43 protein-coding genes (1 of these 43 running past the window's edge) are annotated in these 46,187 nt (G+C 74.0%); 25 read left to right on the forward strand and 18 right to left on the reverse strand.

What is annotated here, in order from left to right; translation table 11 throughout:
* The 9 genes in view from ACFYON_RS25425 to ACFYON_RS25465 are tightly spaced (at most 8 nt apart) and all read left to right on the forward strand, a layout consistent with a single transcriptional unit that may run on beyond the window.
* Positions 1 to 678, forward strand: partial view of a TOMM precursor leader peptide-binding protein gene (locus tag ACFYON_RS25425; protein ID WP_354866872.1) — the end only. Its footprint begins 1,482 nt before the window's first position; 678 of the gene's 2,160 nt are visible here — the last part of the coding sequence; its start codon lies off the left edge, out of view; its stop codon occupies positions 676 to 678.
* Positions 675 to 2,549, forward strand: a complete 1,875-nt coding sequence (locus ACFYON_RS25430; protein WP_357706801.1) for a TOMM precursor leader peptide-binding protein — start codon at positions 675 to 677, stop codon at positions 2,547 to 2,549. Before ACFYON_RS25425 ends, ACFYON_RS25430 begins: the two co-directional genes overlap by 4 nt.
* An 8-nt stretch (positions 2,550 to 2,557) precedes the next feature.
* The gene (locus tag ACFYON_RS25435) at positions 2,558 to 4,153 is read left to right on the forward strand and encodes a nitroreductase family protein (protein WP_357706799.1); all 1,596 of its coding nucleotides are present in this window, start codon (positions 2,558 to 2,560) and stop codon (positions 4,151 to 4,153) included.
* Positions 4,150 to 6,882: a lantibiotic dehydratase gene (locus ACFYON_RS25440; RefSeq protein WP_357706797.1), complete on the forward strand. Its 2,733-nt coding sequence runs from the start codon at positions 4,150 to 4,152 to the stop codon at positions 6,880 to 6,882. Before ACFYON_RS25435 ends, ACFYON_RS25440 begins: the two co-directional genes overlap by 4 nt.
* Positions 6,879 to 7,931 carry a lantibiotic dehydratase C-terminal domain-containing protein gene (locus tag ACFYON_RS25445; protein WP_355096544.1) on the forward strand — a complete coding sequence of 351 codons (1,053 nt, stop codon included), beginning with the start codon at positions 6,879 to 6,881 and terminating at the stop codon, positions 7,929 to 7,931. Before ACFYON_RS25440 ends, ACFYON_RS25445 begins: the two co-directional genes overlap by 4 nt.
* Positions 7,928 to 9,112: a peptidase M50 gene (locus ACFYON_RS25450; protein ID WP_387189138.1), complete on the forward strand. Its 1,185-nt coding sequence runs from the start codon at positions 7,928 to 7,930 to the stop codon at positions 9,110 to 9,112. Before ACFYON_RS25445 ends, ACFYON_RS25450 begins: the two co-directional genes overlap by 4 nt.
* A 2-nt stretch (positions 9,113 to 9,114) precedes the next feature.
* The gene (locus tag ACFYON_RS25455) at positions 9,115 to 10,026 is read left to right on the forward strand and encodes an ABC transporter ATP-binding protein (protein ID WP_354866861.1); all 912 of its coding nucleotides are present in this window, start codon (positions 9,115 to 9,117) and stop codon (positions 10,024 to 10,026) included.
* Entirely contained in the window at positions 10,023 to 10,778 is a 756-nt protein-coding gene (locus ACFYON_RS25460; RefSeq protein WP_354866859.1) for an ABC transporter permease, read from the forward strand. The genes ACFYON_RS25455 and ACFYON_RS25460 overlap by 4 nt, the downstream gene beginning before the upstream one ends.
* The gene (locus tag ACFYON_RS25465) at positions 10,775 to 12,706 is read left to right on the forward strand and encodes a TOMM precursor leader peptide-binding protein (protein ID WP_387189143.1); all 1,932 of its coding nucleotides are present in this window, start codon (positions 10,775 to 10,777) and stop codon (positions 12,704 to 12,706) included. Before ACFYON_RS25460 ends, ACFYON_RS25465 begins: the two co-directional genes overlap by 4 nt.
* Positions 12,707 to 12,788: 82 nt before the next feature.
* Here ACFYON_RS25465 and ACFYON_RS25470 read toward each other — a convergent pair whose 3' ends face one another.
* Complete coding sequence (locus tag ACFYON_RS25470; protein WP_073827725.1) at positions 12,789 to 12,965, reverse strand: thiazolylpeptide-type bacteriocin; 177 nt, start codon at positions 12,963 to 12,965, stop codon at positions 12,789 to 12,791.
* A gap of 149 nt (positions 12,966 to 13,114) precedes the next feature.
* Between ACFYON_RS25470 and ACFYON_RS25475 the strand changes: the two genes are divergently transcribed.
* The 9 genes from ACFYON_RS25475 (at position 13,115) to argH (ending at position 22,942) form a co-directional block, all read left to right on the forward strand.
* A complete protein-coding gene (locus ACFYON_RS25475; protein ID WP_354866855.1) occupies positions 13,115 to 14,398 on the forward strand; it encodes an amidohydrolase in 1,284 nt (427 codons plus the stop codon).
* 90 nt (positions 14,399 to 14,488) lie between these two features.
* A complete protein-coding gene (gene argC, locus ACFYON_RS25480) occupies positions 14,489 to 15,490 on the forward strand; it encodes an N-acetyl-gamma-glutamyl-phosphate reductase (protein ID WP_354866853.1) in 1,002 nt (333 codons plus the stop codon).
* Positions 15,487 to 16,659 (forward strand): bifunctional glutamate N-acetyltransferase/amino-acid acetyltransferase ArgJ, encoded by a 1,173-nt coding sequence (gene argJ, locus ACFYON_RS25485; protein WP_354866851.1) that lies wholly within the window; start codon positions 15,487 to 15,489, stop codon positions 16,657 to 16,659. The genes argC and argJ overlap by 4 nt, the downstream gene beginning before the upstream one ends.
* 57 nt (positions 16,660 to 16,716) lie before the next feature.
* A complete protein-coding gene (argB, locus tag ACFYON_RS25490) occupies positions 16,717 to 17,604 on the forward strand; it encodes an acetylglutamate kinase (protein WP_354866849.1) in 888 nt (295 codons plus the stop codon).
* Entirely contained in the window at positions 17,601 to 18,830 is a 1,230-nt protein-coding gene (locus tag ACFYON_RS25495; RefSeq protein WP_354866847.1) for an acetylornithine transaminase, read from the forward strand. The genes argB and ACFYON_RS25495 overlap by 4 nt, the downstream gene beginning before the upstream one ends.
* The gene (gene argF / locus ACFYON_RS25500) at positions 18,827 to 19,753 is read left to right on the forward strand and encodes an ornithine carbamoyltransferase (RefSeq protein ID WP_354866845.1); all 927 of its coding nucleotides are present in this window, start codon (positions 18,827 to 18,829) and stop codon (positions 19,751 to 19,753) included. The genes ACFYON_RS25495 and argF overlap by 4 nt, the downstream gene beginning before the upstream one ends.
* Positions 19,750 to 20,262 carry an arginine repressor gene (locus ACFYON_RS25505; RefSeq protein ID WP_354866843.1) on the forward strand — a complete coding sequence of 171 codons (513 nt, stop codon included), beginning with the start codon at positions 19,750 to 19,752 and terminating at the stop codon, positions 20,260 to 20,262. Before argF ends, ACFYON_RS25505 begins: the two co-directional genes overlap by 4 nt.
* The gene (locus ACFYON_RS25510) at positions 20,259 to 21,464 is read left to right on the forward strand and encodes an argininosuccinate synthase (RefSeq protein ID WP_354866841.1); all 1,206 of its coding nucleotides are present in this window, start codon (positions 20,259 to 20,261) and stop codon (positions 21,462 to 21,464) included. The genes ACFYON_RS25505 and ACFYON_RS25510 overlap by 4 nt, the downstream gene beginning before the upstream one ends.
* A gap of 14 nt (positions 21,465 to 21,478) precedes the next feature.
* A complete protein-coding gene (gene argH / locus ACFYON_RS25515; RefSeq protein ID WP_354867584.1) occupies positions 21,479 to 22,942 on the forward strand; it encodes an argininosuccinate lyase in 1,464 nt (487 codons plus the stop codon).
* Between the two features lie 176 nt (positions 22,943 to 23,118).
* Here argH and ACFYON_RS25520 read toward each other — a convergent pair whose 3' ends face one another.
* From ACFYON_RS25520 to ACFYON_RS25530, 3 genes are all read right to left on the reverse strand, one after another.
* Complete coding sequence (locus ACFYON_RS25520) at positions 23,119 to 23,472, reverse strand: MmcQ/YjbR family DNA-binding protein (protein ID WP_354866839.1); 354 nt, start codon at positions 23,470 to 23,472, stop codon at positions 23,119 to 23,121.
* 67 nt (positions 23,473 to 23,539) lie between these two features.
* On the reverse strand, positions 23,540 to 23,965 hold the full coding sequence (locus tag ACFYON_RS25525; RefSeq protein WP_354866837.1) for a DNA-binding protein: 426 nt from the start codon (positions 23,963 to 23,965) through the stop codon (positions 23,540 to 23,542).
* A gap of 150 nt (positions 23,966 to 24,115) precedes the next feature.
* Positions 24,116 to 24,754, reverse strand: coding sequence for a DNA-3-methyladenine glycosylase (locus ACFYON_RS25530; protein WP_357706783.1), 639 nt, complete (start codon positions 24,752 to 24,754; stop codon positions 24,116 to 24,118).
* Between the two features lie 139 nt (positions 24,755 to 24,893).
* On the opposite strand from ACFYON_RS25530, the gene ACFYON_RS25535 reads away from it, so the two are divergent.
* Positions 24,894 to 25,994: an LLM class flavin-dependent oxidoreductase gene (locus tag ACFYON_RS25535; RefSeq protein WP_354866832.1), complete on the forward strand. Its 1,101-nt coding sequence runs from the start codon at positions 24,894 to 24,896 to the stop codon at positions 25,992 to 25,994.
* A complete protein-coding gene (locus tag ACFYON_RS25540; RefSeq protein ID WP_354866830.1) occupies positions 25,991 to 26,617 on the forward strand; it encodes an FMN reductase in 627 nt (208 codons plus the stop codon). The genes ACFYON_RS25535 and ACFYON_RS25540 overlap by 4 nt, the downstream gene beginning before the upstream one ends.
* A gap of 32 nt (positions 26,618 to 26,649) precedes the next feature.
* On the opposite strand, the gene ACFYON_RS25545 is transcribed toward ACFYON_RS25540, so the two are convergent.
* Positions 26,650 to 27,534, reverse strand: coding sequence for a universal stress protein (locus ACFYON_RS25545; RefSeq protein ID WP_387189139.1), 885 nt, complete (start codon positions 27,532 to 27,534; stop codon positions 26,650 to 26,652).
* A 70-nt stretch (positions 27,535 to 27,604) separates the two neighbouring features.
* Entirely contained in the window at positions 27,605 to 28,504 is a 900-nt protein-coding gene (locus ACFYON_RS25550; protein ID WP_357706778.1) for a universal stress protein, read from the reverse strand.
* Between the two features lie 157 nt (positions 28,505 to 28,661).
* On the opposite strand from ACFYON_RS25550, the gene ACFYON_RS25555 reads away from it, so the two are divergent.
* Positions 28,662 to 29,132 carry a cyclic nucleotide-binding domain-containing protein gene (locus ACFYON_RS25555; protein ID WP_354866824.1) on the forward strand — a complete coding sequence of 157 codons (471 nt, stop codon included), beginning with the start codon at positions 28,662 to 28,664 and terminating at the stop codon, positions 29,130 to 29,132.
* 12 nt (positions 29,133 to 29,144) lie between these two features.
* Here the strand turns inward: ACFYON_RS25555 and ACFYON_RS25560 are convergent, their stop codons facing one another.
* From ACFYON_RS25560 to ppdK, 6 genes are all read right to left on the reverse strand, one after another.
* The gene (locus tag ACFYON_RS25560) at positions 29,145 to 29,414 is read right to left on the reverse strand and encodes a hypothetical protein (RefSeq protein ID WP_354866822.1); all 270 of its coding nucleotides are present in this window, start codon (positions 29,412 to 29,414) and stop codon (positions 29,145 to 29,147) included.
* A 32-nt stretch (positions 29,415 to 29,446) separates the two neighbouring features.
* A complete protein-coding gene (gene pflA / locus ACFYON_RS25565) occupies positions 29,447 to 30,241 on the reverse strand; it encodes a pyruvate formate-lyase-activating protein (protein WP_354866820.1) in 795 nt (264 codons plus the stop codon).
* Positions 30,238 to 32,481 carry a formate C-acetyltransferase gene (pflB, locus tag ACFYON_RS25570; protein WP_355094758.1) on the reverse strand — a complete coding sequence of 748 codons (2,244 nt, stop codon included), beginning with the start codon at positions 32,479 to 32,481 and terminating at the stop codon, positions 30,238 to 30,240. The genes pflA and pflB overlap by 4 nt, the downstream gene beginning before the upstream one ends.
* 64 nt (positions 32,482 to 32,545) lie before the next feature.
* Entirely contained in the window at positions 32,546 to 33,556 is a 1,011-nt protein-coding gene (gene adhP, locus ACFYON_RS25575; protein WP_354866816.1) for an alcohol dehydrogenase AdhP, read from the reverse strand.
* Between the two features lie 162 nt (positions 33,557 to 33,718).
* The gene (locus ACFYON_RS25580) at positions 33,719 to 34,162 is read right to left on the reverse strand and encodes a hypothetical protein (protein WP_357706773.1); all 444 of its coding nucleotides are present in this window, start codon (positions 34,160 to 34,162) and stop codon (positions 33,719 to 33,721) included.
* A 12-nt stretch (positions 34,163 to 34,174) separates the two neighbouring features.
* Positions 34,175 to 36,835: a pyruvate, phosphate dikinase gene (gene ppdK, locus ACFYON_RS25585; protein ID WP_355094762.1), complete on the reverse strand. Its 2,661-nt coding sequence runs from the start codon at positions 36,833 to 36,835 to the stop codon at positions 34,175 to 34,177.
* 133 nt (positions 36,836 to 36,968) lie between these two features.
* Here ppdK and ACFYON_RS25590 point away from each other — a divergent pair, with 133 nt between their 5' ends.
* On the forward strand, positions 36,969 to 37,472 hold the full coding sequence (locus ACFYON_RS25590; protein WP_387189140.1) for a GNAT family N-acetyltransferase: 504 nt from the start codon (positions 36,969 to 36,971) through the stop codon (positions 37,470 to 37,472).
* A gap of 9 nt (positions 37,473 to 37,481) precedes the next feature.
* The gene (locus tag ACFYON_RS25595) at positions 37,482 to 38,108 is read left to right on the forward strand and encodes a hypothetical protein (RefSeq protein ID WP_354866809.1); all 627 of its coding nucleotides are present in this window, start codon (positions 37,482 to 37,484) and stop codon (positions 38,106 to 38,108) included.
* A gap of 5 nt (positions 38,109 to 38,113) precedes the next feature.
* Here ACFYON_RS25595 and ACFYON_RS25600 read toward each other — a convergent pair whose 3' ends face one another.
* Entirely contained in the window at positions 38,114 to 39,631 is a 1,518-nt protein-coding gene (locus tag ACFYON_RS25600; protein WP_355047453.1) for an FAD-dependent monooxygenase, read from the reverse strand.
* 71 nt (positions 39,632 to 39,702) lie between these two features.
* Positions 39,703 to 40,317 (reverse strand): helix-turn-helix domain-containing protein, encoded by a 615-nt coding sequence (locus ACFYON_RS25605; RefSeq protein WP_355047454.1) that lies wholly within the window; start codon positions 40,315 to 40,317, stop codon positions 39,703 to 39,705.
* Between the two features lie 189 nt (positions 40,318 to 40,506).
* Here ACFYON_RS25605 and ACFYON_RS25610 point away from each other — a divergent pair, with 189 nt between their 5' ends.
* The gene (locus ACFYON_RS25610) at positions 40,507 to 41,862 is read left to right on the forward strand and encodes a hemolysin family protein (protein ID WP_355047455.1); all 1,356 of its coding nucleotides are present in this window, start codon (positions 40,507 to 40,509) and stop codon (positions 41,860 to 41,862) included.
* 43 nt (positions 41,863 to 41,905) lie between these two features.
* Here the strand turns inward: ACFYON_RS25610 and ACFYON_RS25615 are convergent, their stop codons facing one another.
* The 4 genes from ACFYON_RS25615 to ACFYON_RS25630 all read right to left on the reverse strand — a co-directional run bounded on the left by ACFYON_RS25615 (position 41,906) and on the right by ACFYON_RS25630 (position 44,276).
* Positions 41,906 to 42,223 carry a PRC-barrel domain containing protein gene (locus ACFYON_RS25615; protein ID WP_354866804.1) on the reverse strand — a complete coding sequence of 106 codons (318 nt, stop codon included), beginning with the start codon at positions 42,221 to 42,223 and terminating at the stop codon, positions 41,906 to 41,908.
* A complete protein-coding gene (locus ACFYON_RS25620) occupies positions 42,210 to 42,590 on the reverse strand; it encodes a hypothetical protein (protein WP_355047456.1) in 381 nt (126 codons plus the stop codon). Before ACFYON_RS25620 ends, ACFYON_RS25615 begins: the two co-directional genes overlap by 14 nt.
* Positions 42,587 to 43,813 (reverse strand): divalent metal cation transporter, encoded by a 1,227-nt coding sequence (locus ACFYON_RS25625; RefSeq protein WP_354866800.1) that lies wholly within the window; start codon positions 43,811 to 43,813, stop codon positions 42,587 to 42,589. Before ACFYON_RS25625 ends, ACFYON_RS25620 begins: the two co-directional genes overlap by 4 nt.
* 79 nt (positions 43,814 to 43,892) lie before the next feature.
* Complete coding sequence (locus tag ACFYON_RS25630; RefSeq protein WP_175438812.1) at positions 43,893 to 44,276, reverse strand: PaaI family thioesterase; 384 nt, start codon at positions 44,274 to 44,276, stop codon at positions 43,893 to 43,895.
* A gap of 107 nt (positions 44,277 to 44,383) precedes the next feature.
* On the opposite strand from ACFYON_RS25630, the gene tyrS reads away from it, so the two are divergent.
* On the forward strand, positions 44,384 to 45,667 hold the full coding sequence (gene tyrS / locus ACFYON_RS25635; RefSeq protein WP_355015145.1) for a tyrosine--tRNA ligase: 1,284 nt from the start codon (positions 44,384 to 44,386) through the stop codon (positions 45,665 to 45,667).
* Positions 45,668 to 46,187: the final 520 nt, after the last annotated feature.

The following is a 46,187-nucleotide window of genomic DNA, read 5'->3' on the forward strand; positions in this document are numbered from 1 at the left end:
GCGGCCGCGGTGCCGGCCGCGGTGCTGGAGCCGTTCGGCGCGGCCAACCGCGCCCGCGGCGCGGAGCCCACGCGGGCCGGCGGGGGCGCCGGCGACGACCTCGCCGAGGCGGTGCGGAGCGGCCTGGCCTCGGCGCTGGCGTACCACGCGTTGCGTGCGGCAGTCGAGGGCCGGTCCGCCGCCCGGCAGGTACGCCTGGACACTCGCGGCGCCGATCCGGAACTGGTCTTCCTGACCAAGTCGGCGGCGAACCTGGGGATCGCCGTGGAACTGCTCGACCTCTCCGCCGCGTCGGAGGCCGGGCTGAGCGTGCTGCTGGCCCGCTACCTCGACCAGACCGACGGCCGGTGGCGTTACGCCGTGGCGGGTGACCCGGTCCACGCGGTCGCGGCCGGGGCGGCCCTGCGGGACGTGCTGGGCCAGGCGGCGCTGCGCGCACAGGATCCGGCGATCACGCCGGACACCGGCGACGCGCTGCTGGACGAGTTCGACGCGGGCACCCTGGCGGTGGCGGACACGACACCGGCCGACGGCGCCGCGCTGAGCTGGTCACAGGTGCGCCACGGGCTGCGCGAGCGGGGACACGACGTGCTGGTGGCGTCGGTCGGCGGCGCGGACCTGGCCGCCGGCGGGCTGGTCGCGGTCAAGGTGCTGCTGACCGTCCAGGAGGGCCGGTGAGCCACAGCGCCGCGACCGACGAGCTGGTCTGCGCCGGGCTGGCGCTGCTGCTGGCCGAGCGCGGGTGCGCCGCCGAGGTGGCCGCCCTGGGCGTACGGGACGAGCTGACCGCGCCGGCCCGCCCGGCCGGTGGGCCCCGCGTGCTGGTCTACGGGCACGTGGTCCTGCTCGGCCCGGCGGCGTCCTCGGGCGCCTGCGCGACCTGCCTGGCCCGGCGCTGGCAGGCGGTGCGGCACCGCGACCTGCGGGACGCGGTCGAGTTGGGCGGCGACACCCGGGCGGCCGGCCCGTGGCCGTACGCGATCGGGTTCGTCGCGGACCTCCTGGCCGCCCTGGTCGCCGCCCACTACGGCGGCGCCCCGGCGCCCGGCGGCCCGGCCGTGGTGCTCCACGTCGACCTGCAGGCGCTGCGGGTGCGCCGGGTTCCGCTGGTCGCGGACCCGGAGTGCCCGGCCTGCGGCGGGACCGTCCCGGACGCGCGCGAACTCGCCCCGATTGAGCTGACGCCCACCGCCAAGAGCGACCCGGCCGGTTTCCGGGGCCGGAACCTCGACGACTACCCGCTGGACGTGGAGGCCTTCGCCAACCCGGTGTGCGGTGCGCTCGGCTCGACCCTGTGGCAGGACCTGACCTCGCTGTCCACCGCGCCGGCGATCGGCTCGTTCACCCTGCGCAGCGGCCGCTACCTGCGCGAGACGCTCTACGGCGGACACACCGACGGCTTCCGGCGCAGCGCCCGCGTCGCGGTGCTGGAAGGGCTGGAGCGCGCCGCCGGGCTGCGCCCGCGACGTAAGCACACAGCGCTCACCGCGACCCTGCGGGAACTGGGCGACGACGCCCTCGACCCACGCGAGTGCGGCGTCTACGCCGACGACTTCTACCGGGCCAACCCGTACGTGCACCGCTTCGACCCGGACCGGCCGATCACCTGGGTCTGGGGATGGTCGCTGCGCGACCAGCGGGCCGTGCTGGTGCCCGAGGTCCTGGTCTACTACCACGCCGCCGGCGTCGAGGAACGCTTCGTCCAGGAGACCTCCAACGGGTGCGCGTCGGGCGGCTCCCTGGTGGAGGCGGTCTACCACGGCCTGATGGAGGCGATCGAACGCGACGCGTTCCTCCTGGCCTGGTACGGCGGGCGGGCCCTGCCGGAGATCGACGCGGCCACCATCGACCGGCGACAGACCCGGCTGATGATCGACCGGCTGGCCATGTACGGCTACCGGGCCCGGTTCTTCGACGCCCGGATGACCTTCGACATCCCGGTGGTGACCGCGGTCGCCGTGCGGGAGGACGGCGGCCTCGGCACCCTCGCCTTCGGCGGCGGCGCGAGCCTCGACCCGCAGGCCGCCGTCACCGCGGCCCTGTGCGAGATCGCCACCGACTCGGTGATGGTGCGGCTGCGTGCGGGCGCCGACGAACCGCGGCTGCGGACCATGGTGACCGACTTCTCCCAGGTGCGCGGCCTGCACGATCACCCGCTGCTGTACGGGCTGCCGGAGATGCGACGGCACGCCGGGTTCCTGCTGGACAGCGGTCGCGCGCCGGTGGCGACGGCCGAGCTGTACGGGCCGGACCGTCCCGCCCCGCCGATCTCCGCCGACCTGCGGGACGACCTGGAGTACTGCCTCAAGGCGGTCACCGGGCACGGGTTCGACGTGATCGCCGTCGACCAGACCACACCCGAGCAGCACGACCTGGGACTGGCCACGGCGAGCGTGCTGGTGCCGGGCCTGCTGCCCATCGACTTCGGCTGGATGCGCCAGCGCGCGCCCCACGCGCCCCGGCTGCGTACCGCCTTCCGTGCCGCCGGACTCCTCGACCGCGATCTGCGCGACGACGAGATCCACTCCGTTCCCCACCCGTTCCCGTGAGGTGCGCCATGACGACTGAACCCGCCGGCTACGCCCACGCGTACGCGACGGCGATCCTGCGCCGCGGCCGGGAGCCGATGCCGCCCGCCGGCTTCACCCCCGACTGGGGGGACGCGCCCCGCCGGGGCAAGTACTACCCGGACGCGGCGGCCTTCCCGCTGCCGGCTCCGGCATCGGCGGACGCCCCGCTCGACACGGCGTTACGGCCGGACGGCGACGCCGACGAGCCGTTCACCACGCGCCTGCTCGCGGGCCTGCTGCGCGACTCGTACGGGCTGCTCGGCCGGCGGCTGGGCGTGCAGGCCAACACCGACCTGGCCGCGCTTCCCTCGTACGCGCACGCCAACTGGCACCGGGGCACCGCCTCGGGCGGTGGTCTCTACCCGTGCAGCGTCTACTGGGTCGCCGGGCCGGGTGCGGGTGTCCTCCCCGGCGTCTACTACTACGCCCACGCCCGGCAGGCCGTGCAGCGACTGATGGCGGGGGACGTCACCGACCGGCTCAACGCGGCGGTCGGCCGGTCGGAGCCGGCCACCCAGTTCCTGGTGATCGGCGTCAAGTTCTGGCAGAACGCGTTCAAGTACAACAACTTCTCGTACCACGCCGTGTCGATGGACGTGGGCACCCTGTTGCAGACCTGGCGGTTGTGGGCCGCGGGTCAGGGCCGGCGGATCCGGCCGGTCCTCTGGTTCGACCAGGCCGCCGTGGCTGGCCTGCTCGGTCTGGATCCCGACGCCGAGGCGCTGTTCGCCGTCGTGCCGCTCACCTGGGCCGGTCACGACCGTGCCGACCGGGCCGACGGGGTGCTGCCATCGGGCCCGGTCCGGGTTCGGCACACCGACCGGGAACGCTCCCGTACCCGGCTCGACTTCGACCTCCTGCAACGGGTCAACCGCAGCACCGCCGCGGCGGTACGGCGACCGCCGGTGGGCGCGCTCGCCGACGCCGGCGCGCATCCGGCGCCCACCCACCCCGGACGCCTCGCGCTGCCGCCCGCGGCGCCCATGGACATGCCGGTCGGCGCGGCGCTGGCCCGTCGGCGCAGCAGCTTCGGCCGGTTCCTGGCCAGCCGGCGGATCTCCGCCGGGCAACTCGCCGCGCTTCTGAGTGCGACCGCCGCCACCACGGTGCCCAGCGAGATCGACGGCCCGGCGGACCGGCCGCTGGCGAAGCTCTACGCGTTCGTCAACCACGTCGACGGCGTCCCCGCGGGCGGCTACGAGTACGACCCGGGCAGCCACGCCCTGCTCCCGGCCTCCGACGGGCCACCCGGCCGGTTCCTGCAGCGCAACTACTTCCTGGCCAACTACAACCTGGAGCAGGCCGCTGTCGTCCTGGTGCCCACCGTCCGCACCCACGCGGTGCTCGACGCCACCGGCGATCGTGGCTACAACCTGGTGAACGCCACCGTCGGGGCGATCTCACAGACCTTCTACACGGTGGCCGCCGCGCTGCGCCTCGGCGCCGGGGTGGCGCTGGGCTTCGACAGCGTCTCCTACGTGGAGGAGTTGGCGCTCGAGGACACCGGTGAGTTCCCGCTGCTGATCATGTTGGCCGGTCACGACCGGCCGGGGCTCGGCGACTACCGCTACGAGCTGTCATGACGTCGACGGTGCCCGCGCCGAGCGCGCGGACGTCGGCCGCGACCCGTGACTGGCGCACCGGCGACTGGTTCATCGCCCGGATCGCCGGGCTGCCGCTGTCGACAGTCGACGGACTGCGGTGCCCTCGCGCGACCGACTGGGCCGAGGAGGTCCTCGCGCTGCGGGACCGGCTCGCCGCCGACGGCGCCCGGGTCGGTGACCTGTTGCACGACCTGATCAAGGGCAACGACGACGAGGAGGCCCGCCGTCGCCTGCTGGCCCTGCGCCGGCAGGTACACAACAACGTGCTGCCCGCCGACCCCGGGCCGGCCCTCGCCGTGGTCGAGCGCATCGCCCCCGAGTCCGCACCGGGCCTGCGGCGGTGGCTCACCGGCCGGGAGCGCCTGGCCCGGCTGGAACACGAGGGCGCGGCCGTGTTCGCCGCCGACGTCGCCCGGGCCCGCCGGCGACTGTGGGAGCTGGCCGACGAGCCCCGGCTGCGCGGCGGGCTCCAGCTCGCCTCGCCCACCCTGGACCAGCAACTCGCCACCGGAACCCCGCCGGATCCGGGCCGCCCGGCGAACAAGCGCGCCCGCCGCGTCGAGCGCTCGCTGCTGTCCTACCTCTACCGCACCGCCTGCAAGACCAGCCCGTTCAGCACCTTCACCGCCGTCGCGCTCGGCCGGTTCGACGACGACGCGGCGGGTCTCGGGGTGGCCGTGGGGGAGCGGTGGCAGCGGCACGTACGGCTCAACGTGGTGCTTGTCGGCCGGATCGCCGACCTGATCAGCGCCGATCCGGTGCGGCGCGGCGACCTGCCGGTGGCGCTGAGCCCGGGCTGGCGGCGTGACGCCGAGCGGATCCGCTACGTGCGGCACTGGGTGACCGCCGGCGACGACAGCGCCGCCGTCAGCTTCGACTCGGTCCGGGACGGATTGTTCTTCCTGCGCCGCAGCGGGGTCCTCGACGAGCTGACCGCGCTGTTGCAGCGGCGGGGCACGATCCGCGGCGGCGAGCTGGTGGACCGGTTGTGCGAGCTGACCGGCGCGGACCGGGCCGACGGGCAGGCGTACCTGTCCACCCTGCTGCGCCTGGGCATGCTGCGCCTGGTCGGCCTGGACGTCGACGTGCACCGCGCCGACCCGGTCCGGGCGCTGGCCGGCGCGCTGTCCGGCCTGGACCGCCAGTGGGCCGTCCGGACCGCCGCCCACCTCACCGCGATCGCCGAACTGGTGGACGCCTACCGGGACGGGGACCTGGCCCGGCGCCGGCAGGTGACGCACGAGCTGCGGACGGCGGTGCGGGCGACAATGGCGGACCTGGGCGAACCGGATCCGCCGCTGCCACAGACCCTGCTCTACGAGGACAGCCGGATCGACGGCGGGCCGTTGCCGGTGAGCGCGCCCGCCTGGCGGCGGCTGGTCGGCGACGGGCTGGCCGCGGTGGAACGCGTGCTGCCCGCGTTCGACCAGAACCTGCCGCACCGGATCATGTTCCACGGCTTCTTCCTGGCCCGGTTCGGCGTCGGCGGCCGGTGCGACGACCTGCTGCGTCTGGTGGAGGACTTCCACGACGACCTCTACGACCAGTACGCCTCCTACGTCTCCGGCCGCCGGTCGTTCGCCGAGGACGGCAGCTACACGCCGGAGGAGAACTGGCTGGGCCGGCCCGAGATGACCGCGCTGGACGCGGCCCGGCAGGCGTTCGCCGAGCGGCTGCGCCGGCTGGTCGCGGCGGATCCGGGGCGGACCGAGCTGCCGCTGCCGGACGCGCTCCTCGACGAGGTGGGCGAACTGCTCGGCGGCGCCGCCGGCGGGTTCCGCCCGCAGGGGCACTTCGTGCAGGTGGCGTCGCGCGAGCCGGAGCCGCTGCTGGTGCTCAACCAGTCCTTCGGCGGGCTGTCCTTCCCGTTCAGCCGGTTCACCCACTGCTTCGCCGGGGACACGCCGAGTCTCGCCGAGCGGCTGCGCGCGCAGGCCAGGTCCGTCGCCCCGCCGGGCGCGGTCTTCGCCGAGCTGACCGGCGGGGCGGCCACCACCAACCTGAACCTGCACGACCGGCTCACCGACCACGTCATCGTCTGCCCGGGCGAGACCAGCGACGTCGAGCCGGATCGGCAGCTCACCCTCGACGACCTGCACCTGGTGCACGACCCCGGCACGGACCGGGTGGCGCTGCGCTCCACCCGCCTCGACCGCGAGGTGATCCCGGTCTACCTCGGCTACCTGGTGCCGATGGCGTTGCCGCAGATCCCGCGTACCCTGCTGCTGCTCTCGCCCGCGTCGATGGTGCGGCTGGATCCGTGGCGGGGCGTGCCCGCCCGGCCCGCCCTCGACGGCGTGACGACCCGGCCCCGGCTGCGCGCCGGCAACGTGGTGCTCAGCCGCCGTAGCTGGTCGGCGCGGGCCGGCGACCTGCCGCAGACCGACGACCCGGGCGCCGAGGCCGAGGCCTTCCTGCGCTGGCGGCGGTGGCGGGCGGAGCACGACGTGCCGGCCCGGGTCTTCGCCACCGTCCACCCGGCCGGCGCGGCCCGCGCCGGCACCAACCCCAAACCGCAGTACGTGGACTTCGACAGCCCGCTGTCGTTGCAGGCGCTGCGGGCCTCGCTCGACGCCCCCGACGACCTGGTGGTGCTGCGCGAGATGCTGCCGGCCGCCGACGAGTTGACGGCCCGCGGCGAGCACGGCGGCCACGTCTGTGAGCTGGCCGTGGAGACCTTCCGCACCGACCCTGGGAGGATCCGATGACCGTGTCGGCCGCCGCGCCCACCGACCCCCGCGGGGACTGGCTGGCGCTGCACGTGTTCTACGCCGCCAACCCGCAGCCGTTGCTCGTGGAGTGTGTGGCGCCGCTGATCCGCGAGCTCACCGACCAGAACCTGCTCGCCGGCCACTTCTTCATCAACTACTGGCTGGAGGGGCCGCACGTGCGGCTGCGCCTGCGGCCCCGTACCCCGGCGGACGAACCGGCGGTGCGGGCGCTGGCCGAGGCGGCGATCGGCCGGTTCCTCACCACCCGCCCCGCCCTGTACGCCATGGGCACCGGCTACCTGCGCGAGCTGTACGACATCCTGTTCGCCCTGGAGTTCCCGGCCGGACGGCCGGCGGAGCTGGTCGACGGCAACGGCCAGATGCTGCTGCAACCCAACAACTCGGTGAGCTACCGGCCCTACGAGCCGGAGTACGGGAAGTACGGCGGGCCGGACGGCATCGAGGTCGCCGAATGGCACTTCCGGCACTCCAGCGACGTCGTGCTGCGGGCCCTCGCGACGATGAACCTGCACCTGCGACCGGTGCTGCTGGGCACGGCCGCCCAGCTGATGACGGTGCTGGCCGGGACGTTCCTGCCGGACCGGGCGGAACTGGTCGACTTCCTCGACCGCTACCACCACTTCTGGCACCGGGCGTTCGCCGGCACCGAGCTGATCGGGGCCGAGGAGTACCGCCGGATGTACGACGGGGTCGCGCCGGAGCTGGGGCCGCGGGTCGAACGGATCCTCGACCTCGTGGCGCGGGGGGATGTCCCGCACCTGCCCGGATTCCTGCGCGGTTGGGCCGAGCACGCCGGCGAGCTTCGGGAGCGGGTGCTCGGGCTGGCCGCGTCCGGCCGGCTGATCCTCCGGTCGTGGGACGGCAGCGGGGAGCGGGTGGTCACCGACCCGGCCGAGGCGCTGGCCGCGCTGCTCTCGCCGTACCTGCACATGACGAACAACCGGCTGCACGCCACCATCCGCGACGAGGCCTACCTGTCCTACCTGCTCGCCCGGGTGTTGCGGGAGCCGGCGGTGGCGGCGTGACCAGCCCGGCGCTGCTCGGCAAGCGTCCCCGCCTCCGCGACGACCTGCTCTTCTCCCGCCCGCTGAACCGGGGACCGGCCACCGTCCACCTGGTCAAGGACCGCCGCAGCGGCCGGGCTTTCGAGCTGTCGGACAAGGAGCGCTTCCTGGTGCGCCGGCTGGACGGGGTCCGCTCCCTGGCGGAGGTCGGCGACGAGTACGCGGCCGCGTACGGCCGCCGGCTCGGCGACGACCACTGGGTGCGGCTGTTGTGGCTGCTGCACGAGCGGGACCTGCTCGCCGGCGGACCCGGTGAGCCGGAGGCGGTCCCGGCGGCGCGGAGCGGCCGGCTCGACAGGTGGGCCCGGCTGCTGGGCCCGCTGCTGGGCCCCGCGTCCGTCGCCGGGTGGGGACTGCTGGTGGTGGTGCTGCTCGCGGCCGTCGCCCGGTACGCCGGGCCGCTGTGGCAGGCGGCCCGTCCGGCGTTCACGGACCCGCTCAGCCTGCTCCTGCTCGGGCTGCTCGCCTGGGCGGGCGCGGCCACCCACGAGTTCGCGCACGCGCTGACCGCGGTCCGGCTCGGCGCCACCGTCAAGCGGATCAACCTGGTCACGCTCACCTGCGAGATCGAGGACTACGCGTACCTGGCGAGACGGCGGGACCAGGTGGTGATCGCCGCCGCCGGCGGGGTGGCGAACGGGTTGGTGCTGCTGCTCGTCGGCACGGCCCTGGCCGTCCTGCCGGGCGCTTTCGCCGACCGTCTGTTCAGCGCGTACGTCCTCGTCGCCGCCGTGCAGACCGCTGTCAACTTCGTTCCGCTCCCACCGTTGGACGGCTACAAGATGGCCGGCCACCTCCTGGACACGCTGGACCTGGCGCCGGAGAGCCGCCGCTACCTGTACACCGCCCTCGGCCGGTTGCCGGGCCGCGGTCATGCCCGCTACCCGAGGCGGGCCGCCGTACGCCTCGGTCTGTACGGCCTGTGGTGGCTGTTCGCCGCCGTGACGGTGGCCGCCTGTGTGGTCTACTTCGCCGGCGCGCTCCTGGAGTCCACACTGGGCGTGCTCGGACATGTCCTGCCCGCCGCGATCGTCGCCCTGACACTCGCCGGCTGGCTGGCCCGGCCCCGGCGTGCCGGCCCCGCGGGCCGGTCCTCTCCGTCACACCAGCAGAACATCCAAGCCCACAACCGAAAGGCGTGACCATGCCAGCCACCGACGATCCGGCCATCGCGCTGGATTCCGTGAGCAAGTCGTACGGCGAGGTGAGGGCGGTGGACGACATCACCATCTCGATCGGCCGGGGCGAGTTCTTCGGCATGCTCGGGCCCAACGGCGCGGGCAAGACGACGCTCATCGAGATGATCGAGGGTCTGCGGACCCCGGACAGCGGCACCGTCCGGGTGCTCGGCATGTCGCCGACGCCGCGCAACCTCGACCTGCTGCCGTTGATCGGCGTGCAGACCCAGCGGTCGGCGTTCTTCACCCGGCTGACCGCCCGCGAACACCTGGTGACCGTCGCCGCGCTCTACGGCCTGCCCGCGTCCGCCGCGGACCGGGCGTTGAAGCTGGTCGGGCTGACCGACTCGGCCGGCATCCGGGTCACGAACGTCTCCGGTGGACAGCGCCAGCGCCTCGCCATCGCCTCGGCGATCGTGCACGACCCCCAGGTGATCTTCCTGGACGAGCCGACCGCTGCCCTGGACCCGCAGGCCCGCCGTGATCTCGGGCAGTTGCTGCGGGAGCTGAAGGCGGGCGGCAAGACCATCGTCTACACCACCCACCACCTGGACGAGGCGCAGGGGCTGTGCGACCGCGTCGCCATCCTCGCCGCCGGGCGCGTCCTGGCCCTGGACAGCCCACGGGAGCTGATCGCGCGATCCGGTGTCCGCGCCCGTCTCGTCGTCCCCGCCGGCCGGCTCAGCGCGGAGCAGGCCGGCCGGATCGACGGCGTCGACGGGATCGACTTCGAGGACGGCGCGGTCGTCCTGCGTACCACCCAGACGGCCCGGGTGCTCGCCGCCCTCGGCGCCGAGGGCGGCCTCGACGAGGTGGAGACCCGGCCGGCCACCCTGGAAGACGTCTACCTGCAACTGATGGGAGCGCCGCAGGCATGAGCGCATACACCGCCCTGGCCCGGGCCAGCTACAAGGCGAGCGTCCGGGACGGCACCACGCTGTTCTTCACGTTCGCGTTCCCGCTGGTCTTCCTGGTCATCTTCGGACTGATCTTCCGCAACCAGCAGGTCGCCGAGACCGGCCACGGATACATCGACTTCATCGCGCCGGGCGTGCTGTCGTGGGGCCTGGCCAGCGCCGCGCTGTTCGGGGTGTCGTTCACGCTGATGCAGTGGCGCAACGACGACCTGCTGCGCATCATCCGGTTGTCGCCGACGAGCATCTGGTCGGTGGTCGGCTCCCGCTACGCGGTCGCGCTCGCCATCGGCGTCGCGCAGAGCCTGGTCTTCGTCGGCGTGGCCATGCTGCCCTTCCTGGGCATGCGTCCGGACGGCCGGTGGCCGCTGGCCCTGCCGATGATGCTGCTGGCGGTGACCACGTTCCTGGCGCTGGGCCTGATCGTCGGCTCGCGTGCGGACACCGCCGAGGCGGTGGCCGCGATCGCCAACTGCATCGTGGTGCCGATGGCCTTCCTGTCGGGGTCGTTCTATCCCCTGGAGCTGATGCCCGGGTGGTTGCAGGGCGTCTCCCGGGCGCTGCCGCTGCGCTACGTCAACGACGGCATGGCGTACGCCTTCACCGGGTTCGGTTCCATGACGGACTATCTGGTGGCGTGCGGCGCGCTGGCCGCCTTCGCGGTCGTCTTCGCGGTCGTCGGCGTGCGTACCTTCCGGTGGAGCCACAGCTCGTGACCGGGCCGGCGGCGCCGGCGCCCCCGGCCCCGCTGTCCGCCGCCGCGGCCCGGCTCGACGAGCACCTGCGGCGGCGCTGGACGGCGCGGCCGGTGGGGCCGGCGCCCCGGGTGGTCACGCTGGGCGCCGCCGACGCGCTGAGCGGGGCGGCGCCGCACCGGCGGCGCGCCACCGTGCATCTGAGCGCGGACGCGGTGCTGGTCGGCCCGATCGCCGGCGCCTCGCCGGGGGCCGCCTGCGGGCACTGCCTGGCCGTCCGCTGGCAGCGGCTGCGCGGCCGCAGCGAACGCGACGCGCTGGAGACCGGCCACGGTCCGATCGCGATCGGGCCGTGGCCCCGGCTCACCGACTACCAGCTCGACGCGGTGTGGGACCTGTACCGGGCGGTGCACGCCACGCCGGCCCGGACCGCGCCACCGACGTGGGACGACCCCGACCGGCGGCTCGCCCGGGTCAGCCGGCTGGAGCTGGCCACCCTGCGGGTACGCACCCACCCGGTGCTGGCGGAGCCGCGCTGCCCGACGTGTTCGAGGGCACGCCCCGACTCGCCGGCCGAGGTGCCGAGGCTCGACCGGCCGGCGCCGAAGCCGGCCGTCGACGCCTACCGGCTGCGCGCCCCCGGCGACTACCCGCTGCCCCGCGCCGCCCTGGTCAACCCGGTCTGCGGGGCGCTCGGCGCCGGCACCCGGCTCACCATCACCTCGCCCACCACCGCCCCGGTCACGGGCAGCGTCTTCATCCGGGGCTACGGCGGGCTGCTCGACGTGTCCTTCAGCGGCCAGTCCACCGGCTACGACGCCAGCCATTCGCTGGCGTACCTGGAAGGGCTGGAACGGCACGCGGGCACCCACCGGCGGCGCAACCTCACCCCCGTCGTCGCCGCGTACGCGGACGTCGCCGGGCACGCCCTGCACCCGGACGAGTGCGGCAGCTACCCGGACGAGGTGTACGACCGCGACCCGATCCTGCGCCGCTTCGACCCGGACCGGCCGATCCCCTGGGTGTGGGGCCGGGACCTGCACACCGGCCGGCCGGTGCTGGTGCCCCGGCGGCTCTGCTTCTACAGCTCCCCGGCGGCCGACGACACGTTCGTGCTCTCGTCCTCCAGCGGCTGCGCCACCGGCAGCTGCCTGGCCGAGGCCGCCCTGTTCGGGCTGCTGGAGCTGATCGAGCGGGACGCCTTCCTGCTCGGCTGGTACGGCAACCTGACGCTGCCGCGAATCGACCTGGCGAGCTGCTCTCCGGCGGTGCGGGCGATGGCCGACCGGGCCGAGCTGCAGGGCTACGCGCTGCACGCCTTCGACAACCGGATCGACCTCGACGTGCCGGTGGTGACCAGCCTGGCGGTCCGCCACGACGGTGGGCCCGGACTGCTCTCCTTCGCCGCCGCCGCGCACGTCGACCCGGAGCAGGCGGTGGCCGGCGCGGTCGCCGAGGCGCTCACCTACATCCCGCACCAGCCGGCCACGGTGCGTCGGCGGCGGGCGGAGCTGGAGCGGATGGCCGACGACTACGGCCTGGTCCACCGGCTGCCGGACCATTCGGCCCTCTTCGGCCTGCCCCGGATGGCCCGGCACGCCGCGACGTACCTGCGCGAGGCGGCGGCCTGGGACGTCGCGACCGTCTTCGCCAGCCATCGTGGGGCCGGCGCCCGGGACCTCCTCGACGACCTGGGCCGGGTCCTGGACACCCTGCACCGGCGCGGCCACCGGGCGATCCTGGTCGACCAGACGAGCCCGGAGCAGGAGGCGGTCGGGCTGCGGTCGGTGTGCGTGGTGGTGCCCGGCCTGCTGCCGATCGACTTCGGCTGGCTGCGTCAGCGGGCGCTGCACCTGCCCCGCCTGCGCACCGCCCCGTACGCGGCGGGGTTGGCCGGGGCGGCGCTCACCGACGACGACCTGCGCCGCGTTCCCCACCCGTTCCCGTGAGCCGGCCGCCGCGCCGGCGGCCGGACACGCGCACGTAGGGCCGCCCCGGTGCCGGGGCGGCCCTACGTCGTGACCGATCCGCTCAGGCCGAGCAGCTGGTGGTCGAGGTGGTGCTGCTGCAGGTCGAGGTGGTGCCCGACGAGGAGCAGGAGGCCAGGATCGCCTCGGAGGCGTCGGCGTAGTCGGAGATCGCGAAGGTCTCGGACTCCAGCTCGAGGATCTCCTCGGCGAGGGCGTTGAGGTCGGTTTCGGGCGCCATGATGACTCCAAGGGGGTCGTGTCCGGCCGGTTCCTCCGGCCTGGGACGAGCACACCGCACGGCGCTCACCGATCGCCGTCGTCCGGACCCCCGGATCGCTGTCACCGGATGTGAGCGGTGTGACAGCGGCTTGCGGTTGGCTCAGCGGCATGGTGTCACCCGGTCCGCTCGCCGCCGCCCGCGCTCCGGATCCGGCCCCCGACGCGGGTGTCCTGGCCCGGGCCGGCTCGCTCTACCGCGATCTGCACGCCCGACCGGAGCTGTCGGGGACGGAGGAGCGCACCGCGTCCCGGTTCGCGGCCGCGCTGCGCCAGGCCGGCTGCGCGGTCACCACCGGCATCGGCGGGCACGGCGTCGTCGGCGTCCTGACCAACGGCGCCGGTCCGGCGGTGATGCTGCGCGCGGAACTGGACGCGCTGCCGGTCGCGGAGCGGACCGGGCTGCCGTACGCGAGCACGGTCGGCGCGGTCGACGGCGAGGGCCGCCGGGTGCCGGTGATGCACGCCTGCGGGCATGACCTGCACCTGGCCGCGGCGGTGGGCGCCGCGGCTCACCTGGATCGTGTCCGGGACCGCTGGCGGGGGAGGCTGCTCGTGCTCGGACAGCCGGCCGAGGAGACGCTGACCGGCGCGGCGGCGCTGATCGCGGACGGGCTGTACGACCGGTTCGGCCGGCCGGATCTCCTGCTGGCACAGCACGCGGCGCCGCTGCCGGCGGGCATGGTCGCGCACGGGGCCGGGCCGATGACCGCGGGCTGCGTCACCCTGGAGGTGACCGTGACCGGCCGCGGCGGGCACGCCGCCACCCCGCACCTGTGTGTCGACCCGGTGGTGCTCGCCGCCACTGTCGTCGTCCAGTTGCAGACCATCGTGGCCCGGCAGGTGGGGCCGGCCGAGCAGGTGACGGTGACTGTGGGTTCGCTGCGGGCGGGCCACCACCCGGGCGTGATCCCGGAGGAGGCCACGCTGGGCGTCACGATCCGGGCGCTGTCGGAACGGGCGCTGGACGACGTGCGGGACCGGGTGATCCGGACGGTGCGGGGCTGTTGCGAGGCCGCCGGGAGCCCGGTGGAGCCGTCGCTCCGAGTGGTGTCGCGGACCCCGGCCTACCGGGGCGATCCGGAGGTGGCCGCGCGGCTGCGCGCCGCCCACGAGCGGACGTTCGGCGCGGAGCGGGTGGCCTGGTGGCCGTCGTCGCTGGCGGCCGAGGACTTCCCGCTGCTCGCCGCCGAGGGGATCCCCAGCGGATACTGGATGCTCGGTGTCGTCGGCCCGCGCCAGTGGCGGGCGGCCCGCGGTGGCAGCGCCGCCGAGAAGCTCGCCGCGCTGCCGGCCAACCACAGCCCGTTCTTCGCGCCGCACGTGGGGCTGGCGCTGCCGGCCGGTGTCGCGGCGCTCACGGCCGGCGCGCTCACCGCGCTGGCGCCGGACTGACCATCCGAAGCATCATGCAGTACACCGTATGAACTTGCATCCGGGTCGCGTCCGCTGCTAACCTCTTCGCATATTCATGCGGAGGTTAGTATGGGCATTCGGACAGCGGTGGCCGGGGCGAGCGGATACGCCGGAGGCGAACTGCTGCGCCTGCTCGCCGGTCACCCCGAATTCGAGCTGATCACCGCCACCGCGCACAGCCAGGCCGGCCGGCCCGTCACCGCCGTACACCCGCACCTCACCGGCCTCGACCTGGTGTTCGCCGCGACCGAGGCGGCGACCCTCGCCGACGCGGACCTGGTCTTCCTGGCCCTGCCGCACGGGCAGTCGGCGGCACTCGCCGCGGCGCTGCCCGACACGGTCAAGGTGGTCGACCTCGGCGCGGATCACCGGCTGCGCGACGCCGGTGGCTGGGCCCGCTACTACGGCGGGGAGCACGCCGGCGCCTGGACCTACGGGCTGCCCGAGCTGCCCGGCCAGCGGGCCGAGATCGCCGCCGCGACGCGGGTGGCCAGCACCGGCTGCTACGCGGTGGCGACCACGCTGGCGCTCGCGCCGCTGATCGCCGCCGGTGCGGTACGCCCCGACGACGTGGTGGTCGTCGCCGCCTCCGGCACCTCCGGCGCGGGCCGGGCCGCCAAGGCCCACCTGCTCGGCAGCGAGGTGATGGGCGACCTGACGCCCTACAAGGTGGGCGCGCACCAGCACGTCCCGGAGATCAAGCAGGCCACCGGCGCGACCGGCCTCTCCTTCACCCCGGTGCTCGCGCCGATGCCCCGGGGCATCCTTGCCACGGTCACCGCGGTGCCCACCGGCGACGCCGACCCGCGCGCGGTGCTGGCCGCCGCGTACGCCGACGCGCCGTTCGTGCACCTGCTGCCCGAGGGGGCGTGGCCGCACACCGCCGCCACCGCCGGCTCCAACTCCTGCCACCTCCAGGCGACGGTCGACGTCGACTCGGGGCGGGTGATCGTGGTCAGCGCGATCGACAACCTGGGCAAGGGCGCGGCCGGTCAGGCCGTGCAGAACGCCAACCTGATGACGGGTCTCCCCGAGACCACCGGTCTGTCCGTGTTTGGAGTGGCTCCATGAGCGTCACCGTCCCCCGGGGGTTCCGCGCCGCGGGTGTCGCCGTCGGACTGAAGTCCTCCGGCGCCGCCGACGTCGCCCTCGTGATCAACGACGGCCCGGACGCCGGTGTGGCGGGTGTCTTCACCGCCAACCGCGTCAAGGCCGCCCCGGTGCTGTGGAGCCAGCAGGTCGTGCACGGCGGCGTCGTGCGCGCCGTGGTGCTCAACTCCGGCGGCGCGAACGCCTGCACCGGGCCGGCCGGCTTCCAGGACACCCACGCCACCGCCGAGCACACCGCCGCCGCGATCACCGCCGCGAACGCCCGGCTCATCGTCGGCGCCGGCGAGGTCGCCGTCTGCTCGACCGGCCTGATCGGTGAGCGGCTGCCGATGGACAAACTGCTTCCCGGCGTACGCGAGGCGGTGCGCGGCCTGTCCCGCGACGGCGGCCCGGCCGCGGCCGAGGCCATCATGACCACCGACACCCGGCCCAAGACGACAGTGGCCCGGGGCACGGGCTGGACCGTCGGCGGCATGGCCAAGGGCGCCGGCATGCTCGCCCCGGCGATGGCCACCATGCTCTGCGTACTCACCACCGACGCGGTGGCCGGGCCGGACACCCTGGACGCCGCGCTGCGCGCCGCCACGCGGGTCACGTTCGACCGGATCGACTCCGACGGCTGCATGTCCACGAACGACACGGTGCTGCTGCTGGCCAGCGGCGCCTCCGGCATCGAGCCGACCGCCGACGAGCTGACCGCCGCTGTCACCGCCGCCTGCCATGACCTCGCCCAGCAGCTCCTGGCCGACGCGGAGGGCGCGACAAAGGAGGTGGCGATCGAGGTGGTCGGCGCGGCGAGCGAGGACGACGCGGTCGAGGTGGGCCGCACGGTGGCCCGCAACAACCTGGTGAAGACCGCGCTGTTCGGCAACGACCCGAACTGGGGCCGGATCCTCGCCGCGGTCGGCACCACGGCCGCCGTCTTCGAGCCGGACGGTGTGGACGTCGCGGTGAACGGCATCTGGGTGTGCCGGGGCGGCGCCGCCGCCGAGGACCGCGCCAAGGTGGACCTCACCGGCCGCGCCGTGACCGTCCGGATCGACCTGCACGCCGGTGCCGACGCCGCCACCATCTGGACCAACGACCTGTCGCACGCGTACGTCCACGAGAACTCGGCCTACTCCACGTGAGCGCGCGGAACGCAGCGGGGCGGAGTTCCGCAGTCGCGAACGAAAGGCGGGCTCGGCATGACGCTTTCCGCTGACCTCACCCGGGCCCAGGCCAAGGCCGCCACGCTGATCGAGGCACTGCCCTGGCTGGCCCGTTTCTCCGGCGCCACGGTCGTGGTCAAGTACGGCGGCAACGCCATGGTCGACCCCGAACTCCAGCGCGCCTTCGCCGCCGACATGGTGTTCCTGCGCTACGCCGGCCTGAAGCCGGTGGTGGTGCACGGCGGCGGCCCGCAGATCTCCGCCATGCTCGGCCGCCTCGGCATCGCCAGCGAGTTCCGGGGCGGCCTCCGGGTCACCACCCCGGAGGCGATGGACGTGGTCCGGATGGTGCTTGTGGGTCAGGTCGGCCGGGAGCTGGTCGGGCTGATCAACGCGCACGGCCCGTACGCGGTCGGCCTCTCCGGCGAGGACGCCGGGCTGTTCACCGCCGTGCGCCGCCAGGCGTACGTGGACGGCGTACCGGTCGACGTGGGCCAGGTCGGCGACGTGGAGTCGGTGAACGTCTCGGCGGTCACCGACCTGATCGCGGCCGGCCGCATCCCGGTCATCTCGACTGTCGCGCCGGACGCCGACGGGGTGCTGCACAACCTCAACGCGGACACCGCCGCCGCCGCGCTCGCCGTGGCGCTGGACGCCCGCAAGCTGGTCGTGCTCACCGACGTGCCCGGCCTGTACGCCGACTGGCCGGACACGTCCAGCCTGGTCAGCGAGATCACCGCGGACGACCTGGCGAAGCTGCTGCCGTCCCTGGAATCGGGCATGGTCCCGAAGATGGAGGCCTGCCTGCGGGCGGTGCGCGGGGGAGTGCCCGCCGCGCACGTCGTCGACGGCCGGGTCGCCCACTCCACGCTGCTGGAAGTGTTCACGTCGGAGGGCTTCGGAACGATGGTGATCGACTCATGAGCTCGCTCGTGCAGCGGTGGAACGCCACCATGATGGACAACTACGGCACGCCGCCGCTGGCGCTCGTCTCCGGCTCCGGCGCCGTCGTGGTCGACGAGACCGGCCGGGAGTACGTCGACCTGCTCGGCGGCATCGCCGTCAACGCGCTCGGCCACGCCCACCCGGCGGTGGTGGCGGCGGTCAGCAAGCAGGTCGCGACGCTCGGGCACGTGTCCAACCTGTTCGTCGCCGAGCCGCCGGTGGCGCTGGCCGAGCTGCTGCTGGCGCTGGCCGGCCGGCCGGGCCGGGTGTTCTTCGCCAACTCCGGCGCCGAGGCCAACGAGGCCGCGTTCAAGCTGTCCCGGCTCACCGGCCGCCGGCACGTGGTCGCCACCCACGGCGGTTTCCACGGCCGGACCATGGGCGCGCTGGCGCTGACCGGGCAGCCCGCCAAGGCCGACCCGTTCCGCCCGCTGCCCGGCGACGTGACACACGTGCCGTTCGGCGACGCCGACGCGCTGGCCGGGGCCGTCACCGACGACACCGCCATGCTGATCATCGAGCCGATCCAGGGCGAGAACGGTGTGGTCGTCCCGCCGCCCGGCTACCTCGCCGCGGCCCGGCGGATCACCGCCGCGCACGGCGCGCTGCTGGTGCTCGACGAGGTGCAGACCGGCGTCGGCCGGACCGGCCACTGGTTCGCCCACCAGGCCGAGGGCGTCGAGCCGGACGTCATCACCCTCGCCAAGGGCCTCGGCGGCGGGCTGCCACTGGGCGCCTGCCTGGCCTTCGGCCGGGCCGCCGACCTGCTCACCCCCGGTTCGCACGGCACCACGTTCGGCGGCAATCCGATCAGTTGCGCCGCCGCGCTCGCCGTCGTCTCCACGATCGCGCACGAGGGCCTGCTCGACCACGTCAAGCGGATCGGCGAGCGGCTGCGCCGCGGCGTCGAGGCGCTCGGGCATCCGCTGGTACGCGAGGTGCGCGGCGCGGGGCTGCTGCTCGGCATCGTCCTCGACCAGCCGGTGTCCGCCGCTGCCGCGGCCGCGCTGCGCGAGGCGGGTTTCCTGGTCAACCCGGTGCAGCCGGACGTGGTGCGGCTCGCCCCGCCGCTGATCCTCACCGCGGCGCAGGCCGACGCGTTCCTGGCCGCCCTGCCGGCCGCGCTGTCCGCCGCCGCGCCGGCACCTCCCACCACCGGCGCCGCCGCGCCCGACGCCACGACCCCGACGGAGGCTCCCGCATGATCCGCCACTTCCTGCGCGACGACGACCTCACGCCCGCCGAGCAGGCCGCCGTGCTCGACCTCGCCGCCCGGATGAAGACCGACAGGTACGGCCACCAGCCGCTGGCCGGCCCCAAGTCGGTGGCGGTGCTGTTCGACAAGCAGAGCCTGCGGACCCGGATCTCGTTCGACGTGGGCATCGCCGAGCTGGGCGGGCACCCGCTGGTGGTGGACACCCAGGTCACCCACTTCGGCCGGGGCGAGACGCTGGCCGACGCCGGCCGGGTGCTGTCCCGCTACGTCGCCGCGATCGTGCTGCGCACCCACGGCGACGACCGGATCGCCGAGGTCGCCGCGCACGCCACGGTGCCGGTGGTCAACGCGCTCACCGACACGTACCACCCCTGCCAGCTGCTGGCCGACCTGCTCACCGTGCGGGAGCGCCTCGGCGGGACCGCGGGGCGGATCCTCACGTACGTCGGCGACGCGGCGAACAACATGGCCCACTCGTACCTGCTGGCCGGCGCGACCGCCGGGATGCACGTGCGGATCGCCGGCCCGGACGGGTTCCGGCCCGACCCGGAGATCGTGGGCCGCGCGGAGAAGATCGCCGCCACCACCGGCGGTTCGGTCCAGGTGCTCACCGACCCGGTCGAGGCGGTACGCGGCGCCCACGTCGTCGCCACCGACACCTGGACGTCGATGGGGCAGGAGTCCGACGGGCTGGACCGGATCACCCCGTTCCTGCCGTACCAGGTGAACGCCGCGCTGCTCGGCCACGCCGACGCCGACGTGATCGTGCTGCACTGCCTGCCCGCCCACCGGGGCGAGGAGATCACCGACGAGGCGCTGGACGGCCCGCACAGCGCGGTGTTCGACCAGGCGGAGAATCGCCTGCACGCCCAGAAGGCGCTGCTGACGTTTCTCCTGGAGGAATCCGCATGACCGCTCCGCTGACCCGCGCCGCGCGGCACGCCCGCATCGTCGAGCTGATCCGCGACACCGCCATCCACTCGCAGACCGAGCTGGCCGACCTGCTCGCCGGGGACGGCATCCAGGTCACCCAGGCCACCCTGTCGCGCGACCTGAAGGAACTGGGAGCGGTGACCGCGCGCGGTGGCGACGGGCGGGGCGTCTACCTGATCCCGGAGGACGGGCACCGGCCGCTGCGCGACGCCGAGGGCGCGCCGGCCCGGTTGGTCCGGCTGCTGCGTGAGCTACTCAACGGCGTCGACTCCAGCGGCAACATCGCGGTGCTGCGCACCCCGCCGGGCGCGGCCCAGTACCTCGCCAGCGCGCTGGACCGGGCCGGCCTGACCGAGATCGTCGGCACCATCGCCGGCGACGACACCATCCTCGTCGTGTCCCGCGACGCCGACGGCGGCGCCGCGCTGGGTGAGCGGCTGGCCGCCTGGGCCCGCCGGGACGACGCGGTCGAAGGGGGCACCTCGTGACCGAGCGGGTGGTGCTGGCGTACTCCGGGGGCCTGGACACCTCGGTCGCCATCCCGTACCTGGCCGAGCGGACCGGCGCCGAGGTGATCGCGGTAGCCGTCGACGTCGGCCAGGGCGGCGAGGACATGAACGTGATCCGGCAGCGCGCGCTGGACTGCGGTGCCGTCGAGTCCGAGGTGGTCGACGCCCGCGACGAGTTCGCCGCCGGCTACTGCCTGCCGGCGATCCGGGCCAACGCCCTCTACATGGACCGCTACCCGCTGGTGTCCGCGCTGTCCCGGCCGCTGATCGTCAAGCACCTGGTCGCGGCGGCGCGCGCCCACGGCGGCACGATCGTGTCGCACGGCTGCACCGGCAAGGGCAACGACCAGGTCCGCTTCGAGGTGGGCCTGGGCGCGCTCGCACCCGACCTGAAGGTGGTCGCACCGGCCCGGGACTTCGCCTGGACCCGGGACAAGGCGATCGCGTACGCCGAGGAGAAAGGGCTGCCGATCGACGTGTCGGCGAAGTCGCCGTACTCGATCGACCAGAACCTGTGGGGCCGGGCCGTGGAGACCGGCTTCCTGGAGGACATCTGGAACGCCCCGGTCGAGGACCTCTACGCGTACACCGGGGACCCGGCGTCGGAACGCGACCCGGACGACGTGGTGATCACGTTCGACGGGGGCGTGCCGGTCGCGATCGACGGCGAGACGGTCACCCCGTACCAGGCGATCCGGGAACTGAACCGGCGGGCCGGGGCGCACGGCGTGGGCCGGCTGGACATGGTCGAGGACCGGCTGGTCGGCATCAAGAGCCGCGAGGTGTACGAGGCGCCCGGCGCGCTCGCCCTGATCACCGCCCACCAGGAGCTGGAGGCGGTCACCGTCGAGCGGGACCTGGCCCGGTTCAAGCGCGGCGTCGACCAGCGCTGGGGCGAGCTGGTCTACGACGGGCTCTGGTTCTCGCCGCTGAAGCGGTCGCTCGACGCGTTCATCGACGACGCCCAGCGCCACGTCACCGGCGAGGTACGGCTGCGCCTGCACGGCGGCCGGGCGGTGGTCACCGGCCGGCGCTCCGAGGCGAGCCTCTACGACTTCGGCCTGGCCACCTACGACACCGGCGACACATTCGACCAGTCGCTGGCGAAGGGATTCGTGCAACTGTGGGGACTGCCCAGCAAGATGGCCGCACAACGGGATGCCCGGATGGGAGGGGCCTGATGGGAGGCGCCACAATGGGTGGGGTGGACGACAAGAGCCTGACCGAGAACAGCGCCGCCGCCAACCGGACGAGCCTCTGGGGCGGCCGGTTCGCCGGCGGTCCCGCCGAGGCGCTCGCGCGGCTGTCGGTGAGCGTCCAGTTCGACTGGCGTCTCGCCCCGTACGACATCGCCGGTTCCCGCGCGCACGCCCGGGTCCTCGCCGGCGCCGGCCTGCTCGACCCGGACGAACTGGGCCGGATGCTGGCCGCGCTGGACGACCTGGAGGCGGCCTGCGCCTCCGGCGCGTTCCGCCCGACGGTGGACGACGAGGACGTGCACACCGCGCTGGAGCGCGGCCTGCTGGAACGCCTCGGCAGCCTCGGCGGCAAGCTGCGCGCCGGCCGCTCCCGCAACGACCAGGTCGCCACCGACCTGCGGCTCTACCTGCGTGATCACGCCCGCGGCGTGGCGGCCCGGCTGGTCGAGCTGGCCGAGGCCCTCGTCGAACAGGCGGAGCGGCACGTGGACACCGCGGCGCCGGGGATGACCCACCTGCAGCACGCCCAGCCGGTGACGTTCGGGCACTGGCTGCTGGCCCACGTGCAGCCGCTGCTGCGTGACCTGGAACGGATGCGCGACTGGGACGAGCGGACCGCGATCAGCCCGCTCGGCGCCGGCGCGCTGGCCGGCTCCGGCCTGCCGCTGGACCCGATGGCGGTCGCCAAGGAGCTGGGTTTCCGCACCTCGTTCGCCAACTCGATGGACGCGGTCGCGGACCGCGACTTCGTGGCCGAGTTCCTGTTCGTCACCGCCATGATCGGCGTGCACCTGTCCCGCCTCGGCGAGGAGGTGGTGCTCTGGACGTCGCAGGAGTTCGGCTGGGTCGAGCTGGACGACGCCTTCGCCACCGGCTCGTCGATCATGCCGCAGAAGAAGAACGCGGACATCGCCGAGCTGGCGCGGGGCAAGTCCGGCCGCCTGGTCGGCGGCCTGATGAGCGTGCTCACCATGCTCAAGGGCCTGCCCATGACGTACGACCGGGACATGCAGGAGGACAAGGAGCCGGCGTTCGACGCTGTCGACACGCTGGAGCTGCTGCTTCCCGCGCTGGCCGGCATGATCTCCACGATGACCGTCCGGGTGGACCGGCTGGTCGCCAGCGCGCCGTCGGGCTTCTCGCTCGCCACCGAGGTCGCCGACTGGCTGGTCCGGCGCAACGTGCCGTTCCGTGACGCGCACGAGATCACCGGCAAGCTGGTGGCGCTCTGCGCGGTCCGCGACTGCGCGCTGGACGAGGTGTCCGACGCCGACCTGGCCGCCGTCAGCGAGCACCTGGACCCGTCGGTGCGCGACGTGCTCTCGGTGCGCTCGGCGCTGGCCGCGCGCATCACGCCCGGCTCCACCGGCCCCGGCCCGGTCGCCGACCAGCTCGCCGCCGCGGCGGACAAGCTGACCGGTTGGCGTGAGTGGGCCGCCGAGCGGGTCGTCCCCCGCTGAGACGCACGGTTGGTCCGGGGCAGCCGCGAGCCTGCCCCGGACCGGCCCGACCCCCGCGGAAAGCTTCCAAGATCAACAACCGTCCCGCTGTGTGAAACGCGGCTCCCGCTTCGTGGCGGGCTGGCGCCGCCGGATCGGCGGTTCGGGGCTGGCCGGGGCTCCGTCCGCGTTCCCGGTCAGCCGGCGGGCCGCTCGCGTTTCGGCAGCTTCGCCACGACCGCGTCGTACGACCCGTCGACCGCCTCGACCAGCTCGTCGTCAGGAATGCCGCCGGAGAGGCGCAGCGTGTTCCAGCCCGATCGGTCGATGTAGGGGGAGGGGCGCGCGTCGGCCGGGAACCGGTGCAGCCACTCGTCGGCCACCTCCCGGGACGGCCCGCACTTCACCCCGAGCCGGGCCTCACCCTGCGGGGAGCCGAGAAACGCGAAGATGCGGCTGCCCACCTTCACCACCTCGTCGCCCTCCCAGGGCCGGTCGAGCCAGGCTCCCGGCTTGGCCAGGCAGTAGGCCAGCATCTCGTCGCGCGTCATCGCGTCCTCCCGTGCCGTCCGGCGCGGTCTCGTCCGCCGCTGTGACAGAAGACCGGCCGCTTCCCGCTCAGTCGCCGGTGCCGGTGCGGACGGTCAGCCGCTCGTAGCGCTGCCGGGCCGCCTGCGCGCTGCCCAGCCCCAGCCCGAAGGCGATCGCCTGCCAGGTCATGCCCCGCCCGCGGGCCACCTGTAGCAGCCCGGCCTCCAGCGCGTCCACCTCGGCCCGCACGTGCGGGATCAGCGTCAGCGCGGCCATCAGGTCGGCCTGGTCGACGGGCTCCTCACCCTCGTCCAGCTCGGCTCCGCCGGCGAGCGCCATCACCAGCGTGGCCGCCTCGTAGGCGTCCGGTACGTCGGGGTGCGCGTAACGGCGACGGCGGGAGTTCGAGCCGGCGTGCCGCTCGGCGATCCGCAGCAGCGCCGCCCAGTTGCGGTGCGCGCGGGCCTGGGCAGCATCCGGAGCGGTGAACGGGTCGTTGTCCACGGTGACCATGCCGTCCATCCCACACCCAAGAATGGCTTGTTGTCAACACTGCGTTGAAAGCCGTTCGTGCAAAACGCCGTGCCTTCGGAACGTGGTGAGAAGACGCGTCATGGACCAGAGACGCGCCACAGGATGCTTCGGGTTGCCGGAGCGGTCGGCTCAGGCCGGTGAGTTCCGTATCGGGACGGCCGTAGCGGGCCGGCGGCGCGGGGTGTGCCGCCGGTAGACGCTCACACTCGGCTCGTCCGCCAGCCAGAACCGCCACGGCAGGTCGTGCGCGGCGGCGACCCCGACACGCGGCCCGGCGAGAATGCGCGCCGGGTCGACCGGGCTGGCCGGGGGAGTCAGCAGCAGCGGGCCGCTGCCGTCGATCGCCGAAGTGCCGTTGGCGTCCCGCCCGAGCCCGAGCGCGGTGACCAGCCGGGCCGGTCCGCGGGCAAGATCCCGGTCGGCGGCGCGCGGCCGGCGCTCGCGGGCGGTCTCGATGCCGTCGACCACCTCGCCCGCGCGCAGCAGCACCGCCGCCGCCTCGCCGTCGCGCCCGCAGACGATGTTCGCGCACCAGTGCATGCCGAACACGAAGTAGACGTACGCGTGTCCGGCGGGCCCGAACATGACCTGGTTGCGCGGCGTCGGCCCGCGGTGGGCGTGCGACGCGGCATCCTCGCCGGTGCCCGCGTACGCCTCGACCTCGGTGAGCCGGACCGTGACGCCGCCGGCCGACACGGTCCAGCCGAGCAGCGTCCGCGCGGTGTCCGCGATCTGGGCGGCGGGCGCGTGGAGCCAGGGGTACGTCATCGCGGCAAGGGTAGTCGGTGGATGGTGCGTGATTCGGGCCACGCCGGGGCGGGCAGCCGACGGAATAGTTGACTCGTCAAATATGTTGTGAGGAGCGATCCCGGGCCGACCGGTCCGGACCCCACGCGAGGAGCTGGTCATGCAGTTCGGAGTCTTCACCGTCGGTGACGTCACCGTCGACCCCACGAACGGGCGGCTGCCGTCCGAGCGTGAGCGGATCAAGGCCATGACCGCCATCGCGCTCAAGGCCGAAGAGGTCGGCCTGGACGTCTTCGCCACCGGCGAGCACCACAACCCGCCGTTCGTGCCGTCGTCGCCGACCACCATGCTCGGCTGGATCGCCGCGCGCACCGAGCGGCTGCTGCTGTCGACAGCGACCACGCTGATCACCACGAACGACCCGGTGAAGATCGCCGAGGACTACGCGATGCTCCAGCACCTGGCCGACGGCCGGGTCGACCTGATGATGGGCCGCGGCAACACCGGCCCGGTCTACCCGTGGTTCGGGCAGGACATCCGCAACGGCATCCCGCTGGCCATCGAGAACTACGACCTGCTGCACCGGCTGTGGCGCGAGGACGTGGTCGACTGGAAGGGCCGGTTCCGTACGCCGCTGCAGTCGTTCACCTCGACCCCGCGCCCGCTCGACGGCGTGCCGCCGTTCGTCTGGCACGGCTCGATCCGCAGCCCGGAGATCGCCGAGCAGGCCGCGTACTACGGCGACGGCTTCTTCGCCAACCACATCTTCTGGCCCAAGGAGCACACCCAGCGGATGGTCGGCCTCTACCGGGAGCGGTTCGCGCACTACGGCCACGGCTCGCCGGATCAGGCGATCGTCGGCCTCGGCGGGCAGGTCTTCATGCGCCGCAACTCCCAGGACGCGGTACGCGAGTTCCGCCCCTACTTCGACAACGCCCCGGTCTACGGGCACGGCCCGTCGCTGGAGGAGTTCACTCGGGAGACGCCGCTGACAGTGGGCAGCCCGCAGCAGGTCGTCGACCGCACGCTGGGCTTCCGCGAGTACGTCGGCGACTACCAGCGGCAGCTGTTCCTGATGGACCACGCCGGGCTGCCGCTGAAGACGGTGCTGGAGCAGCTCGACCTGCTGGGCGAGGAGGTGGTGCCGGTGCTGCGCAAGGAGTTCGACTCGATGCGTCCCGCGCACGTGCCCGACGCGCCCACCCACGCGAGCCTGCTCGCCGCCCGGGAGGCCGCACCGGCCGACGGGGAGCAGCGATGACCCGCCGTACCCTCGCTGTCGTCTCCGCCGGGCTCGGCCAGCCGTCGTCCACCCGCCTGCTCGCCGGCCAGCTCGCCGCGGCCTCCCGCGACGCGTTGGCCGGCCGCGGCGCCACCGTGGAGCTGCACGTGGTGGAGCTGCGCGAGCACGCCCATGACGTGGTGAACCACCTGCTCACCGGCTTCGCGCCGGCCGCGCTGCGGCGCACGCTCGACGACGTGGCCGCCGCCGACGGGCTGATCGCGGTGACGCCGATCTTCAACGCGTCCTACAACGGGCTGTTCAAGTCGTTCTTCGACGTCGTCGACCGGGACGCGCTGGCCGGCAAGCCGGTGCTGATCGGGGCGACCGGCGGCACCGCCCGGCACTCGCTGGCCCTGGAGCACGCGGTCCGGCCGATGTTCACGTACCTGCGGGCGGCGACCCTGCCCACGGCGGTGTTCGCCGCTCCCGAGGACTGGGCCGGCGACGACGGCGACAGCGCGCTGCGGTCCCGGGTCCGCCGGGCCGCGGCCGAGCTGGCCGAGCAGGTGGACCGCCGACCCGCCGCGACCGGCCCGGCCGACCCGTTCGCGCTCACCACCGACTTCGCCGACCTGCTCGCCGGCCGCGACCCGGCCTGACCGGGCCGCGATCGGGCCGCGATCGGGGCGGCTCAGTCGCCGGCCGGCTCGGGCCGGTGGGCGACGAGCACCGGGCAGTGGGAGTGCTGCACCAGGGCCTGGCTGACCGAGCCGAGCAGCAGCCCGACGAAGCCGCCCCGACCCCGGGAGCCCACCACCACGAGCGACGCCTCGCCGCTGGCCTCCCGCAGGGCGGTCTCCGGCGAGGCGGCGGTCACGGAGCGCTCAGTCACCCGCAGGCCGGGGTGCGCCGCGCGGACCTGGGCCGCCGCGTCGGCCAGCAGCCCTTCCGCCTCGGCCCGCTCGGCGGTGGACGCCTCCGCCGCCACCTCCGGCGTGACCGCGCCGCGTTCCGGCGACCGGACGTGCATGAGGACCAGCTCCGCGTCGCGTCGCTCGGCCTCGTCGGCGGCCAGCTCGATCGCGTACGCGGCCGAGTCGGAGCCGTCCACGCCGACAAGCACCGGGCCGTCCACCGGGATCGGCTGCTCCTCAGGACGGACGATCAGCACCGGGCAGCGCCCGTGCTGCGCGAGCTGACCGCTGACCGAGCCGAGCAGCAGGCCGGCGAAGCCGCCGACGCCCCGGCTGCCCACCACGACCAGTTCGGCGCGGCGGGACTCCTCGACCATCGTCGCGCCCGGGCCGCCCGCCACCTGGCGTATCTGCACCCGCAGGCCCGGGTGCCGCTCGGCCAGGTCGGCGGCGACCGACTCCAGCATCTTCTCCGACTCCGCGGTGGGCGCCGGCACCCCCAGGTCGTACGGGTTGAGCGGCACCCCGTAGCCGAGCGGGTGCAGGTAGCCGTGCACCAGCAGCAGCGGCCGGGAACGGGCGACGGCGGTCGCGGCGGCCAGGTCGGCGGCGGCCAGGCTGGACGGCGATCCGTCCACTCCCACCACGACGGGTCGGTTCATCTGGTGCTTTCCCTCCGGTCGGCTCAGGCCATTGTGGCGGTGCCGGCCCCGTCCGGGCCGGCGAACCGGCTCAGTGGCCCCGGTGCCGGACGACGGCCAGTGGGCTGTGGCAGTGGTGCAGCACGGCGTGGCTGACCGAGCCGAGCAGCAGCGCACCGAGGCTACCGCGCCCGTGTGCGCCGACCACCGTCAACTGGGCGCCGACGGACTCCTCGACCAGCACCCGGGACGGCGTGGCGGCGGCGACGAGCTTCGGCCGTACCGTCACCTCCGGGTAGCGCTCGGCCCAGCCGGCGACCGCCTCGGCCAGCACCCGCTGCTCGTCGGCGCGCAACTCCTGCGGGTCGTAGCCCAGCGGCACGACGTCGCCGAACGCCTCCCGGTAGGTCACCGGCTGCGGGTAGAGCCAGGTGTGCACCACCACCAGTTCGGCGCCGCGCGCCGCGGCCTCGGCGAACGCGAAGCCGACCGCCTCGTCGGACAGCGCCGAGCCGTCCACGCCCACCACGACGGGGCCGTCGGCGCGGGCCTCGCTCCGGGCCACGAGCACCGGGCAGTCCGCGCGGGCGGAGAGCTGCACCGCGGCGGAGCCGACGAGCAGTTCGGCGAATCCGCCGAGTCCCCGGTGACCGAGCACGAGCAGCGCGGCGTCGCGGCTCTCCCGCAGCAGCACCGCGACCGGCCCGCCGTCGACCACCGCGCCGGTGACCGCCAGCTCCGCGTCGATCTTGCGGGCCTCGTCCACCGCCTCCTCGACCAGCTTCTCGGCCTCCTGCCGCAGCTCGACGTCGGGCAGGATCGGGGCGACCATGCCCAGTGGCGTGCCGACCAGCGGCCAGAGGAAGGCGTTCACCACCCGCAGCGGCCGGTGCCGCAGCACCGCCTCGCGTGCGGCCAGCCGTACCGCGTCCAGCGCGGACGGGGAGCCGTCCACGCCCACCACGACGGGGGCACCGGTCCTGTCGGTCATGACGTCCTCCTTCGGTTCCCCCTCAGCCTGCGCCGACGGCTCCCACCTGGGCAGAGCCGATCCGCCCAGCCCGGCCGGGACCATCGGCCCCTTCCGGCCGGGGCGGCGGCGGGGTGGAATGGAACCACTGCTCCCTCCTGCCGATCCTGGAGGCGCGATGACCCCGCTGGAGATGCTCCGCGTCCACCCGTTCCTGGCCGGGCTGCCCGACGAGTGGCTGCCCCGGCTCACCGGTTACGCCCGCCCGATGGTCTGGCACCCCGGGCACCGGCTGTTCCGCGCCGGTGCGCCGGCCGACCGGTTCTGGCTGGTCCGCGGCGGCCAGGTGGCGCTGGACTTCCCAGTGCCGGGCCGCGGTGACGTGGGCATCGAGACGATCGGGCCGGGCGGGGTGCTCGGCTGGTCCTGGTTGTTCCCGCCGTACCGCTGGCAGTTCGGGGCGGTCGCCACCCAGCGCAGCACCGCCGTCGAACTCGACGCCGACGGGGTACGCCGGCTGATGGAGTCCGACGACACGCTCGGCCGTCAGCTCACCAGCCGGTTCATGAGCGTGGTGGTGGACCGGCTTCAGGCGTCCCGGGTCCGGCTGCTCGACCTGTACGGCTATCCAACGGCGGCAGCCAGCTGAACCGGCGGTCGCTCAGCGGTCGCGGACGACCAGCTCGTCCACCTCAAGCCGGCCGATGCGCAGCTCGCGGATCACCGCGCGGCGCACGGCCAGCCGGCCGACCACGAGCGAGCCCACCGCCACGGCGCCGAGCGCGAACGCGCCGAAGGCCAGCGCGCCGACCGCCGCGGCGCCCAGGGCCCGCGCGCCGGTGGCCTGCGCGCCGACGGCCCGCGCCCCGGTGACCTGTGCGCCGGTCGCGCCCAGGGCGCGGATACGTGCGGTCGGAAGCAGCTTCGGCATGTCCCGATCGTAGTGTGCCGCGGCGGGGCCGGTCAGGTGACGGTGAGGCCGCGGGCGGCGAACTGACCGCGTACCCGGGCCAGCAGTCCGGCGTCCGGCGGTTCCGTGTCCGCCAGCGGGAACGTCAGACCCAGCTCGGCGTACTTGTGCGCGCCGAGCCGGTGGAACGGCAGCACCTCGACGCGCTGCACGCTCGCCAGTCCGGCCGCCACGTCGGCCACCCGTTCCACCTCGTCGACCGCGTCGGTCAGGCCGGGGACCAGCACGTACCGGATCCAGATCGGCTTACCCCGGTCGGCCAGCCGTTGCGCGAAGCGCAGCGTCGGCGCGAGCCGGCCGGTGCCGGTGACCCGGCGGTACGTCTGCGGGTCGCCCGCCTTGACGTCGAGCAGCACCAGGTCGGTGGCGTCCAGCAGCGCGTCGTCGGCGCGCACGCCGAGAAAGCCGGAGGTGTCCAGCGCGGTGTGCAGGCCGAGGTCGTGGCAGCGGCGCAGCAGCTCACCGGTGAACGCCGGTTGCAGCAGCGGCTCCCCGCCGCTGACCGTGACGCCGCCGCCGGCGACCTGGATGAACCGGCGGTACCGGGTGGCGAGCGCGACCATCTCGTCCACCGTGCGGCGCCGGCCGCTGCGCCCGTACCAGGTGTCCGGGCTGTGGCAGTAGCGGCAGCGCAGCGGGCAGCCGGCCAGGAACACCACGAACCGGGTGCCCGGCCCGTCCACACCGACCGACGTGTCCCAGGAGTGCACCGCGCCGGTGACCGCCTCGGCGGCACGGCCCGGCGCCGCCGGAGTCACCTCCGGCGGCGCGGGCGGGCGGCCGTTCACAGCGACCCGTGGAAGGTCCGCGACACCACGTCGCGCTGCTGTTCCGGGGTGAGCCGGACGAAGTTCACCGCGTACCCGGAGACCCGGACGGTGAGTTGCGGGTACCGCTCCGGGTGCGCCATCGCGTCCAGCAGCGTGGCCCGGTCCAGCACGTTGACGTTGAGGTGGAACCCACCGGCGTCGGCGTAGCCGTCGAGCACCCCGGCCAGGTTGGCGATCCGCTCGTCGCGGGTGTGGCCCAGGCCGTCCGGCGTGACGGTGCCGGTCAGCGAGATGCCGTCGCGGGCCGCCTCGTACGGCAGCTTCGCCACCGACAGCGCCGACGCGACCAGGCCGTGGGTGTCCCGCCCGTTCATCGGGTTCGCCCCCGGCGCGAACGGCTCACCCGCGCGCCGGCCGTCCGGCGTGTGGCCGGTGTGCTTGCCGTACACCACGTTCGAGGTGATGGTGAGCACCGACATGGTCAGCTCCGCGTCGCGGTACGTGCGCTGCCGGCGCAGCTTCTCCGCGAACGCCTCGACCAGCCACACCGCGATCTCGTCGGCCCGGTCGTCGTCGTTGCCGTACGTGGGGAACTCGCCCTCGACCGCGTAGTCGACGGCCAGGCCGGACTCGTCGCGCAGCACCTTGACCCGGCCGTACCGGATGGCCGACAGGCTGTCCACGGCGACCGACAGGCCGGCGATGCCGGTGGCCATGAACCGGCGCACCGGGTGGTCGTGCAGCGCCATCTCCAGCCGCTCGTAGGCGTACCTGTCGTGCTGGTGGTGGATCACGTTGAGCGCGTCCACGTACGTCTCGGCCAGCCAGTCCAGCGTGCGGTCGTATGCGGCCAGCACCTCGTCGTAGTCGAGCGTCTCGCCGCCGACCGGCGCGGCCGGCGGGGCGACCTGCGCGCCGGACAGCTCGTCCCGGCCGCCGTTGATCGCGTACAGCAGCGCCTTTGCCAGGTTCGCCCGGGCGCCGAAGAACTGCATGTCCCGGCCGACCCGCATGGCCGACACGCAGCAGGCGATCGCGGTGTCGTCGTCGTACGCCGAGCGGATCAGCTCGTCGTTCTCGTACTGGATGGCGCTGGTGTCCAGCGACACCTGGGCGCAGAACCGCTTGAAGCCCTCCGGCAGCCGGGGCGACCAGAGCACCGTGAGGTTCGGCTCCGGGGCCGGGCCGAGGTTGTAGAGCGTCTGCAGGTAGCGGAACGTGGTGCGGGTGACCAGCGGCCGGCCGTCCGCGCCCATGCCGCCGAGCGACTCGGTGACCCAGGTGGGGTCGCCGGAGAAGAGCTGGTCGTACTCCGGGGTGCGCAGGAAGCGGATGATCCGCAGCTTGATCACGAAGTCGTCGATCAGCTCCTGGGCGCCGCTCTCGTCCAGCCGCCCCTCGGCGATGTCCCGCCGCAGGTACGCGTCGACGAACCCGGCCGTGCGGCCGAGCGACATCGCGGCGCCGTTCTGCTCCTTCGTGGCGGCCAGGTAGGCGAAGTAGAGCCACTGGATCGCCTGCGCGCCGGTGGCGGCCGGGCGGGAGATGTCGAAGCCGTACGAGGCGGCCATCTCCTTCAGCTCACCGAGCGCGCGGATCTGCTCGGCCAGCTCCTCCCGGTCGCGGATCACGTCGTCGGTGCTGCGCCGGTCGTCCAGCGCCGCCTTGAGCGCGCGGCGCTCCTCGACCAGCCGGTCCACGCCGTACAGCGCCACCCGGCGGTAGTCGCCGATGATCCGCCCGCGCCCGTACGCGTCGGGCAGGCCGGTGATGACGTGCGAGCGCCGGGCCGCGAGCACGCTCTCCGGGTACGCGTCGAAGACCGCGTCGTTGTGCGTGCGGCGGTACCGGGTGAAGATCTCGTGCACCCGCGGGTCCGGTTCGCGCCCGTACGCGTGCAGTGCCGTCTCCACCATCCGCAGCCCGCCGGCCGGCATGATCGCCCGCCGCAGCGGCGCGTCGGTCTGCAACCCGACGATCAGCTCCCGCTCCCGGTCGATGTAGCCGGGCGCGTGCGAGGTGATCGCCGACGGGGTGGCCGCGTCGACGTCGTACACGCCGCGCCGCCGCTCCTCCGGGAACATCTCCCGTAGCCGGTCCCAGACCGCGAGGGTGCGCGGCGTCGGGCCGGTGAGGAACGACGCGTCCCCGGTGTACGGCTCGTGGTTGTGGCGGACGAAGTCGGCCACGTCGACTGTCTCCTGCCACGCTCCGGCGTGGAACCCACGCCAGGGGGCCAGGGCTTGGGTGGCGGTCATGTCGATCCTCTCCGGGGCGTCGACGGTGGCCCGGTCCCCGCCGGTGCGGGGACCGGGGCGGAGTTCAGGGCTGGAGCACGAGCCGGGCGGCGACCCGGCCGGCGAGGACGTCGTCCACCGCGTCGTTGATCTCGTCCAGCTTGCGGGTCTCGTAGACGACCCGGGTGCGGCCGGCGGCGTGCAGCGCGAAGACCTCGGCCAGGTCGGCGCGGGTGCCGACGATCGAGCCGAGCACCGTGATGCCCTTGAGCACCGTCTCGAAGACGGGCAGGGTGATCGCGTTGTCGGCGGGCAGCGACACCAGCACCAGCCGGCCGCCGCGGCGCAGCGAGCGGTGGGCCTGCTCGATCACCCGAGGGCTGGCGGCGAGCACGATCGCCACGTCCACGCCGCCCAGGGCGGTGATCCGCTCGACCGGGTCGGTGGTGGCGGCGTCGACCGTGTGGGCCGCGCCGAGCGAGGTGGCCAGTTCCAGCTTCTCGGCGGTCACGTCCACCGCGACCGTCTCGGCGCCGAAGATCTGCGCGTACTGCTGGGCCAGGTGACCCAGGCCGCCGATGCCGAAGATCGCGACCCGCTCGCCCGGCCGTACCCCCGCGACCTTGACGGCCTTGTACGTGGTGACGCCCGCGCAGGTCAGCGGCGCGGCCTCGAACGGGTCCACGCCGTCTGGCACGCGCACCGCGTACCGGGCCGAGGCGACCGCGTACTCGGCGTGCGCGCCGTCGATGCCGTAGCCCGTGTTGCGCTGCGACTCGCACAGCGTCTCCCAGCCGGTCACGCAGTACGAGCAGGTGCCGCAGGCCCAGCCGAGCCAGGGCAGCGCGACCCGGTCGCCGACGGCGTGCTCGGTGACACCGGGGCCGACCTTCTCGACCAGGCCGACGCCCTCGTGCCCTGGTACGAACGGCGGGCTGGGCTTCACCGGCCACTCGCCGCGGGCGGCGTGGATGTCGGTGTGGCAGAGGCCGCTGGCTTCGATGCGGACCAGGATCTCGCCCGGGCCCACCTCCGGGACGGGACGCTCGGTGATCTCCATCGGACGGTCGAACGCGGTGACGACACTGGCGCGCATCGGGGGCCTCCCTCGGTCTCGTTCTCACCCTCAGCGTCGTCCGTCCGGGCGCTGCCGGGCAGGGGCGCAGGACCACGGTGACCCGGGACCAACGGCCCCTCCGGGGCGCCAACGGCGGTACGGCCGCCGGTGACGTACCGGCGGCCGTACCGCTGGGGGTGGTCAGCGTTCGGCGACCAGGCGGCGGGCCCGCAGCACGCGCGCCCACCAGGGCCGGTCGTCCGGGCGCAGCCGCGGCGCCGGCACGCCGCGCAGGCTGACCCATCCGCCCGGTCCCATGGTGACCGTGCCGACCGACGGCGGGCGGCGCCGTGACCACACCGCCACGGCGGCGGTGAGCGCGGCCACCGCGAACGCGCCGGTGGCGGCGGCGACCAGCCGGTCGGGTTCGACCACGCGCCGGTAACGGACCCGGCCGCCGGCCGCGACGAACACGCCCACCGGGTGGCCGTCGCGGCTCACCGGCACCAGGGCGGTGTCGCCGGGCAGCTCCAGCACCGGGCCCACCGGCCCGGCCGGGGCGAGGGCGGGCGTCGGGGCCTGCGGCGGCGCGGGCCGGGGGACCGGCGTGACACCCGGGCCGGTCGGGTTGAAGATGGCGGTCATGACGCTGCCCTCCTAGCGGGAGTCGGACTTCTCGGTGCGGGCCTCGACAGCGGCCCGCCCGGCGGCCAGCCGCGCCACCGGCACCCGGTACGGCGAGCAGGACACGTAGTCGAGCCCGGCCTCGGCGAAGAACCCGATCGAGTCCGGGTCGCCGCCGTGCTCACCGCAGACGCCGACGGTCAGCTCCGGCCGGGCCGCCCGCCCCTCGGCGACGGCGAGGCGGACCAGCCGGCCGACCCCGGCGGCGTCGATGCTCTCGAACGGCGACACCGGGAAGATCCCCCGGGCCAGGTACGCGGAGAAGAACGCGCCCTCCACGTCGTCCCGGGAGAACGCCCAGGTCATCTGCGTCAGGTCGTTGGTGCCGAAGGAGAAGAAGTGCGCCTCGGCGGCGATCTCCCCGGCCGTCAGCGCCGCCCGGGGCGTCTCGACCATGGTGCCGATCGGGATCTCCGGCGCGCCCGGCACCTCGGCCAGCACCCGCCGCGCCTCGTCCGCCACCGCGGCGAGCTCCCGCACGTCACCGACCAGCGGCACCATGATCTCGGGGCGTGGGTCACCGCCGGCCCGGACCCGCTGCGCGGCCGCCTCGGCCAGCGCCCGCACCTGCATCGCGAACAGCCCCGGCACCACCAGCCCGAGCCGCACGCCGCGCAGCCCCAGCATCGGGTTCGTCTCGTGCATCCGCCGCACCGCCGCCAGCAGCACGCCGTCGTGGCCCGGTTCCTCGCCGCGTGCCTGCGCGCCCGCCACCCGGGCGGTCAGCTCGGCCAGCGGAGGCAGGAACTCGTGCAGCGGCGGGTCGAGCAGCCGGACCGTGACCGGGAGCCCGTCCATCGCGGTGAGCAGCCCCGCGAAGTCGGCCCGCTGCAGCGGCAGCAGCTCGTCCAGCGCCGCGCCGACCTCGGCCGGGCCCTCGGCCAGGATCAGCCGCTCGACCAGTTCCCGGCGCTCGCCGAGGAACATGTGCTCGGTGCGGCACAGCCCGATTCCGGCGGCGCCGAGCTCGCGGGCCCGGCGGGCGTCGTCCGGGGTGTCCGCGTTGGCGCGGACGCCGAGCGTGCGCACCGCGTCGGCGTGCCCGAGCAGCCGGTGCACGGCGGCGACCAGCGGGTCGGCCTCCGGCCGCAGCTCACCGGTCAGGTACCGGGCCACCGGGGACGGCTGCACCGGCACCTCGCCGAGCCAGATCCGCCCGCTCGTGCCGTCGATCGAGATCACGTCGCCGGCCCGCACCACCCGCTCGCCGACCGCGAACTCGCCGCGCTCGACGTCGATGGCCAGCGCCTCGGTGCCGCAGACGCAGGTCCGGCCCATGCCCCGCGCCACCACGGCGGCGTGCGAGGTCTTGCCGCCGCGCGAGGTGAGCACGCCGGTCGCGGCGATCATGCCGGGCAGGTCGTCCGGGTTCGTCTCCGGCCGGACCAGGATCACCTGTCCGTCGGCCGCAGCCGCGGCGGCGGAGTCGAACACCACCCGCCCGACCGCCGCGCCGGGCGAGGCGCCGACGCCGACCGCGAGCGGCTCGGGCACGCCGGCGGTGTCGAAGGCCGGGAACATGAGCTGGGCGAGCTGCGCCCCGGTGACTCGGGTCAGCGCCTCGTCGGCGGTGATCAGCCCCTCCTCGGCCAGCTGCGCGGCGATCACGAACGCGGCCGCCGCGGTGCGCTTGCCGACCCGGGTCTGGAGCATCCACAGCCGGCCGCGCTCGATGGTGAACTCCACGTCGCACAGGTCGCGGTAGTGCCGCTCCAGCGTCGCCATGATCTCCCGCAGCCGGTGGAAGCTCGCCGGGTCCAGCGTCGCCAGCTCGGTCAGCGGCACCGTGTTGCGGATGCCCGCCACCACGTCCTCGCCCTGCGCGTCGGTCAGGTAGTCGCCGTACACGCCGGGGGCGCCGGTGGCCGGGTCGCGGGTGAACGCGACACCGGTGCCGGAGTCGGGGCCGAGGTTGCCGAACACCATCGCCATCACGTTGACGGCGGTGCCCAGGTCGTCCGGGATGCGCTCCTGCCGCCGGTAGATCCGGGCCCGCTCCGAGTGCCAGGACTCGAACACCGCGCGCACGGCCAGGAACAGCTGCTCGTGCGGGGCCTGCGGGAAGTCGTGCCCGACGTGCCGGATGAAGATCTTCTTGTACGTGTCGACGAGGTCGTGCAACTGCCCTGCGCTCGGCCCGTCCGGCCCGGCGGTGGCCCGCAGCGCGGCCAGCTCGTGCTCGAACTCCTCGGCCGGGATGCCGTGCACGGTGCGGCCGAACATCTGGATCAGCCGCCGGTACGAGTCCCAGGCGAACCGCTCGTCGCCGGTGCGCTCGGCCAGCCCGACGACTGTGGTGTCGTTGAGCCCGATGTCGAGGATCGTCTCCATCATTCCCGGCATCGAGTACCGCCCGCCGGAGCGCACCGCCAGCAGCAGCGGGTCACGCGGGTCGCCCAGCCACCGGTCCAGCCGCGCCTCCACCTCCCGCAGGTGCGCGTTCATCTCCTCGTACAGGCCCGCCGGTGGTGCCCCGGTGGCCAGGTACGCCCGGCAGGCTTCGGTGGTGACGGTGAACCCGGGAGGCACCGGCAACCCGAGCCGGGTCATCTCGGCGAGGTTGGCGCCCTTGCCGCCGAGCAGGTCGGCCCGGCTGCGGTCACCTTCGATGAAGTCGTAGACGTACTTCGACATGATCCGGCCTCCTCGACTGCGTCGTTACACCTCCTTGGTAGCCGGGCCAGCCGGCCACGCGGCAGGGCCGGACGGGACACACACCGGGCCGGAGGTCCCGACCGTGTCGGTGGGGCCACGTATCGTTCCGGCCGTGACCGACCACCTGCTGCTCCGCCCGGTGCGCGACGACGACCTGCCCGTCTTCTTCGCCCACGAGCAGGACCCGCAGGCGAACTGGATGGCCGCGTTCGGCCCGCAGGACCCGTCCGACCGGGCCGCGTTCGACGCGCACTGGGCGCGCATCCGCGCCGACGAGCGCATCGTGAACCGCACGGTCACCGCCCACGGCGAGGTGGTCGGGCATGTGGCGGCGTTCCCGGTCGACGACCGGACCGAGGTGAGCTACTGGATCGACCCGGGGCGCTGGGGGCGCGGCTACGCCACCGCCGGGCTCGCCGCGCTGTTGCGGGAGCTGCCGCAGCGGCCGGTGCACGCCCGCGCCGCGAAGGACAACGCCGCGTCCCTGGCGGTGCTGCGCAAGTGCGGCTTCGTCGTGGTCGGCGAGGACTCCGGGTACTCCCCGAGCCGCGGCACCGAGGTCGAGGAGTACGTGCTGGAACTGCCCGCCGAGGGGTCTGACCAGGCAGGCGGCTAGTCTCCCCGGGTGAACTGGCTCGAACTCGTCGGCTGGGCCGGCTCCGCGCTGCTGGTCTGGTCCCTGCTGCAGACGCGGATCCTGCGGCTGCGCGCGCTTAACCTGGTCGGCTGCCTCATCCTGATCGGCTACAACGCCGCCGTGCAGGTCTGGCCGATGGTGGGCCTGAACGTCGTGCTCACCGTGATCAACGTCTGGTACCTCCGCAAGCTGCTGGCCACCCGGCACGACGATCAGACCTACCAGGTCGTCGAGGTGGGCACCGAGGACGCGTTCCTCGCGCACACGCTGCGGGTGCACGCCGCCGACATCGCCCGCTTCAACCCGGGCTTCCGCTGGGACGCCGACGCCGACGACCGCTCGGCGTTCCTCGTGGTACGCGCCGACGAGGTGGTCGGCGTGATGCTCTCGCACGCCGAACCGGGCGGCGTGGCCCAGATCGACCTGGACTACGTGACCCCGCCGTTCCGCGACTTCACCCCGGGCGAGTTCGTCTACCGGCGCAGCCGGCTGTTCACCGACCGGGGGTTCCGCCGGGTGGTCAGCCCGCCCGGCATGGTCGCCCCCTACTACCACCGGCTCGGCTTCCGCCCGGAGGCGGACCGGTACGTGCTGGACCTGCCCGTGCCGGCCTGAGCCGGTCAGTCCCCGGGCCGGCCGAACCAGCGGGTGAGCGCGGCGCGCAGTCCGTCCCGGTCCGGCGTGGCGGCGCTGGAGGCCCAGGCCACGTAGCAGTCCGGGCGCAGCAGGAGCGCGGTCGACGGGGTGCCCTCCAACGGGCCGGTGACCAGGTCGACCCGGTGGCCCCACGGCCGGACCGCCGTGGCGAGGGTGCCGGTGGCGTCGAGCAGCAGGGGGCGCGCGTGGCGGGTCAGCTCGGCCAGCCGGACCCGCCCGGTGTCGCCGTGCACCTCCACGTCCGGCGCCCAGCTTCCGACCGGTGGCCCGCCCGGTCCGAGGTCGTAGCGGATGTCCGCGCCGGCCATCAGCGCGGCCACGTGCGCGGCGTTCTCCGGCCGGGAGAGCAGCTCGGCGACCAGCTCGCGCAGCGCGGTGACCTCACTTCCCGGCGCGATCAGGGCGGACTGGGCCTGCGTCGACATGGTCACCCGCCGGGCTGCCGGCCGGCGCTCGGCCTCGTAGGTGTCCAGCAGCCCGTCCGGCGCCCAGCCGTGCAGCCGGGCGGCCAGCTTCCAGCCGAGGTTCACCGCGTCCTGCAGTCCCAGGTTGAGCCCCGGACCGCCGATCGCGGAGTGCACGTGGGCGGCGTCGCCGAGCAGCAGCACCCGGCCGTCGCGGTAGCGCTCCGCCAGCCGCGTGTTGCCGCCGACCACGCGGCGCAGCACGTGCGGCCCCTCGCCGGAAGGCGGAGCGATCGGCACCTCGGCGCCGAGCACCCGCGCCACGCTGGCCCGCATCTCGTCGAGCGTCATCAGCGTCTCGGTCTCCGGCGCGTCCGGCCACTCGGTGGTGCTGACCAACGGCGGGCGGTCGGGGAACGGCGCCCAGACGATCAGCCCACGCTCGGTGCGGGTGTGGCGGAACGGTGCGACGGTCCCGTGACCGGACACCGCGAGGCCGCCGGTCACCGGGTCGATCGCCTCCGCCGGCACGCCGACCTGGGCGGTCCGTGACACGGACCGGTCCGTGGTCACGCCGGGGAAGCCGATCCCGGTGAGCTTGCGGACCGTGCTGTGCCCGCCGTCCGCGCCGACCAGGTAACGGCAGGTGAGCGTCGCGCCGTGGGCGAATTCGACCTCCACCGCGTCGTCGTGCTGCCGCAGCCCGGTCACCTCGAATCCCCGGCGTACCCGCACGCCCAGCTCGGTTGCCCGTTCGGCGAGCACCCGTTCGACCTGCCGCTGCGGCACCGGCAGCCCGTGCAGCGGGTTGTCCGCGACACCGCTGAGGTCCAGCGGTAACGCGCCGAAGACGAACCGGGGCGCCGGGCGCGGCGGCGCGGGATCACCGGTGAGGCGCTGGTGCAGGCCACGCCGGTCGAGCATCCGGACCACCTGGCCGACCAGCCCGTTGGCCCGGTTCTCGGCGGTCGGTTCCACCAGCCGGTCGCATACCACCGCCCGGATCCCGGCCAGCGCCAGCTCGCAGGCGAGCATCAGGCCGTTCGGACCGGCCCCGACGACGAGGACATCGATCATGGCAAGACCCCTTCCAGGGTACGGTGAAGCGGCCCGGTGGCCGGCGGCCGGTCGGGCGGGAGGCGGGCGGATCAGCGGGGCGGTGGCAGGCCGGCGGCGAGCTGGGCCAGCGCGTCGGCGAGGAGCCGGGCGACCGGCTGCGGCCGGTCGGCGCGAAGGAAGTGGCGCGTCGCCGCGCCGGCGGCTGCGCCGACCGCGGCGGCGACCAGGTGGGGGTAGAGGTCGTGGACGGTGTCGGTGCCGGTGCGCGCGGCGACTGCCTCGGCCAGTTCGGCCTCGGCCAGCGCGCCGGCCCGCAGCATCTCGCCCTGGAGTGCCGGCTCGGCGAGCATCACCCGCAGCCCGGCGACCCACTCGTCGTGGGCGTCCGGGGGCGCTTGCGCGACCTCGGGGCCCGGCGCCCACGCGGAGAGGACCGCCGCCTCGACCGCGGCCCAGAGTGGCTCGCCGGGCGGCCGGCCCCGCAGCGCCTCCGCCACCCGACGGCTGCGGTCGAGGTGCCGGGCCGCGATCGCCTCCGCCTTGCTGCCGAAGTAGTTGTTGAACGTGCGGGAGGACACCCCGGCGGCCTGCGCGATGTCCTCGACCAGCACGTTGTCGTAGCCGCGCGCCACGGTCAGCCGGATGGCCGCCCAGCTCAACGCCGCTCGGGTCTCCGCCTTCTTGCGCTCCCGCAGTCCACTCACGCCAGCACGGTAGCAAATATTGCGTGCCACGCAAAGATGCGTGTTCCGTATGATTGTCGGACGGGGCGGCGTCCTCGCAGGATTCAGCCTGGCGCTCGCGGGGCACTGAGGGGTCCACGCCGGCCGGGCCTGCCGGACGGCGAGTCGGCCATCGGCCGACCCGGATCGGGCCGAGGGAGATAACCGCTCGTGCAGAGCTACTGGAGCCAGCTTGCCCTGGTCGGTGTGCTGGTGATCCTCAACGCGGTGTTCGCCGGCAGCGAGATGGCACTGGTGTCCCTGCGCGACAGCCAGGTGCAGCGGCTGGAGCGCAGCAGCCGGGGCGGACGGACCCTGGCCCGCCTCGCGAAGGACCCGAACCGGTTCCTGGCCACCATCCAGATCGGCATCACACTCGCCGGCTTCCTCGCCTCCGCCGCCGCCGCGGTGTCCCTGGCCCGTCCGCTCGTACCGCTGCTGGGCGCGTTCGGCAACGCCGCCGAGACCGTCGCCATCGTCGCGGTCACGCTGGTGCTCACGTTCGTCACGCTCGTCTTCGGCGAGCTGGCGCCGAAGCGGATCGCCATGCAGTCGGCCGAGCGGTGGGCGCTGCTGGTGGCCCGCCCGCTGGACGTGCTGTCCAGCATCACCCGACCCGCCGTCTGGTTGCTGGGCGCCACCACCGACCTGGTGGTACGCCTGTTCGGCCTGGACCCGAAGGCCGAGCCGGACGAGATCGGCCCGGACGAGCTGCGCGACATCGTGGCCGGCAACCACGGCTTCACCAAGGAACAGCGCACGATCATCGCCGGTGCGGTGGAGATCGCCGACCGGCAGTTGCGCGCGGTGCTCGTACCCCGGTTGCAGGTCTTCACGCTCGACAGCGGCACCACCGCGGAGGCCGCGCGGCTCGTCCTGGCGGCGACCGGCCACTCCCGGGCGCCGGTGGTCCGCCACGGCGGGCTGGACGAGGCGGTGGGCGTCATCCACCTGCGCGACCTGGTCGGCGTCTCCGACGACCGGCCGGTCGACGAGATCGCCCGCCCGCCCATGCTGCTGCCCGACTCGCTGCCGGTGGTCGAGGCGCTGCGCCAGTTCAAGGCCGAACGCCAGCACATCGCGCTCGTGGTCGACGAGCGCGGCGCGGTCGACGGGATCGTGACGCTGGAGGACATCCTGGAGGAGATCGTCGGCGAGATCTACGACGAGACCGACCGCGACCTGCGTGCCGTGCGCACCGAGGCCGACGGCACGCTGGTGCTGCCCGGCACGTTCCCGGTGCACGACCTGACCGACCTCGGCGTGGAGTTGCCGAACCGGCCGGCGGGCGACTACACCACAGTCGCCGGGCTGGTGCTGATCTGCCTGGGGCACATCCCGACCGTGGCGGGGGAGCAAATCACCGTGGACGGCTGGGAGCTGTCGGTGGCCGACGTGGACCAGCGGGCCATCACCGAGGTGCACGTCCGCCGCCGGGGCCGCGGCGACGACTCCTCGGACGGCGAAACCACAGGCGACGCCGCCGACCCGGCCGACGCCCCCGAACTGGACGAGGCACGCCGCTGACCTTCCGGCCCGCCGCCGACCTTCCGGCCCGCCGGCGTCCGGCTCACCGGCGGCCGGCCGGCGGGCCGAACGGGAAACCGGGCACCGGCGGGAGCAGTTGCACCGCGTCGGCGGGTACCTGACGGGTGCTCCGCCCGACCAGCCGGGCCGTCACCCGCAGCAGCCACGGCCCGGACGGATGCAGCTCGGGCCCGATCAGCCGACTGACCACCCGGGTCCACCAGTGCCCGGCGACGATCACGTCGGTGATCCGCAGCCGGTCCGGCGGCCACCCGCCGCGCACCACCACGTCCACCACCCGGCCCAGCCGCCGCCCGTGCAGGTCGTACGCGGTACGGCCGAGCAGCTCACCCGCTCGCACGACCGGACCCCGGGATCCGCTCGATCAGGTGCCGGCGCAGCCACGCCTCCACGGGTGACAGTGGCAGGTCCGTCGCCGGGCAGCGCAGCCGCACCGCGCTGTCCACGCGGGCGACCTGCGACAGCGGTACGCGCAGCGGCGGCACCGGCGGGTCGTCGGTGAACCGGTCCGCCACCGCCACCAGCAGCCGCCCGATCCGCCCGCCGATCCGCTCCCCGAGCGCGCCCTGTCCGGTGAGCAGGCAGTCCACGTACGGGACGCCGTCGTCGTCGAACGCGAACGCGATGTCGTCGACGCGTCCGACCAGCAGCCCGTCCACGTCGACGATCTGCCGGTCGAGCAGCCGCTTGGCGAGCTGAACCCTCATGGCCCCATCCCCGTCATGACCGCCAGTGGGATCGCGGCCACCGAGGCCGCGACGATGAGCAGCAGGAACACCGCGCCGAGCAGGTTCGTCCACCGCCCGTTGACCCGGTCGCCGAGATACCCGCGGTCATTGGCGACCACCAGGATCGGCAGGTACGTCAGCGGCAGCACCACCGCGCTCAGCACCAGCATGTACTCGGTCAGCCGCACCGGGTCCACCGTCGTCATCAGCATCACCACGCCGAGCAGCAGACCGACGAGCAGCACGCTGTGGAACCGGGCCGCCTCCCGGGGGCGGACCCGCTTGCCCCACTGCCACCCGAAGTACTGCGCCGCCGCGTACGCCGCCGACAGGCCCGTCTCCAGCGCCGCGCCGAACGTCACCGCGAAGAACGCCAGCACCGCGGCGGCCAGGCCGGCACCACCGAGCGCCGTCGCCACCGGCCGCGCCACCTCGTCGAGCGTGCTCAACGACGCCCCGGACGGGTGATAGGCCACCGCCGCCACGGCGACCAGCGACAACGCCAGGAAACCGCCCACCGGAAAGCCGACCAGCACGTTCGAGCGGGCCCGGGCCAGGTCCGTCGCGCCCCACCGCTCCTCGACACCGCCGGAGGAGAAGAAGAAGACCTCGTACGGGCTGACCGTGGAGGCGAACAGCGCCACCGCCACGAACCAGTACAGCGGCCAGCCGTGCCCGGACGCGCTGACCTGCCACACGCCCCGGCCGAGTTCCGGCCAGTCGGTCGGCAGCGCCACCAGCGCGATCGCGAACACCAGCAGCGCCAGCCCGGCCAGGCCGAAGATCCGCTCCATCAGCTCGAACCGCAGCCGCCACAGCACCAGCCAGACCGCCAGCGCCGCGAGCGGCACCCAGAACAGGTGGCTCAGCCGGGTCGCCAGTTGCAGCGCCAGCGCCACGCCGCCCAGCTCCGCCGCCAGCGTGACCACCGTGACCAGCCACGACGCGACCAGGTTGAGCAGCGCCACGCGCGGCCCGAGCCGCTCCCGGACCAGGTCGAACACCGCCCGCCCGCTCACCGCCGCGATCCGGCCGGCCATTTCCGCGTACGCGCAGATGCCGACCACCCCGACCAGCAGGACCCAGGTGTGGGCCATGCCGAACAGCGCGCCGGCCTGACTGGCCGCCACCAGGTCACCGATGTCGACGAAGCCGCCGACGGCGGACAGGACGCCGAGCGTGGCGGCGAACAGCTTCCTCACGTCGGGCCGGGAGCGGACGTCCTCACCGAGGCGACGATATCGGCGTTACTGCACCTTTTTGGGCGAATCGGCCAGCGGGTCAGGCGGCGGTGAGGTTCTGCAGCCGTACCTGGCCGCGCGCCACCAGCCGCCCGTCGGCGTCGGTGATCTCCACCAGCCAGAGCTGCTGGCTGCGGCCCCGGTGCACGGGCGTGCCCACAGCGGTCAGCTCGCCGTCGCGCACCGCGCGCAGGAAGTCCGTCTGGTTCGACACCCCGACCACGTTGCCCTTGTCGCCCAGCCAGAGCGCGCCGCCGATGCTGGCCGCCGTCTCCACCACCGAGCAGTAGACGCCGCCGTGCTGGATCCCGTACGGCTGGTGCAACTCCGGGCGAACCTTCCAGCGGATCACCACCCGGTCCCCGCTGACCTCGTCGAACGTCAGGCCCAGCAGGGCCACGAAGCCACCCGTCAGGTTCGGCATGTCCACCGCGGTTCCTCCTCGCGTTCGACGGCGCCGCCAGCCTAGTCGGCCGCACCTCGGCAAACCCGGTACGGGCCGGGCCCGGGAATAGGGGAGAATCGGTGACCGTGACCGACAGCAACCTCCCGCAGGGGCGGGACTCCCTGACCGACGACCTGCTGTGGCGTGGCCTGATCCAGGACTCGACCGGCCTCGACGAATTGCGTGAGCTGCTCGACGGCGGGAGCACCCCCTTCTACGTGGGCTTCGACCCCACCGCGCCGAGCCTGCACATCGGCAACCTGGTGCAGGTCGTCATGGCCCGCCGTCTCCAGCAGGCCGGGCACCGCCCGCTGCTGCTCGTCGGTGGCGCCACCGGGCAGATCGGCGACCCGAAGGAGAGCGCGGAGCGCACGCTGAACCCGCCCGAGGTGATCGCCGGCTGGGTGGAGCGCATCCGCGAGCAGCTCTCGCCGTTCGTCACGTACACCGGGGAGAACGCGGCGCAACTGGTGAACAACCTGGACTGGACCGGCGAGATGTCGGTGGTGGAGTTCCTCCGGGACGTCGGCAAGCACTTCCCGGTGAACAAGATGCTCGCCCGCGAGGTGGTCAAGGCGCGGCTGGAGACGGGCATCAGCTACACCGAGTTCAGCTACCAGCTGCTGCAGGCCAACGACTACTTCGAGCTGCACCGCCGCCACGGCTGCCGGCTCCAGTACGGCGGCTCCGACCAGTGGGGCAACATCACCGCCGGCGTCGACTACGTCCGCCGCCGCGGTGCCGGGCCGGTGGAGGCGTTCACCACGCCGCTTGTCACAAAGGCCGACGGCACGAAATTCGGCAAGAGCGAGACCGGCACGGTCTGGCTCGACCCGCAGATGACCAGCCCGTACGCGTTCTACCAGTTCTGGGTCAACGCCGATGACCGCGATGTCAGCCGCTACCTGCGGTTCTTCAGCTTCCGCTCCCGCGAGGAGCTGGAGGATCTGGAGAAGGCCACGGCGGAACGGCCGCAGGCGCGCCTGGCTCAGCGGGCGCTGGCCGAGGAGCTGACCACCCTCGTGCACGGAGAGCGGGAGACGACTCAGGCGGTGGCCGCGAGCCAGGCGCTGTTCGGGCGCGGCTCCCTCGACGAACTGGCGCCGGAGACGCTGCGTGCCGCGCTGACCGAGGCCGGGCTGGTGCACCTCGATGAGCTGCCGGACGTGGCCGGCCTGCTCAAGGAGTCGGGCCTGGTGCCGAGCATGAAGGAGGCACGGCGGGTGATCGCCGAGGGTGGCGCGTACGTCAACAACACCCGGATCTCCGAGGTGGACGCCACCGTCTCCGGCGACGACCTGTTGCACGGCCGGTACCTCGTGCTGCGCCGGGGCAAGCGCTCGTTCGCGGGCGTTGAGCTGCGCGGATAGTCGCCTCTCGACGGTGTGACGCGGGACGCGCCCAGCGAATTTGACGATCACTGAGCTGGGCGCGTAGCTTTCTCTCTGCCAGCGCGGAACGGACGAACAGGGCGAAGACCTGACAGGCCGGAGCGCAGGACCTGAGAACCGGGTGGTGCCCCGGATTCGCCGGTAGGCGGATTTGGTGAGGCGGAACCGACCGGGTAAGGTTGTCGGCCGGTAGGGAAACGGACGAGCTAGCGGGAAACCGCGGGCGGCCGTCCTACCGAATTCCTCGGACCGACCGGCGGAAGCCGGTTGAATCGGGGTGCCTGGTAAATGGGTGACGCACGGCAGACCGGGAAACGCCGGTTTGACACGGCAGAAACCACCGGGTAACGTAGTAAAAGTGCCCGGCGCGGGAGCGGCGGGTGGTTGAACGAAATGCCCCAAACGGGTGCTCCACGGTGGTGGGGTTTCTGGTTGGTGTGTGGTTGTTCTTTGAGAACTCAACAGGGTGCTTGTAAAGCCAGTGCCAATTGTTTTATAC

Source organism: Micromonospora sp. NPDC005686, from assembly GCF_042871665.1.
Classification (GTDB): domain Bacteria; phylum Actinomycetota; class Actinomycetes; order Mycobacteriales; family Micromonosporaceae; genus Micromonospora.

Coding starts and splice junctions, on each gene's coding strand:
- ACFYON_RS25435 (WP_357706799.1), top strand. CDS start 2,558: ATGACGACTGAACCCGCCGGCTACGCCCACGCGTACGCGACGGCGATC.
- ACFYON_RS25440 (WP_357706797.1), top strand. CDS start 4,150: ATGACGTCGACGGTGCCCGCGCCGAGCGCGCGGACGTCGGCCGCGACC.
- ACFYON_RS25445 (WP_355096544.1), top strand. CDS start 6,879: ATGACCGTGTCGGCCGCCGCGCCCACCGACCCCCGCGGGGACTGGCTG.
- ACFYON_RS25455 (WP_354866861.1), top strand. CDS start 9,115: ATGCCAGCCACCGACGATCCGGCCATCGCGCTGGATTCCGTGAGCAAG.
- ACFYON_RS25460 (WP_354866859.1), top strand. CDS start 10,023: ATGAGCGCATACACCGCCCTGGCCCGGGCCAGCTACAAGGCGAGCGTC.
- ACFYON_RS25470 (WP_073827725.1), bottom strand. CDS start 12,965: ATGGCGCCCGAAACCGACCTCAACGCCCTCGCCGAGGAGATCCTCGAG.
- ACFYON_RS25475 (WP_354866855.1), top strand. CDS start 13,115: ATGGTGTCACCCGGTCCGCTCGCCGCCGCCCGCGCTCCGGATCCGGCC.
- argC (WP_354866853.1), top strand. CDS start 14,489: ATGGGCATTCGGACAGCGGTGGCCGGGGCGAGCGGATACGCCGGAGGC.
- argJ (WP_354866851.1), top strand. CDS start 15,487: ATGAGCGTCACCGTCCCCCGGGGGTTCCGCGCCGCGGGTGTCGCCGTC.
- argB (WP_354866849.1), top strand. CDS start 16,717: ATGACGCTTTCCGCTGACCTCACCCGGGCCCAGGCCAAGGCCGCCACG.
- ACFYON_RS25495 (WP_354866847.1), top strand. CDS start 17,601: ATGAGCTCGCTCGTGCAGCGGTGGAACGCCACCATGATGGACAACTAC.
- argF (WP_354866845.1), top strand. CDS start 18,827: ATGATCCGCCACTTCCTGCGCGACGACGACCTCACGCCCGCCGAGCAG.
- ACFYON_RS25505 (WP_354866843.1), top strand. CDS start 19,750: ATGACCGCTCCGCTGACCCGCGCCGCGCGGCACGCCCGCATCGTCGAG.
- argH (WP_354867584.1), top strand. CDS start 21,479: ATGGGTGGGGTGGACGACAAGAGCCTGACCGAGAACAGCGCCGCCGCC.
- ACFYON_RS25520 (WP_354866839.1), bottom strand. CDS start 23,472: ATGACGCGCGACGAGATGCTGGCCTACTGCCTGGCCAAGCCGGGAGCC.
- ACFYON_RS25525 (WP_354866837.1), bottom strand. CDS start 23,965: ATGGTCACCGTGGACAACGACCCGTTCACCGCTCCGGATGCTGCCCAG.
- ACFYON_RS25530 (WP_357706783.1), bottom strand. CDS start 24,754: ATGACGTACCCCTGGCTCCACGCGCCCGCCGCCCAGATCGCGGACACC.
- ACFYON_RS25535 (WP_354866832.1), top strand. CDS start 24,894: ATGCAGTTCGGAGTCTTCACCGTCGGTGACGTCACCGTCGACCCCACG.
- ACFYON_RS25540 (WP_354866830.1), top strand. CDS start 25,991: ATGACCCGCCGTACCCTCGCTGTCGTCTCCGCCGGGCTCGGCCAGCCG.
- ACFYON_RS25545 (WP_387189139.1), bottom strand. CDS start 27,534: ATGAACCGACCCGTCGTGGTGGGAGTGGACGGATCGCCGTCCAGCCTG.
- ACFYON_RS25550 (WP_357706778.1), bottom strand. CDS start 28,504: ATGACCGACAGGACCGGTGCCCCCGTCGTGGTGGGCGTGGACGGCTCC.
- ACFYON_RS25555 (WP_354866824.1), top strand. CDS start 28,662: ATGACCCCGCTGGAGATGCTCCGCGTCCACCCGTTCCTGGCCGGGCTG.
- ACFYON_RS25560 (WP_354866822.1), bottom strand. CDS start 29,414: ATGCCGAAGCTGCTTCCGACCGCACGTATCCGCGCCCTGGGCGCGACC.
- pflB (WP_355094758.1), bottom strand. CDS start 32,481: ATGACCGCCACCCAAGCCCTGGCCCCCTGGCGTGGGTTCCACGCCGGA.
- adhP (WP_354866816.1), bottom strand. CDS start 33,556: ATGCGCGCCAGTGTCGTCACCGCGTTCGACCGTCCGATGGAGATCACC.
- ACFYON_RS25580 (WP_357706773.1), bottom strand. CDS start 34,162: ATGACCGCCATCTTCAACCCGACCGGCCCGGGTGTCACGCCGGTCCCC.
- ppdK (WP_355094762.1), bottom strand. CDS start 36,835: ATGTCGAAGTACGTCTACGACTTCATCGAAGGTGACCGCAGCCGGGCC.
- ACFYON_RS25600 (WP_355047453.1), bottom strand. CDS start 39,631: ATGATCGATGTCCTCGTCGTCGGGGCCGGTCCGAACGGCCTGATGCTC.
- ACFYON_RS25620 (WP_355047456.1), bottom strand. CDS start 42,590: ATGAGGGTTCAGCTCGCCAAGCGGCTGCTCGACCGGCAGATCGTCGAC.
- ACFYON_RS25630 (WP_175438812.1), bottom strand. CDS start 44,276: ATGCCGAACCTGACGGGTGGCTTCGTGGCCCTGCTGGGCCTGACGTTC.